At 64.3% G+C, this 57,671-nt stretch carries 31 protein-coding genes and 9 pseudogenes; 13 read left to right on the top strand and 27 right to left on the bottom strand.

Going from position 1 to position 57,671, the window contains the following annotated elements:
* Window positions 1-568 (top strand): annotated as a pseudogene (locus CCR94_RS25750) (hypothetical protein); the annotation flags it as partial.
* Window positions 569-844: 276 nt separating this feature from the next.
* Here the strand turns inward: CCR94_RS25750 and CCR94_RS21620 are convergent.
* Window positions 845-1,111 (bottom strand): annotated as a pseudogene (locus CCR94_RS21620) (efflux RND transporter permease subunit); the annotation flags it as partial.
* A gap of 579 nt (window positions 1,112-1,690) precedes the next feature.
* Here CCR94_RS21620 and CCR94_RS21625 point away from each other — a divergent pair.
* From CCR94_RS21625 to tnpC, 6 genes and pseudogenes are all read left to right on the top strand, one after another.
* Window positions 1,691-2,422, top strand: coding sequence for a secretin and TonB N-terminal domain-containing protein (locus CCR94_RS21625; protein WP_104510234.1), 732 nt, complete (start codon window positions 1,691-1,693; stop codon window positions 2,420-2,422).
* Entirely contained in the window at window positions 2,419-2,931 is a 513-nt protein-coding gene (locus CCR94_RS21630; protein ID WP_104510237.1) for an RNA polymerase sigma factor, read from the top strand. The genes CCR94_RS21625 and CCR94_RS21630 overlap by 4 nt, the downstream gene beginning before the upstream one ends.
* Window positions 2,932-3,025: 94 nt before the next feature.
* On the top strand, window positions 3,026-4,024 hold the full coding sequence (locus CCR94_RS21635; RefSeq protein ID WP_104510239.1) for a FecR family protein: 999 nt from the start codon (window positions 3,026-3,028) through the stop codon (window positions 4,022-4,024).
* Window positions 4,025-4,184: 160 nt separating this feature from the next.
* Entirely contained in the window at window positions 4,185-11,387 is a 7,203-nt protein-coding gene (locus tag CCR94_RS21640) for a filamentous hemagglutinin N-terminal domain-containing protein (protein ID WP_104510241.1), read from the top strand.
* Between the two features lie 36 nt (window positions 11,388-11,423).
* Window positions 11,424-17,216 carry a filamentous haemagglutinin family protein gene (locus tag CCR94_RS21645; protein ID WP_104510244.1) on the top strand — a complete coding sequence of 1,931 codons (5,793 nt, stop codon included), beginning with the start codon at window positions 11,424-11,426 and terminating at the stop codon, window positions 17,214-17,216.
* Between the two features lie 400 nt (window positions 17,217-17,616).
* Window positions 17,617-18,844: pseudogene (tnpC, locus tag CCR94_RS21655) on the top strand (IS66 family transposase); the annotation flags it as partial.
* 60 nt (window positions 18,845-18,904) lie between these two features.
* Here the strand turns inward: tnpC and CCR94_RS21660 are convergent.
* From CCR94_RS21660 to CCR94_RS21680, 5 genes and pseudogenes are all read right to left on the bottom strand, one after another.
* Window positions 18,905-31,432: a filamentous haemagglutinin family protein gene (locus tag CCR94_RS21660; protein WP_104510246.1), complete on the bottom strand. Its 12,528-nt coding sequence runs from the start codon at window positions 31,430-31,432 to the stop codon at window positions 18,905-18,907.
* A 158-nt stretch (window positions 31,433-31,590) separates the two neighbouring features.
* Window positions 31,591-32,553 (bottom strand): FecR family protein, encoded by a 963-nt coding sequence (locus tag CCR94_RS21665; protein WP_158254868.1) that lies wholly within the window; start codon window positions 32,551-32,553, stop codon window positions 31,591-31,593.
* A 13-nt stretch (window positions 32,554-32,566) separates the two neighbouring features.
* Window positions 32,567-33,148, bottom strand: a complete 582-nt coding sequence (locus CCR94_RS21670) for an RNA polymerase sigma factor (RefSeq protein WP_104510252.1) — start codon at window positions 33,146-33,148, stop codon at window positions 32,567-32,569.
* A 171-nt stretch (window positions 33,149-33,319) separates the two neighbouring features.
* Window positions 33,320-33,892 carry an STN domain-containing protein gene (locus CCR94_RS21675; RefSeq protein WP_146090139.1) on the bottom strand — a complete coding sequence of 191 codons (573 nt, stop codon included), beginning with the start codon at window positions 33,890-33,892 and terminating at the stop codon, window positions 33,320-33,322.
* Window positions 33,893-34,397: 505 nt separating this feature from the next.
* Window positions 34,398-35,255, bottom strand: a pseudogene (locus tag CCR94_RS21680) (integrase core domain-containing protein).
* A gap of 182 nt (window positions 35,256-35,437) precedes the next feature.
* On the opposite strand from CCR94_RS21680, the gene CCR94_RS21685 reads away from it, so the two are divergent.
* The 3 genes from CCR94_RS21685 to CCR94_RS25315 all read left to right on the top strand — a co-directional run bounded on the left by CCR94_RS21685 (window position 35,438) and on the right by CCR94_RS25315 (window position 36,581).
* Entirely contained in the window at window positions 35,438-35,638 is a 201-nt protein-coding gene (locus CCR94_RS21685; protein ID WP_104510257.1) for a hypothetical protein, read from the top strand.
* Window positions 35,639-36,001: 363 nt separating this feature from the next.
* Entirely contained in the window at window positions 36,002-36,211 is a 210-nt protein-coding gene (locus CCR94_RS21690; protein WP_104510259.1) for a cold-shock protein, read from the top strand.
* 220 nt (window positions 36,212-36,431) lie between these two features.
* Complete coding sequence (locus CCR94_RS25315) at window positions 36,432-36,581, top strand: hypothetical protein (protein ID WP_158254869.1); 150 nt, start codon at window positions 36,432-36,434, stop codon at window positions 36,579-36,581.
* A gap of 40 nt (window positions 36,582-36,621) precedes the next feature.
* Here the strand turns inward: CCR94_RS25315 and CCR94_RS21695 are convergent.
* Both CCR94_RS21695 and CCR94_RS21700 read right to left on the bottom strand, forming a co-directional pair.
* Window positions 36,622-37,525: pseudogene (locus CCR94_RS21695) on the bottom strand (IS630 family transposase).
* A 54-nt stretch (window positions 37,526-37,579) separates the two neighbouring features.
* Window positions 37,580-37,711 (bottom strand): annotated as a pseudogene (locus tag CCR94_RS21700) (DNA-binding response regulator); the annotation flags it as partial.
* Between the two features lie 312 nt (window positions 37,712-38,023).
* Here CCR94_RS21700 and CCR94_RS21705 point away from each other — a divergent pair.
* Window positions 38,024-40,222, top strand: a complete 2,199-nt coding sequence (locus CCR94_RS21705; RefSeq protein WP_104510261.1) for a TonB-dependent siderophore receptor — start codon at window positions 38,024-38,026, stop codon at window positions 40,220-40,222.
* Window positions 40,223-40,501: 279 nt separating this feature from the next.
* Here CCR94_RS21705 and CCR94_RS25550 read toward each other — a convergent pair whose 3' ends face one another.
* From CCR94_RS25550 to CCR94_RS21755, 10 genes are all read right to left on the bottom strand, one after another.
* Window positions 40,502-40,681, bottom strand: coding sequence for a hypothetical protein (locus CCR94_RS25550; protein WP_184421721.1), 180 nt, complete (start codon window positions 40,679-40,681; stop codon window positions 40,502-40,504).
* Window positions 40,682-40,952: 271 nt separating this feature from the next.
* Window positions 40,953-41,786 carry an ABC transporter ATP-binding protein gene (locus CCR94_RS21715; RefSeq protein ID WP_104510329.1) on the bottom strand — a complete coding sequence of 278 codons (834 nt, stop codon included), beginning with the start codon at window positions 41,784-41,786 and terminating at the stop codon, window positions 40,953-40,955.
* On the bottom strand, window positions 41,783-42,787 hold the full coding sequence (locus tag CCR94_RS21720; RefSeq protein WP_244594175.1) for a FecCD family ABC transporter permease: 1,005 nt from the start codon (window positions 42,785-42,787) through the stop codon (window positions 41,783-41,785). Before CCR94_RS21720 ends, CCR94_RS21715 begins: the two co-directional genes overlap by 4 nt.
* 62 nt (window positions 42,788-42,849) lie before the next feature.
* Window positions 42,850-43,917 carry an ABC transporter substrate-binding protein gene (locus tag CCR94_RS21725; RefSeq protein ID WP_158254870.1) on the bottom strand — a complete coding sequence of 356 codons (1,068 nt, stop codon included), beginning with the start codon at window positions 43,915-43,917 and terminating at the stop codon, window positions 42,850-42,852.
* Window positions 43,914-44,558, bottom strand: coding sequence for a class I SAM-dependent methyltransferase (locus tag CCR94_RS21730; RefSeq protein WP_104510267.1), 645 nt, complete (start codon window positions 44,556-44,558; stop codon window positions 43,914-43,916). The genes CCR94_RS21725 and CCR94_RS21730 overlap by 4 nt, the downstream gene beginning before the upstream one ends.
* Window positions 44,559-44,561: 3 nt before the next feature.
* Window positions 44,562-44,816: a hypothetical protein gene (locus tag CCR94_RS21735; RefSeq protein ID WP_104510270.1), complete on the bottom strand. Its 255-nt coding sequence runs from the start codon at window positions 44,814-44,816 to the stop codon at window positions 44,562-44,564.
* Between the two features lie 191 nt (window positions 44,817-45,007).
* Complete coding sequence (locus CCR94_RS21740; protein ID WP_158254871.1) at window positions 45,008-47,014, bottom strand: TonB-dependent receptor; 2,007 nt, start codon at window positions 47,012-47,014, stop codon at window positions 45,008-45,010.
* A gap of 466 nt (window positions 47,015-47,480) precedes the next feature.
* Window positions 47,481-48,257 carry an energy transducer TonB gene (locus tag CCR94_RS21745; RefSeq protein WP_104510276.1) on the bottom strand — a complete coding sequence of 259 codons (777 nt, stop codon included), beginning with the start codon at window positions 48,255-48,257 and terminating at the stop codon, window positions 47,481-47,483.
* Window positions 48,254-48,745 (bottom strand): ExbD/TolR family protein, encoded by a 492-nt coding sequence (locus tag CCR94_RS21750; protein WP_104510278.1) that lies wholly within the window; start codon window positions 48,743-48,745, stop codon window positions 48,254-48,256. The genes CCR94_RS21745 and CCR94_RS21750 overlap by 4 nt, the downstream gene beginning before the upstream one ends.
* 9 nt (window positions 48,746-48,754) lie before the next feature.
* Window positions 48,755-49,351, bottom strand: coding sequence for a MotA/TolQ/ExbB proton channel family protein (locus tag CCR94_RS21755; protein WP_104510281.1), 597 nt, complete (start codon window positions 49,349-49,351; stop codon window positions 48,755-48,757).
* Between the two features lie 872 nt (window positions 49,352-50,223).
* On the opposite strand from CCR94_RS21755, the gene CCR94_RS21765 reads away from it, so the two are divergent.
* Entirely contained in the window at window positions 50,224-51,111 is an 888-nt protein-coding gene (locus CCR94_RS21765) for a helix-turn-helix transcriptional regulator (protein WP_104510287.1), read from the top strand.
* Window positions 51,112-51,187: 76 nt separating this feature from the next.
* Here the strand turns inward: CCR94_RS21765 and CCR94_RS21770 are convergent, their stop codons facing one another.
* The 8 genes and pseudogenes from CCR94_RS21770 to CCR94_RS24765 form a co-directional block, all read right to left on the bottom strand.
* Window positions 51,188-52,009, bottom strand: a complete 822-nt coding sequence (locus tag CCR94_RS21770; RefSeq protein WP_104510290.1) for an amino acid kinase family protein — start codon at window positions 52,007-52,009, stop codon at window positions 51,188-51,190.
* An 11-nt stretch (window positions 52,010-52,020) separates the two neighbouring features.
* On the bottom strand, window positions 52,021-52,833 hold the full coding sequence (locus CCR94_RS21775; RefSeq protein WP_104510332.1) for an amino acid kinase family protein: 813 nt from the start codon (window positions 52,831-52,833) through the stop codon (window positions 52,021-52,023).
* A gap of 198 nt (window positions 52,834-53,031) precedes the next feature.
* A complete protein-coding gene (locus tag CCR94_RS21780) occupies window positions 53,032-53,340 on the bottom strand; it encodes a hypothetical protein (RefSeq protein ID WP_146090140.1) in 309 nt (102 codons plus the stop codon).
* A 254-nt stretch (window positions 53,341-53,594) separates the two neighbouring features.
* Window positions 53,595-54,623 carry a cupin domain-containing protein gene (locus CCR94_RS26210; RefSeq protein ID WP_244594177.1) on the bottom strand — a complete coding sequence of 343 codons (1,029 nt, stop codon included), beginning with the start codon at window positions 54,621-54,623 and terminating at the stop codon, window positions 53,595-53,597.
* 54 nt (window positions 54,624-54,677) lie between these two features.
* The gene (locus tag CCR94_RS21790) at window positions 54,678-55,589 is read right to left on the bottom strand and encodes a hypothetical protein (protein ID WP_338053013.1); all 912 of its coding nucleotides are present in this window, start codon (window positions 55,587-55,589) and stop codon (window positions 54,678-54,680) included.
* 171 nt (window positions 55,590-55,760) lie between these two features.
* Window positions 55,761-55,847: pseudogene (locus CCR94_RS21795) on the bottom strand (DUF3309 family protein); the annotation flags it as partial.
* A gap of 121 nt (window positions 55,848-55,968) precedes the next feature.
* Entirely contained in the window at window positions 55,969-56,157 is a 189-nt protein-coding gene (locus CCR94_RS21800) for a CsbD family protein (protein WP_104510297.1), read from the bottom strand.
* A 158-nt stretch (window positions 56,158-56,315) separates the two neighbouring features.
* Entirely contained in the window at window positions 56,316-56,504 is a 189-nt protein-coding gene (locus CCR94_RS24765) for a hypothetical protein (RefSeq protein WP_146090141.1), read from the bottom strand.
* Here CCR94_RS24765 and CCR94_RS21805 point away from each other — a divergent pair.
* Window positions 56,449-56,731: pseudogene (locus tag CCR94_RS21805) on the top strand (integrase core domain-containing protein); the annotation flags it as partial. The gene CCR94_RS24765 and the pseudogene CCR94_RS21805 overlap by 56 nt on opposite strands.
* Window positions 56,732-56,901: 170 nt before the next feature.
* On the opposite strand, the pseudogene CCR94_RS21810 reads toward CCR94_RS21805, so the two are convergent.
* A pseudogene (locus CCR94_RS21810) lies at window positions 56,902-57,344 on the bottom strand (transposase); the annotation flags it as partial.
* Window positions 57,345-57,671: the final 327 nt, after the last annotated feature.

Genomic DNA, 57,671 nt, shown 5'->3' on the forward strand with positions numbered 1-57,671 from the left:
CGCAAAATCTCAAGCAGCGACACCGCCATCCGACAACCTCCGATTCGGGTTGTCGTTGATAGATTCACACATTTTCGCCCGCGGGAATCCTAAAGCTCCCTCAAAGTCTAGAGAACTGAACAGCCCTGCGCAGCCGGAGCGGCGCGGTGGCGTGAGTGATGTGTCTTTGGGTCAGGCTTGGTTTTTCAGCCGCCAGCTTTCGTTGCCGGTCTCAACGATGTCGCAATGGTGCGTGATGCTGCGCGCCAGACGACGCGCGCTGGAGCGCGATCTCGATCTTGTCCTCGCTACACCGACCGACTGTCAGCTGACCCGAGACTTGCTGGCGAGGGGCGGTCGCGCTCGCGATCAACTGCTGACGTTCTGCGACTTTCCCGGCGAGGTCAAACCCACCAACAACGTCAGCGAAAGCAGCTTGCGCCCAAGCGTCCCTCAGCGCAAGGTCGCCAACGGCGACCGCGCCAGATGGGCCGCCGACTTCGAAGCCGGCGTGCGCACCGCTGTGGATACCGCGCGCCTGGCGGGCGAAGGTCCGTTCAAAACCATCCTCAATATCGTCACGCACTGACGCCGATGCCGCCCGTCCAGGCATGCCGCGCCGGAGAAGTCAGAATCGCTGGATTGGGGCGTGGGCAATTGCGCATTGGCAGGCGCTGAACAAAGCCTTCAATATCAACCTGAGCATCGACAGGGCCGCCCCTCGGCGCGCCCTGATCTGGTTCAGGCTTTGGCGCCTGGGGACCTACCGCGCGCTGGAGGGCCAGGAGCGACGAGGGCGAGAAAGCGACGAGGGCGAGGAGACGCAGGGGCGTTTCCTGTTCCACGTCGCGCCCTGGTCGTCCCGTTACGGCGACTCAGCCGGGTCCGCTTGCGCCGCCGCCGGCGCGGCCTTCCGACGCTCCTGGCGGCCGATAAAAAACGCCATCACCGCGACGAAGAACACCGGTACGAACACCACGGTCAGCAGCGTCGCCGAGACCATGCCGCCGAACACGCCCGCGCCCAGCGCCTGTTGACTTTTGGCGCTGGCTCTCGTGGCGATCATCAGCGGCGCCACGCCGAGGATGAAGGCCAGCGAGGTCATGACGATCAGGCGGAAGCGCAGCCACGCTTCGCCTTGACCTGGGGGACTCCGTAAGAAGCGCGTCCAGCGCAGTTTCGATCTGGCTGTCAATTGCCGCAAAAACCCGCAGGCGGGAAGTATGGGGTTGCAAGGTTGCTAACCCAAAGCCACTCGCGCATGACGAACTTTTGTTACTCGCACCCGCGAGCGGCCTCTTTTTGAAACGGATACTCTAGGACGCGACCGCCATCTGTCCAAAGACTTCGAAAGCGGCATCGCCGCCGCCGAGGGCTGGCTCATCTTCGCCAACATCCGGCTGTTCTCAAGCCGCCTCGTGCGAGCTTGAAACATGACGATCATTATGAGTCAGACTCTCGGGATTTTGCGCAGGCGACATGCCGCGGCATTTGTCCCCGGAGATGTCGTCAAACCGTAATATAGGTTGACTAGTTTTCGCCGGGAGCCGGAGCTTTGAAAGAAACGATGCGTCACCGTTGCGCTTTCCGGGCCAACAGGCGGAGCGTCAGGCGTTTCGGATGCTCGCCGCCGCGGCTGAAACGCAGCGTGGACGCAGGTGGCCCTTCAAGGAACTGTGGGTGAGCTTAATTCGAGCCGGGATCTGAAATCGTGTTCCGCTTTCGTTTCGAACAAGCGGGGATTTCCGTAATTGCGTTGGCATTCGCGGCAATGATCGCCTTCTCCACCTCCGGGTCCATCCAAGCGGCAACGATTGGCGCTGCGGCTTCGCCCCGCGGGACGCTCATCAGTTTCGATATTCCATCCCAGCCGCTGGCTTCGGCGCTGGACCGCTATGGCGATGCGACGGGGCGTGAGGTCTTCTATGATGCGGTGCTCGCCGCGGGCCGCAAATCCGCCAGCGTCTCCGGCATGTTGACGCCAGAGCTGGCGCTTCGCGCGCTGCTTGCGGAAACAGGGTTGTCGGCGCGCTTCCTGGCCGACGATACCTTCGTCCTATTGCCGACTGCGGAGGTTGAACGCCAGCCGGTCGTTGACGCCGCGCCGCAAGCGGTTCGACAACGATACTACGCGCGGATTCAATTCGCCCTGAGAGACGCCTTCTGTCGGAGCGGTGCGCAGCCGGGACGCTACCGGGTCGTGGCCGTGTTGTGGATCGGTGCGAGCGGTGATCTCCAGCGCTCTCAGCGACTTGGCTCGACGGGCGTGTCCGATATCGACCGCAGAATAGACGCGACGCTGCGAGACGTGAGGCCCGGCGAGCCGCCGCCGTCCGGCTTCACGCAACCCGTCCTGATCATGATTGTGCCGCAGCAGCAGGGTGTGACCATGGGATGCGGGCTGGATGCCGCCAGTCAGCCGGCGGCGAGAGCCCGACCATGACTGATGCAAACCTCGTCAAACTTCGGCGGCTCTTTCTCGATCGCTATGACAATCTCAAGGCTAAGCTGACGCAGCGCCTAGGATCGGCCGATCTTGCCGGTGATGCGCTTCAGGACACCTGGATTAAGTTGGCGCGCACGGAAACGGTCGGGATCGTACAGAGTCCGTCCAGCTATCTCTTTCGTGTCATCCTCAATGTCGCGCGCGACAATCGGCGGGCCGAAAAGCGTCATCTGACAGCCATGGAGATTGAGAGCCTGCTCGATCTCGCTGACGACACGCCTCACCCGGCGCAGGTCGCGGAAGCACGCTCCGAGCTGCATGCATTCGAGGCCGTGCTGGCGGAGCTTCCGCCGTTGCGGCGCGCCATCCTGCTGGCGGCTCGTGTCGATAACCTGCCGCGCCAGGAAATAGCCGATCGCCTCGGTATTTCCTTGCGACTCGTCTCCAAGGAGTTGCGGCTCGCCCACGAATACTGCGTCGCGCGCCGCAAAGAAATGAAAGACTGACCATGCGCGTCAGACCCGCGAGAAACGTCATAGAAGCGAGGCCCCCAGCGACCAATCGCTGTGCGGCGACGGCTCCGGCCGGCGCGAGGCGAGTATGAGCGACATCAACAAGACGGTTCCCGAACTCGACGCCTTGCACCGCGAAGCCGTCGCTTGGTTTCAGCGACTGACCTCGGGGCAGGCGACGATAGACGATGCGGAGGCGTTGAAGCGTTGGCGGGATCAGAGCGCGGCCCACAGCGCGGCGTTGGCCGACGCCAGCCGGGCCTGGAGCGATGTGGGCCCGGCGGGACTGAGCTTGCGACGGCGCGACAGCGAGCGGGCCAACGGGCTCGCTTATTGGCGCAGGAGGACGATGAGCCGTCGTGCGGTTCTGGGCGGCGGGCTTGCCACGGCCGCGGCCGCGTCCTATGCGGTGATCGATCCGCCGCTCGGCCTCTGGCCATCGCTGTCCGAATTTAAGGCCGACTACCGGACCGCCACCGGCAGGCAACTGAGCGTGACGGTCGCCGACGACGTCTCAGTCCAGCTTAACACGCAGACCAGCATCGCCGTCCAACCGCCGGACGGCGAACGCGCCCGACTCGAACTCATTGCGGGGGAGGCATCGTTCGCCACCGCGCCGGAAGCGCGGCGCTCCCTTGTCGTGCGCGCGGGAGACGGCAGAACAGTGACCAGCGATGGCCGCTTCAGCATCCGCAATATCCGGGCCTCGGAGAGTTGGGTGTGCGTGACGTGCTTTGGCGGCGATGTAAGGATCGAACACAAGGCAGGGGCGACGGCGCTTGGTCCGGGCCAGCAGATCCGATATGACGCGACCGGATTAGGACGTATCGCCACGGTTGACCAGGAGAGCGCCTCGGCCTGGCAACGCGGCATTGTCGTGTTTCGCGCGACGCCGCTCGCCGAAGTCGTCGTGGAGATCAACCGCTATCGGCCGGGCAGGATCGTCCTCCTCAACGCCGCGCTGGGGCGGAAGTTGGTCAACGGTCGCTTCCGGATCGATCAGATGGACGAAATTTTGGCGCGGCTGGAGCTGGCTTTCGGCGCAAAAAGCCACGTTCTGGCAGGCGGAATCGTCCTGCTGAGCTGAGAGTTAGCCGCGCAAATGTTGGCGCGCCGCCAAAATCTTGCGGGGAGCCGTGCGCGATCGGATCCGGGATTCCGTCTTAACGGTAAGACCCCTCTGGTCCCGACGGTAGGCCATTGCCGGCCACGCCGGCGATGCTTGTCTGCCCGAAGGAGTTGCTCCCGTGCCCGTCAACAATGCCGCGTCGCATCTGCCTCGCTCGCTTCGGCTTTTCAATCATGCGACTTGGCTCACCGGCGCCAGCATGCTGACGCTGGCGGTGGCGCTGAGCCCAGCTCACGCCCGCTCGCTCGGCTACTCGGCTGTGTATTCGGCGACCACGGCGGCGACCGATGCCGCGGCCGCGTCGGCACAGCAGGCGGCGACTGCTGCGAAGCAAAGCCAAGCCTCGATGCTGCGGGCGACGCAGGCGCTCCAGGCGGTGCAGGCGGCAAAGAGCGCGGCGCGCGCGGCGGCGAGCGCGGCGCCGACCACCGTCACCGACGGGCTGTCGCCGGGCGGCCTGATCGTCGATCCACGTGTCGCAGCCGGCGTCGCCAATCTTTGGGTCAACGCCAACCTGCCGACGCAATCGTCGAGCAACGGCCGCATCACCGTCACGGCGCAGCAGACCGCGCAGCGCGCCATCATGACCTGGCGGCAGTTCAATGTCGGAAAGAATACCACGCTGCATTTCGACCAGACCGGCGGAAACTCGGCCAATGGAAATTCCTGGGTGGCGCTGAACCGGATCGACGCCACCGGCTCGCCGAGTGAGATCCTCGGCCAGATCAAGGCCGAGGGGACGGTGCTGCTGATCAATCCCAACGGCATCATCTTCACAGGCAGTTCGCAGATCAACGTCCACACGCTGATCGCCTCGTCGCTGGACCTCAACAGTTACAGCGGTTATGGCGTGACCAACGTCGGCGTATTCGACGCCAATGGCGGCTATCGCTCGTTCACGGTGAACGGTGCGACCTTTTTCGCGCCGGTGAACGAGAATAACGGCAACACCCAATTTCTGGCGAGCGGCCTCTACGCCAATGCCTCAGGCGCCGTAGGCGGGCCCACCAGCCTGATCGTTTCGGCCGGCAATCTTCCCTCCGGGCAGGCCAACCAGGGCATCGTGGTTCAGCCGGGCGCCGTGATCGCGACCGACGTCAGCGGTTTCGACAATGGCGGCTATGTCGCCCTGCTTGGACCGAAGGTGAGTAACGCCGGCAGCATCACCACCTCGGCCGGCCAGATCATCCTGGCGGCGAGTTCCACGATCGGACTGACCCAGCCATCGAGCAGCAACACCGCCATCACGGTCACGATCGTGCCGGCGAGCGGCTACTTCCCCAGCGTCAACAATAATGGTCTTGGATACACTCCCGCCGCTATTTCCGGCGGCGGCTTGGTCTCCAATGAGGTCAACGGCCTGCTGTCATCGCCGCGCGGCAACATCACGCTGGCCGGCGATTGGGTCAACCAGTTCGGCGTCGCCCGGGCGAGCACCAGCATCACCCGCGCCGGATCGATTGTGATCAACGCCAACCAACGGCTGACGCTCGGCAGCGACAGCGTCAGCCTGATCGACGCCGATGAAAACGGCGAGACCATCCCGTCGGACGCCGCGTCGCTCGCCAATTTCGTTGCGCCGAAAATCACCATCACCGCCGCCAACATGGACATGCAGGGCGCCACTCAGGACGGACCGGGGGCGCTGGTGCTGGCGCCCGGCGCCGCGATGACGGTGATGACAGGCGGCGAACTGGCGCAGGGCGGCCCGACATCGCCGGTCGGCCGAGTTGTCCTCGAAGCCGGCAGCGCCATCGATCTGGCCGGCATGAACGCCACCGCCTCGGTCACCGACACGCTCTACACCTTCAAGGTCACCGCCAACGATGTCGCCGATACGCCGCTGGCGCGGAGCCTGATCGGCAAGACCGTGACCATCGATCTCAGCCGCAGCGGCACGCGCGCCGATGGCGAGACCTGGGTCGGCTCGCCGCTGTTCGCCTCGAGTGGCGCCGGCTATTTGGCCAACGTTCCGAAGACCATCGATCAATTGCTTACCAAGGGCGGGGCATTGACCTTCGCCGGCGCCAGCGGCGGCTTCGCGCCGTTCAAGGACGTGCTTCAGGCGTCCGGTTCGGTGGTGAATGTCTCCGGAGGCATACTCGCGGTCGCCGGCGGCGAGATTCATACCACGCAGGTGATCGGCGCCGATGGCCGCCGTTACGACATCAGCAGCGCCGATCCGTTTATCACCAATCAGATTGCCGGCGGCTTCGTCGTCAATCATCCGCATTGGGGCGTCACCGAAACCTACGACAACGGTCTTTTGGCCACGGGTTACTACAAACCCGGCTATCTCGACGGCATCAGCGCCGGCAGCCTGTCGGTGACGGCAGGGACCCCGATACTGGAAGGCGCGACGCTGGCGTCGGCGTGGACCTCGCCCTACCAGGCGCAACTCGCCCTCAGTGATACCGGCGCCGGCGGCGCTCAGCTCACCCCGGATCAGCTGCCGGTGGGCGGCGCGCTGTCGATCACCTCGGTCGGCGCCAACGGCGGCGGCGGCGCCTCGATCATTCTGCGCAAGATCACCGAGGATGTGCTCGGCGCGGATTTTGCCTTCGGATCGACGCTGACGCTGCCGACGGTCGATCTCGTCACCAGCTACATGACGACCTTCGATACCTCGACCTGGACGAGGTCGCCGCCGATCCCCGTTGTGACGACGACGCCGGTCATCGCCTATTCGACCGACATGCTGTCGGCCGGCGGCTTCGGCTCGATCACGATCGGCAGCAGCAGCGCGCTGTCGATGGAGAAGGGCGCGGTGCTGAAGGTCGCCGATGGCGGCAACATCAAGCTTTCCAACGCCACCACCATCGACGGCAGCTTGATTGCCCATGGCGGCAAGATCACCATCACCGGCTACACCAGCAACTACGTTCCTCCCGTCAACGCCGTGACGATCGGCGCCGATGCGCTGATCGACGTCTCCGGCCTGTGGGTCAACGACACCGGCGCCCGCGGCGACGCGATCCTGGGCGCGGCGCATATCGACGGTGGATCGGTGACGATCCAGACCTATGCCGAAGGCGCCAATGAAAGCGGGGTTTTTTATTATGATGGGACCCCCAACATCACCGTCGATGCGACGCAGAGCATCGTGCTGGCGGCCGGCAGCGTCATCGACCTGACGAGCGGCGGCTATGTCGGCGTCACCGGCAAGCTCAAGACCGCCGCCAGCGGCCTGCCGGCAGGAGCGGGCGGAAATCTCGCTTTGCTGACCTATGCCCAGAATCCAAGCTACGCCAACAAAGGGTGGGACAATCCCTACGCTGACATGGGCAATTCGGCGCCCTATTCGCAGGATGGGGCGAACCGTCCGAACCAGGCCAATGTGTTCATGGACGGCGCCATCTACAGCGGCGGCCTCGCTACCGGCGGCGCATTCGCCCTGCAGGCGCCGACCATCCAGATCGGCGGCGTTTCCACAGTCACCTCCTATGCCTCATCGAGCGCCCGGGCCGGGGAGATCGACCTTCCGGCCTCGTTCTTCGCCGCCAACGGCTTTTCCAGCTATGCGCTGACCTCGACCTGGGGCGGCGTCACCGTCACGGCCGGCGCGAGTGTGCTGCTGCAGCAGAAGAATTATCTGCTGTCGGGTTCCGTGCGGCCGGCCACCGGCGCGCGGCTGCGCGATGTCGCGGCTTTCGGCGTGGCGACGGACGGCCTGCGCCAACCGGTCAATCTAAGCCTGACCCAGCAGCCTTTCGCCTATGCCGACATCAATCATTTTGTCTCCGGCGCCGCCGCCAATCCCACCGACCTCGCCGTCAATGCCGGCATTCTGGTGGATTCCGGTGCGGCGATCGTCGGCGAAGCGAAGGCTGCGATCACGCTCACCGCCGGCGGCCCTCTCACCATGCTCGGCAGCATCACCGCCCATGGCGGCAGCATTACGCTGACCAACAACGGCGCCGGAATCTATCCGAGCTTCATTAAGCTTGGCAGCCATCTGAGCCCCGGCCAGACCGAGGCGCCGCTCGACATCTGGATCGGCTCGCAGGCGGTGCTCGATGTCAGCGGCAGCTTCGTCGCCAATCCGCTGGTCACCACCTACCTCACCGGCGCCGCGCTCGACGGCGGCTCGATCGCGATCAGCGGCGGGCCGATCGTGGCGATGCCGGGATCGCTGTTCGACATCTCCGGCATCAGCGCCAGCGTCGAGGAGCCGGGCGTCACGAAAGGGATGTTCCGATCCGGTTTTGTGGCCCGTCAGGTGTGGAGCAATGGCGGCTCGCTGTCGCTGACCAGAAATCAGACCACCGACTATTATCTCGGTTCGGGGGCCTCGTCCCAGAACCTCTATTTTGACGGCACGGTCCGCGCATCCGGCGGAGCGCCGCTCGCCTCCGGCGGCGCGCTGACGATCGGCGGGTATTTCGACGGCGGGGCGTCCTATGCCTCGCTGATCATTTCGCAGAGCGACGCCTCGACGACGGCGCTTTCCACCGCCGCGTTGGCCTCCAACGGAAACTATCCGGTCACCCTGAGTGAAATCACCGCGCTGCTGACAAATTCGGCCATCACGGCGAACAGCGCGCATATCAACGCCGACCTGCTGAACCACAGCGGCTTTGCCTCCGCCACGCTGATGGCGACGACCATCGCCTTCAGCGGCAATGTCGATATCGCTCTGCCCGGCGCGCTGACGCTGGCCGGCAATCTCGCTCTGCTGCCGACCGGCGGCGCCAATCCGAACTATTCCGCGGCCTCGATCGGCGCGACCACGGTGAACATCGACGCCGGCTCGCTGCTGTTGGTCAGCAATACGTCGAAGACGCCGACATTGTCCGACGGCACGCTGAACCTGCACGCTGCGGCGCAGATCGATCTCGCCGGCTACATAACTATTTCCAACGCCGCCGACGTCCATCTCACGAGCGGCGGCGACATCCGCCTTCTGGCCGAAACCGATCCGCAATTCTCGCTCGGCAATTTCTACTGGACCAATATCAACACCAACACCCCTTCGCCCTACTTCAAAAACGTCCTCGACAATCTCAGCCTTCTCACCTCGCAGAGCACGATCCAGACGCCTGGTCTGCTGCAGGTTCCGAATAATCTGACGTTGACCGGACGTGAGGTCTATCCGGCGACGGATTCGGCTTTCGTGCTGATGTCGCGCGGCCTCGGCGCCGGCAGCGGCGCGGTGAACACCATCACCATCGCCTCCAACGGCCAGACGCCGGGGACGCCGCTGTCGGTCAATGGCGCGATCCTCGTCGATGCGCCGTCCATCGTTCAGGCCGGTGCGCTGATGGCGCCGCTCGGCGCCATCCAGCTCGGCTTCACGGCCGGAGTCCTGCCGACACTGTGGACCGACGCTCCGGTCAGCGCACCGCATCTGGTGGCGACCAATGCGGTGACGCTGGCGGCGGGAAGCCTGACCTCGGTTTCAGCAGCGGGACTCGAAATCCCGTTCGGCGCCACCGTCAACGGCATCGACTGGTCGGCGATCGACAGGGGCGTTGCCGATTACGTCACCAGCAACAACGGTACCGTGAATTTCCCGACTGTGACCGCGCCGCCGTCGAAATCGATCGTTCTCAAAGCCGCGGTGGTCGACAGCCGATCCGGCGCGGTGGTCGATGTCAGCGGCGGCGGCGACATCTACGCCACCGAATTCGTCGCCGGCACCGGCGGCAGCCGCAACGTGCTGCTGCAGAGCAGCGCAGACAAGGGCCAGACGGTCTATGCGCTGGCGCCGTCCTATGCGGCCGCCGTGGCGGCGAGCGATCCCTATTACGATCAGAGCCTTACGGTGGGCGCCTCGGTGACCCTGCCCGGTGGCAACGGCATTGCGGCGGGCGCCTATACGCTGCTGCCGGCGAGCTACGCCACCTTGCCCGGGGCCTATCGGGTGGTGGTGACCAAGACCGACACCGGCAACAGCCGGTCGTTCAGCACAATGATGGCGGACGGCTCGATCCTGATGACCGGCACGCTCGGCAACGCCGTCACCGGCGCGCGGTCGTCGCAGACCGCGCTGTTGCAGATCCAGTCGAACGCGGTGTGGAACAAATATTCCGAAATCGACATCGCCCACGCCAACAGCTACTTCGCCGTGCTCGCGGCCAAGACCGGCGCCGTCACGCCGTATCTGCCGATCGATGGCGGCGTGCTGCAGGTCAACGCCACTACGGCGCTGACGCTGGCCGGCAGCTTCAATTTCGCGCCGGCCTCGGGCGGGCGCGGCGGCGAGGCCGATATCGGCGGCAGCAATTTGCTGGTGCTGGCGTCTGACCTCGCCCCGCCGACCGCCGATGCCGCCGCCGGCTATATCGTTCTCGACGCCGACCAGCTCAGCCATCTCGGCGCCACCACGCTGCTGCTCGGCGGCGCCAGCACGCTCGGCGCCAAGGGCCGGACGATCGTGGCTTCGGCGGGCAATCTGGAGATCGAGACCGATGCCGACCATCCGCTGTCGGCGCCCGACTTGCTGTTGGTCAGCAAGCCGAATAGCGGCGGCAATGGATTGACCATCGATTCCGGCAGCGTCGTCCGCGCATCGGGTACAGTCCCGACCGGGACCGAGCTTGCGCTCAGGTTCGGCTCGGGATCGCTGATGCGGGTGTCGAACGGCATCCCGGTCGTCATCACCCAGACCGGCAATACAGCGGACGGGGTTGCGGTCGCGATCGGCGCCGCGCCGGGGACCGCCGTCGTCGATGCCGCGTCCGGCGCGGCGGTCGTCATCGACGCCACCTCTTTCGCGCTTGCGACCAGCGGTTCGAGCGCGATGGCGGCGAATACCTTGCTGCAGGCGCGGAATTTCGATCTGTCCGGCAACATCATCAATCTCGGTTCGGCTCCTGCCGGCGCCGCCGGCCTGACGATTTCGCCTGCGCTGATCGCCGCCTTCGCCGGGGCCGACACCGTCAGCCTGCACAGCGCCGCCGGCATCGATTTCTTCGGGCCGGCGCAACTCGGCAATGCGGCGGCGCCGATCGGGCTGTTGTCGCTGGACGCCGGCGGCCTCTACGGCGACGGCGCTGCGGTCGGCATCTCGGCCACGGCGATCATGCTGAGCAATAGCCGAGGCAGTGCGGCGGGCGCGTCGCTCGGCGCCGGCGGCGGCCTGGCCGTCAATGCCAGCAGCACGATCACGCTGGGGGCGGGGACTAAGCTGCTCGACGGCTTTGCCGGCGTGGTCTTGACGGCCGGTGAAAAGATCATCTTCGCCGGCAGCGGCAGCCTCGATGCGGGGACGGCGGCGGTCACGCTGGCGACGCCCAATGTAGTCGCGGCGGCCGGCGGCAGCCAGTCGCTCGCCACCACAGGGTTGCTCAGCATCCTGCCAGGCGCGAGAGGAGCGTAGGCGGTCTCCGCGAAGGAGATCGGCGGCGGCCTCGCTTTGACCGGCGGTCGCATCATCGACAGCGGCACGGTCACCGCGCTGGCCGGCAAGTTGACGCTCACCGCCACCTCGGGCGAGATCGAACTGACCTCGGGCGCCAGGATCAATGCCGGCGGCTCGCACATCGTGCTGTTCGACGCGACCGAAGACGCCCCGGGCGGCATCGTCAAACTGATCGCGAGCAACGGCAACGTGACGATTGACGCCGGCGCCGCCGTCGATGTTGCGGCGACCGGCAGCGGATATGCCGGCACGCTCGCGATCCAGACCGCGAAGACGGGCGCCGCGACGCTGAACGGCGTGCTCTCCGGCGGCGCGGCTTACGACGATCTCGGCGGCAATTTCGTCCTGAGCGCCGGGCGTCTCGTCGGCGCGCTGCCGTTTGGCGGCGGCTTCACCGGCGGTTTCGAGGTCGCGTTACAAAGCGGCGACATTGTCATCGGCGCCGGTCAAACCCTGACCTCCGGCGCCGTGGTGCTGGCCGCCAATGGCGGCAGCGTGATCGTCGATGGCGCCATCGACGCCAGCGGTCCGTCCGGCGGCAGCATCGCGCTGTATGGCGCAGGCAATGGCGGCAGTGGCGGCGTCGCCATCAATGCGGGCGCGCGGTTGCTGGCGCGCTATCGCGCCGACAATCCCAACGATCCAGCATACGGCAATGCCGCATCCACTTTGGCGCAGACCGGCGGCGTCATTACGCTGGGCGCGTCCGGCGCGCCGACCGGCGGCCTTGATCCGACCTATGGCTACCAACAGGTCGCGCAGTCCGGCGCGATCACAGTGGCGGCCGGCGCCGTGCTCGACGTCAGCGGCGGGCCGGGCGGCACTGACATCAACAATGCCGGCGGCGCCATCCTGATCCGCGCCCCGATCCTGACCAGCGGCAATGTCAATGTCTCGTTCAGGGGCACGGTGGTCACCGCGGGGCAGGGCGGGCCGAGCGGCAATGGCGTCATCCTCGACGCCTATGCGGTGTGGAGCGCCACCGACGGCAGCGCCGCCGGAAAGCACTTCGACGGCATCATCGATCCCGCCGGCTGGTTCGCCAATGACGGCGCCGCCTTGCCCGGTGTTGATCAGAACGGCTATGCCGTCACCGCGCCGACGCCGAGCAATCCGCTGGCGACCGGTTCGCTGTTCACGCCGACGACGCCGAACGGCGATCACATCGCGTTCTATCAGACCACGCTCGTCAACTTCGTCCAATCGGCGCTGGACGCCACGGCGCTCGCCGGCGATTTCGCCGGCACCAGCGGCGTCAGCTTAGGCAGCACTCTGCATCTGCGGCCGGGCGTCGATCTCGTCAACCCGTCGCGCAGCATCAACAGCGGCAATATCACCGTCGCCAGCAACTGGAACCTCGGCGCCGGCGTGGCCGACAGCAACGGCGCGGTCACGCTGTTCTATCGCACCACCAACGCGATCGATCCGGGCGAACCGGGCCAGCTCAATCTCGCCGCCGTCAACAACGTCCAGGTCAACGCCACCATCAGCGACGGCTTCTTCGCGCCCTACAAGGCGACTGCGCTGCCGACGGTCATTCCGGGAAGCCTGACGACGCCGGGATCAATCAGCTACGGAACCCCAAATGTCGCCATCGCGGCCTATCAAACCGAGTTGGCTGACAGCCAGTTCAGTTACTACTCCAGCCAACTGGATGGCGATGGAAATTATAGCTACGACGGTGGGATGTATACGATCTCTGACGTCTTCGGCGGCTATATCGATACCAGCCTGATCGGGCCGGCCACGCTTCAGGCGCCGGCGATTTTCTCGGCCGGAAACGCCAATGTCATCGATCAGTATAACCAGGCTTACGTCGGCTACGTCGGGCTGTTTAAGGTCTATGCCCACGAGACGAACTGGGATTCCTACGAATATGTTCCTCCCGCGACGCTGGGTGTTTCCGCGCCAAATCATCTTCCTCCAGCCGCCCCCACCAGCACAACGGCCTGGAACTACGCGACCAAAGGAAGTGGCTACATCTGGCAGTATGCGGAGTACCTTGTCGATACCAACGTTATCAACCAGGGCAGCGCCGCCTCGCTCGGCGATCTCACGTCGATGTCGCAGTCGACGCTCCTGAGCAAATTGGACACGATCGTCAATGACAATTGCCTGTTGTGCGTCGCTTACGCCCCGCCTTTCGCCCCCTATTACACGCCCACGGGTTCCACCGTTGTCGTTGGCGGCATAACTTACTCTGGAGGCGATGCTTCGACGCTGCCGGCGATTCAGTCGGGCTATGTCGCAACGACACCGGTCCCGATCGCCGTCCCTCCAGTCGGCTTCACGCCGCCTTCATTGTCCTCGCCGGCCACCGCGGCGCAGACCGCGGCGGCGCTGGCGATGATGCAGAACGCCATCGCCAACAATCCCGGCGTCGACGGCGTGCTGAATCCGCAATATGTCACGGCGACCTCGGCCGATTTGATGCCGGTCGGCTTCGCCGGCGGCAAGGGTTCGTTCTCCTATGATTTCGTCGCCGGCGCGAACCTCGGCAGCGCCGGCGAGATCGCCGCCAATCCCCACGCGGTCGTGGTGGCGCCGGCCGGGACCATCACCACCGGCGCCAACCCGAGCGACAGCGTCACGCTGGATGGCCACACCGCCTACTACAATCCGCAGGACACCGCCCGGACGGTTGATATCCCGCATGTGATCCGCACCGGAACCGGCTCGATCACCATCACGGCGGCGGGCAGTTTCGAGGTGCTCGACGCCACGTCGCCGGGCGCGGTCTATACCGCCGGCGCCGTCGCCGCCAATGCCGCCGACTTCACCGCGCCGTTGGTGGCCACGGCGTCGTCGCTTCCGGCGAGTCAGAGCGGCGCCGCCGGTCTGTTCACCACCCCGGTCTGGGCGACAAGCGGCGGATCGGTCACGATCACCGCCGGCGCCGACATCGTCGGCATCGAAACCCCGATCGACGCCGACGGGTCGCAGACCGGCGCCAAGAACGTCACCACCGGGGAGTTCTGGGCCGCCTGGTACTACCGCGCCGGCCTCAGCAGCGGAACCGCGACGCCGTTCGACCCGAGTTACAGTTCCTATGGCCAATCCGCTTACCAGAACAGCACCTGGGTCAATTACGGCACGTTTTTCCAGGGGCTGGGCGCGCTCGGCGGCGGCAACATCAGGTTGAAGGCCGGGGCTGACATCGTCGATATCTCGGCGTCGCTGCCGGAGACAATTCAGGTCAGCGGCGGCGTCTCGGCCAATGGTCCGGCCGCCACGGCGCATTATTACGGCGGCGGAAATCTGGTGGTGCAGGCCGGCGGCGATCTCACCAGCAGCGCCTTCTACGTCGGCCGCGGCGCCGGCGCGATCTCGGTCGGCGGTAGCGTCACGGCCACGCGCGCCAACCCGGTGACCGGCGCGGCGACGCAATTCCAGCCCTACAGTGTCGATGGCGGCGGCAAGGTGCAGCTGGCGGGGACGCCCATCGCGCTGCCATTGCTGCTCGCCGTGCAGGACGGGACGATCGCGGTCCGGGCGACAGGGTCGATCAACGTCGGCGGCGTCATCGATCCGGCGACGCTGCCGTTCGCCACCGCTGGCAATGTCCAGCGATTGAACAGCGCTTTTACAGACCTCTCCATCGCGACGAACAACGGCAACCCGGGACTTGTTCCGCTGGGATTCGGCGCCGTCTTCGCCAGCTATGGCGCAGATAGCGGCGTGTCCCTGCTGGCGGTGTCCGGCGACCTCGGCCTCGATACGCTCGGCCAGATCCCGGGCTTCAACCTGAAGACCAGCGGCGCCATCAGTAACAGCGCGGGCATCGCCTATGAGCCGGTGTTGCCCGCGACCGTTCGCGCCGAAGCCCTGCTCGGCGATCTGACGCTCGCCACCGGCGCTGACGGCGGAGCGATTTTCAGGAGCTCTGACGCGTTTTTTGCGCCCTCCAGCTTCTTCCTCGCACCCTCCGCCAACGGCTCGTTCGCGCTGCTGGCCGGCGGTTCGATTTCCACGTTCTATCCATCGCGGCAAATCTATCAGTCGTTGGTCATGCTCGACGCCACGACAAGGCCAGATGTCCTCGACAGCGCCTTTTCGCTGTTCCCGTCGCTGCTCGGCACACCCTATCCGACGACGCTGACGCAGCCGCTGCACGCCGGCGATGCCGATCCGGTCGTGATCTATGCCGGCGGCGACATCAGCGGCGCCTTCGTATTGTTGAAGGCGGCGAAGATCGAGGCCGGCCACGACATCGTCAACACCAGCCTGGTCGGCCAGAACAACAGTTCCGGCGACATCACCAGCGTGATCGCCGGCAACGACATTGTCGCCCGGCAGACCACGGCCGCGAACGTCACACTCTACGATCAATCGAGCATCTTCGCTGTCTACGGTCCCGGCGCGCTGCTGGTCGAGGCCGGCCGCGATCTCGGGCCGTTTTTCACCGGGAGCAGTTCGAATGGCATCCAACTCGGCTCTATCAAGCTGAGCAGCGGCATCCTGGCGCTCGGCGACGGCAGCACGCTCGGCAGCGCCGTGGTGAAGTCCAATCTGCCGGTCGCGGGCGCCGACATCACCGCCTTGTTCGGCGTCGGCTACGGCCTCGACGTCGCGGCCGCGATCGCGGCCTATGTCGATCCGGCGGGGGCCAAGACCGGCGGCATCGACTATCTCCCCGATATCGCCAAACTCCTCGGCGTCAGCGAGGCCGACGCTTGGGCGACGTTCAAAAACCTGCCGCCGCTGCGGCAAAAACTGCTGCTCGAACGCGCCTTCCTGGATTTCCTGACGGAGGTCAACCGGGACTACAGCAACGCCGCGAGCCCGTATTATCAGCAATATGCGCGGGCCTATCAGAGCATCGCCACGCTGTTCCCTGCCTCGCTCGGCTACACCGACAACGACAGCGGCGGCAACAACGGCGCCTCCGTCCTGGTCCACACCGGCGACCTGCGGATGGCGCGCTCGCTGATCGAGACGCAGACCGGCGGCGACATCAACATTTTTGGCCCGGGCGGCAACGCCTTTGTCGGGGCCAACGCCGCCGACAAGCTATCGCCGAGCCAGCAGGGCATCCTGACGCTGCAAGGCGGCTCGATCAGGTCCTACACCGACGGCAGCGTGCAGGTCTATCAGAGCCGGATCTTCACTGAGCAGGGCGGCAACGTCGAATTGTTCTCCGCCAATGCCGACCTCAACGCCGGCAAGGGGCCGAAGAGTTCGTCGGCCTATCCGCCGCTGCAATTGATCTGCGATGGCGATGGTTATTGCCGGGTGAGCCCGTCGGGTCTGGTGACGGGCGCCGGCGTCGGCGCGCTGCTCTCGATTCCCGGACAGGATCCGAAGCTGAGCAATGTGGTGCTGTCGGCGCCGCACGGCACTGTGGATGCGGGCGCCGCTGGCATTCGCGCCGCCGGCAATCTCAACATCGTGGCGTTGCAGGTGCTCAATGCCTTCAACATCCAGGTCGGCGGCGCGTCCACGGGTATTCCGGTGGTGCAGGGTCCGCCGGTCGCCGCGCTGACGGCGGCCAACAACGCCGCTGGCGCCGGGCAACAGACGTCGCTGCCGGCGCAAAACAACACCAGTGACAGGCCCTCGATCATCATCGTCGAAGTGATGGGCTACGGCGGCGGCGATGGCAATCCCGGCGACAACAATAACAACGACGATCGTCGCCCAAAGCCGCCGGGCCGGCAAAGCTACGATCCTAACGGCATGTTCCGTGTGCTCGGGAATGGCAATTTTACCGAGGAGCAGACGAAGGATCTGACCAACGACGAAAAACAGCGGCTGTATAATCAGATCAGCCGGAACGGCGCCTTTTAGAGACTGGAGTGGCCTCGGGGTGGATGGAATCAGGCCACTCTTATGACCGTGGTCAAGCACCCGGTTCAAACAGCCAGCGCAGGCGCCTTCGCGCAGGTTCAATCGTTCGACAGCGAGGAGACGGGATGGACCTAAAGACGACGGTTGATCATGCTCTTATCCGCGGGTTGGGTACGGCATTTCCGCAATTCGTCTTGGGCTATCCCAGTCTAGAGGTCGGGCGTTGGATTGCGCCAGCCACATAGTGGCGCTCGGGAATTCCCCACCGTGGCCGCGTCCCGTCACCTCGCTGTCGTCCTGAACGTTTTCTTCATCCCATTGGAGGCCCGCGGGATGAATGTCGCCGTAAAAGACCTCCACCACCATCGACACCCATCGCCATGCCCCTTCACGCAATCGGCTGCGGATCGACCTGCTGGAGCGCCAGATTTACGGACAAAAGTCGGAGCGCTCGGCGCGCCTGGTCGACCTGCTGGCGCTGGCGTACGAAGAGGCGGAGGCTAGCGCCACGGAAGACGAACTGGCCGCGGAAAAGGCCGTCGCCAACACCACGACCGTGCGCGCATTTACGCGCAAGCGTCCCGAGCGCAACACGTTTCCCGACCATCTCACGCGCGAACGCGTGGTGATCGAAGCCCCGACGACCCTCGAATGCTGCGGCGGCAAAAGGCTGCGCAAGCTCGGCGAGGAGGTGACGCGGACGCGGGAGTCGCCACCGCGCCCGTGGAAGGTGGTCGAGACGGTGCGCGAGAAATTCACGTGCCGCGATTGCGAGAAGATCAGCCAAGCGCCCGCGCCCTTCCACGCCATTCCCAGTGGATGGGCGGCGCCGAGCCTGCTGGCGATGATCGTGTTCGAGAAATTCGGCCAGCGCCAGCCGTTGAACCGTCAGGCCGAACGCTGCGCGTTGGAAGGCGCGCCAATCGCTTTGTCGACCATGGCGGACGCCTTTGAAGGCTACGGCAAGCTTTATCAGGCCGACTGAAAGCCCGGTCCGATCAAGGAGGCGGCGTGCTGGGTGCATGCGCGGCGCCCGTTCTTCATCATGGCCGACATCGAGGAGAACACCCGGCGCAAGGCCGCCGGCAAGAAGGAAATCCCGCTGTCGCCGATCGCGATCGAGGTCGTGCGCCGCATTGATGCGCTGTTCGAGATCGAGCGGGCCGTCAACGGCAAGAGCGCTGCGGAGCGCCTGGCGGTTCGACAAAAGCTGAGCCAGCCGCTGGTCGAGCACCTTCAGGTCTATTTGCGCGAGCAACGCGCCAGGTTCTCGCGCGGGCATGATCTGGCCAAGGCGATCAACTACATTCTCAAGCGTTGGCCGGCCTTCACGCTGTTTCTTGAGGGCGGGCGCGTTTGCCTCTCGAACAACGCCGCCGAGCGCGGCCTGAGAGGGATCGCTCTGGGAAGAAAATCGTGGCCGTTCTGCGGTTCAGATCGCGGGGGGCGAGCGCGCGGCGGCCATGTACCGCCTGATCGTCACCTGCAAGATGAATGGCGTCGGTCCGCAAGCTTGGTTGGCCGACGTCCTCGCCCGCATCGCCGGCCACCCTGCGCGCCGACTGGATGAACTGACGCCGTGGAACTGGAAGCCGCAGACCCCAGCCGAGACCGCCAAGGCCGCCTGAAACGATCGCAAGGAAACTAAGCAGACATTCGTTGGGAAGCCAACGAATGTCTGTTTAGCGTCATCGGACCGCCAAGCGGCTCTGCTCCTCCGCCGTCAGCTTCTGCGCCTGGTCGTCCGACAGCCGACCCATGCCGACGAACTGGACGGAGCTGTTGGGATCGTAGCTCTGCCGGCTGCGGTTCAGGCGGCGCCGTTCCTCCTCATCGCGATTCGGCGTAGATCCATCACCCCCGCCGTAGCCCAGCACTTCAACGATGATCACCGACGGCTGCGCATTGCCGCTGCCCTGGGTCGGCGCTGCGGCCTGCTGCGTCGCCGCGGTGGCGTTGGTGGCTGACAGGGCCGCGCTGATGCTCGGCGCCTGCACCGTCGGGATGCCGGTGGTCCTGCCCTGCGCCTGGATATTGGCGGCGTTGAGGATCTGCAGAGCGGCGATGTTGATGTCGCCGGAGACGCGAATGCCCGCTTCGCCCGCGTCCACCTTGCCGAGCGGCGCGATCAGGTCGATGTCGCCGGCCTTTACTTCCGGGATCGGGTTCAGCGTTGCGATACCGGCGCCGGTCGAGGGCGCCTGCGGCGCCAGCGTGACGTTGCCGTATTCGTCGTAGACCCGCTTCGGCGGGGTGTAGACCACCGTCGTCTTGGCGCCACGACCGGCATTGATGTCGCCCTCCGCCGACCATACCAGGATGTTGCCGCCGAACGTGGTCATGATGCGCGACAGGCCGAGCAGCACCGAGCCCTTGGCATACATCTGGATAGCGCCCGAACCCTGGGTGACGATGCCGGCGGTCGCTGGCGGGACCACGCCCTCGATGCCGACCACCTGCTGGCCGCCCGGCGTCAGCATCTGGATGCCGCCGCCGAACAGGGTCTGCACCCCCGCGCCGCCAAACATCGTGATGTCGCCGCGATAGCCGTCCGCCTCCGGGAACAGCGCTCTAATGGCCTCGCGGCCGCGCAGATAGGAGCCGTAGCGCGTGCTCGACGGATCGTTGTATTCGCGACCGCCCGCCTTCAACTCGGCGAAGTACACCGTGCGCAGGAAGATCTGTTGCTGCTCCGGCGCCAGCGCGGCGAAGGTGCTGCGTGCTTCCGCCGCGCCGCCGGTGAAGCCAAAGCGCTGCTTTAGCCAGTCGGCAAGTTCGTGCTCATAGGTCTTGGCCACCTTACCGGCCTGGTCGGCCAGCGGCGTCCCGGTGACGGCAAGGTTGGCCGGATCGAGATAGGCCAGCAGCGCCGTGTAGTTCGGCCCGGCCGAACCGGCGCCGGCCTGCATCAGGATGTCGGCGCCCGGCCGCGTGTCGCCCGAGGCCAGCGGCCCGATCGAGACGATCGATCCCTTGTCGCCGAGATACAGGTTGCGGCCGGCGATCACTTGCAGCGAGCCGGGGCCGCCGATCTGAACGTCGGCATAAAGAATGTCGCGACCGGCCTCGATCGACGAGACGTCGGTGGCGTCGTTGTTGAGGAACAGGCTCGGCGCTTCCTGACCGCCGTAACGATAAGCGCCCTTGCCGAAATTGACGATGTCGCGCCCGGCATAGATGCGCGCCGGCATCGCAGCGGCATAGCCGGTCTGCAACACGCCATTGAAATTTTCTCGTGTGGAATCGCCGAGTGTGAAGTTCACGATGTCGCCGTTCATCGCATAGACGCGGATGGTCTTGTCGTCGCCGGCGTGGAGGTTGGTGGTCACAGTGTCGGGCTGGAAAGCGAAGTAAGCGTTGCTATTCCCGGGGCGGAATGGATTGGGGATCGAGTTCGGGTCGGTCTTTGCGCCGGACACGATCCAGGCGCCGCCATCGTTGAGCCCGCTGTAGCCGACGACAAAGGCTGCGGCGTAGATCGAATTGCCGGCCATCAGTTCGAGGTAGCCATCGGCCGAGGGCGCCAGCTCAAACCTGCGATAGTTGGCCGTCCAGTACAGGCTGCCGCGCGCCGCGACGGCTTCGAAGATCGGTGGTAGCATGGAACGCGCCATCTGGTTGCTGCCCGACAGCCAGTATTCGTTCAGGCCCTCGTTGGATCCCATACTGTAGGGGACCAGGTTGCCGCCTGCCGAATGCAACTTGATCGCACTGTCCGCACGCCACAGGGAATACGCTGAGGCCACGTTGGTAGTGCCTTCCGCATAGATCATGCCCGGATTGCCCGTGCCGCCGAGCACCAGATCGCCGCGTGCCGCCAGGCTGGCCGTGCCGTCGCCGATTACGACCACCGGCCCGCCGAGGCCGCCGTCTGTCTGCAGCACGGCCGCGGCGTAGGGATTTGGCGCGCGGGGATCGTTCGGCGCGCCCGAGCCGTAGCGCAACGGCGCCGAGCCGATGGCTGCAGCCTTCACAGAGATGTCGCCGCGCACATTCGTGAACGATCCGTACAGATCGTCCGGGGTGAAGCCGTTGCTGACCCCGAGCGGATTGAGCCGACCGCCGATCGCGATCGCCATGTCGCCGCCGCCGCTCTGGCTCAACGTGCCGCCGGTGACGATACCGTCCGACGTCTTTGCAACAGACGTCACCCTGCCGCTGGATCCGACGGCGAAGACGAGGCCCGAACTGGCATAGGTCTGGAAGCTGTTCGAACTGATTTGCCGGATCGAATCGAGCGCGCCGGCATCTGCGCCGACATCGACCGTCAGGTTGCCGCCGCCCAGCGTTCCAAAGCCGCCAAAGCCACGCAGCACATTGTTTTCATAAGCACCGAAACGGATGCCCCAGGCCGCTGCTGTCGTGGCGTCGCCCTGGCGAACCAGCCAGTTGCCGACCGAATAATTGTTCTGGCCCAATTGCGAGATATTATCCTGATAGATGTAGCCAGTCAGCTTGCGCCCGGCTGCGATCCCGAGATCGCCGCCGCCCTCGGTGAAGTAGCCGCCTTGCGAAGTCACGCCGGCGTACTCGCTACCAACCGAGATCTGGGCGCCGGCGGTGTAGACGCCGAACGGCGTATCCTGCGTCAGGTCGCGACCGGCGATGAGATCGAGATTGCCGGCGCCGGTGCGGATCACGCTCGACAGCGGCAGCCCCGTCAGGTCGGTGTGCAGATCCGAAAGCACCATGTTGCCGGCAGTGCCGAGCGTTGACAGCGATTGTACCGAGCGGCTGTCGGCGCTCTGCAGGTCGGCGCCGCTGACCATGCGGAGCGACCATGACTGGCTTCCAGCAGCCAGCATCGGCGTCGTCTTGCCGTAAATTGTTGTCAGCGCAAAATAATAGCTGGACTGGGGTAGCGTTGCTCCGGTCGGCAAAGTCTGGGCTGCTAAGGCAACTGAGTAGAAGTATGCGGCAAGATTTGTTCCTGCTGGAACGATAGTGCCACTGACAATGCCGACGGCGCCGTCGCCTGGAAGAACAATTCCAGCAGAGAACCGAGCGCCTTGGGGAATTGGGGCCGTCACTGTCTGACCAGCGCTGTAGAGCAGACCACCAACCGGACTATAGATGCTCGCGGTTGCCACCCAGCCTGTTTCTGCGATAGCAATCCGAGTGCTGAAGTCGAACGGAACGGCAACCCCACGAATCAGATAGTTGTCGCTGCTCAACACCGCGTCGAAATTCAGGATCGTCGGGCCAGAGAATTCGATCTGTCCCTGAGATATTGTCATCGGCACAGTCAGCGTTCGCGGCACATCCAGATATTCGAACGTCTGGTTCGTACCAATCGGAATCACGACAGGGACGCCAAAACCGTCGGACACGCTGCCGTTCACGGCAAGGTTGCCCGAAGCCCGGATCACCAGCGCTCCCACCTCGCCAGCGCCGTAACCGGCCGAGGCAGAATCGCGATCCGCGTTCGGTCCATAGCGATAGCCTGCCAGATTGAGATCGCCAGTGATGGTGAGATCACCCGCGCTGTTCACGATCTCCACGCCGGGGCGCAGATGGAACGCCGCGCCCTTGTTCTTCAGGCCGGCGAGCCGGTTCTGCAGACCGCCATTGGCGAGCGCAGCATTCATGTAGGCGACGTTGCGCCCGTCGATCTGGTTGAGGCCGACCGCCCCGGTATTGGCCCCGGTCGTCGCCACCGGCGCCGTGTCGCCATTGTCCTGCATCAACGTGCCATTCGGGCTGTTGAGGTCGTAGGTCCAGAACGCATTGACGGAGATGTTTTTGGCGCCCGCGATGTTGAGCGGCGCCGATGCGTCGATGTTGAGGTCGCCGCTGGTCTCGCCGGTGCGCATGCTGGAAATCTCGATGGCGCCGCGGGCGACGCCGTCCGGCGACGACAAGTCCATGGTGGCGCCGGATTGCAGCGTCACGCCGCCGCGGCCGAACAGGTCGATGCTGCCGCGGTTCTTGGCGTCGATGGCGACGCCGTCGCTGTCGATCTGCAGCATTGTGCCGTGGACGTCGAGGATGCCGCCGGACGCGACCGTGAGATTGCCGAGCGCGGACAGGCGGATGCTGCCGGGCCTGGCGCCGCTGGCGTCGATGGCGCCGGCGACGCTGAGATTGCCCGCCGCATCGTCGAGCGACACGATGACATGATGCGCCTTGACCTCGCTGCCGATGGTGAGGCTGCCGCGCTTGATCGCGAAGTCGCGCGTGCCGAAGAAGCCGCCGGCGTTGAGGCCGCGGTTGAGCCGCGCAAAGTTCAGGCTCTGGCCGCCCTCGACGGCGTCGAACGCGCCGATCGTGCGGGCCGAGAGCTTGAACGAGCCGCTGTTATATCCTGCTGTCGCCGCCCCCTTGAACAGGCCGTCGAGCGACGCCATCTCGCCGCCGCCGACATTGTAGAAGCCGATCGTCCCGGCCGAGGCGTCCGGCGCGATCAACGAGATCGAGCCGGCGGCATTGTTGACTGCGGAAACATCGAAGGTCGCGCCGTTGAAGATCGCGATGTCGCCATGCGCGCTTTCCAGCGAGATGTCGCCGCCCCAGGAATATTTCGCGACGTCGTGGAACGGGATCGTGCGGCCGGACAGGTCGAGCCGCGCACGGCTGCCAATCTCGATTCCGTCCTGCGCTGTCACGCTCAACTTGCCGGAAGGCAGCGCGATGGCGGACTCCAGCGTCACCGACGAGGCGGCCGAGCGCAGGTTCAGCGTCGCGCCGAGCGCGGCCACCGCCGCCGTGTCGGCCGGGGCGCCCGCCGGCGCGACCAGGCGCAGCGCGCCGCCGGCGATGAACGACATCGTCGATCCGTTGTCGCCGGTAAGCAGAGGCGTGATCAGGTTGAGCGTCGCGGCATCGCCCGCATAGGCGTTCGGGTCGAACGGCGTTGCCGGGTTTGGCCCGGTGCGCCACACCGACAACGAATTGGTGTTGTTGGACGTGACGCGCGCCGAGGCGTTCAGGTTGACTGTTTCGAAGCCGAGCATCAGCCGGTTGAACTGCAGCGTGCTCATCGGCTGCGAATTTGCGAGATAGCCGAACACGATTTCGCGCGCCGCGACGTTGAAGGTGGCATGGCCCGCGCCCGGGCCATTGGCGATGATCGCGCCCGGCGCCGCCGCGGCGTAGATCGGCTGCAGCGTGGGGCTCCAGCCGGTGAGGATCGCCTTGCTGCCCCAGACCAGACGATCGGTGGTGAGCGTGACGTTGTCCTGCGCGCCGCCGTAACCGTAGATCGCGGGCGTGCTCAGCACGAAGCTGTCGAGGATCGATTTGCCGCCGGCGTCGAGCGTGGAGAGATTGACCGAGCCGTAGAAATTGACCGAATTCGCCGCCGACAGGATCAGGTTCTTCATGCCGGGCGCGCCGGTGGTCGGGTCGCCGCGCATCAACCGGTCGAGTGTGGACTGGTCGAGTGTCAGGCCGCCCGGCAGGATTCCCGCGGTTGCCGCGTCGGCGAGCGATTGCGTGGCGCCGATGTTGATATAGGGCAGCGCCAGTTCGAGATCGCGGGCGCCGAAGCGCGTGGTGTCGCTGATCGTGACGCCCTGACCCGCGGTGAAGCCGATCGAGCCTTCGCTGTAGAGCGACGTGTTGTCCTCGAGAATGATCTGCGTCGTCGTCGAACGCGACGGATCGAGCGCGATCGAGCCGTTGGAGACCGCCAGCAGCGTCGGCGCGTTGAACAGATATCCGGTGGTGGAATCCGGCGCGAGCAGTCCGCCGCCGAGCGTGTTGATCGAGGCGCCCGACTTCATGATGATGCCGCCGTCGCCCGCCGCCAGAATGACCTGCGAGCCGCGCAGCACGACGCCGCTCTCGATCACCAGCGAACGTGTCAGACCATCGGTGACCGTGAACAGCGGCGTGTTGGCGGCCAATGTGGCCGACGGCGCCCCGCCAAGATAGAGGCTCGGCGCGCCGATGCGGGCGATCTCGGAGCCCGCGACCGTAATGAGGTTGTCGGTGCGCATCGTGCTGCTGCCCGGCCCGGTGACGACCAGGTCGTTCTGGAACGCATACTGCGCGCCGCCGGGCGTGACCGACAGCGTGCCGCCGTAGCCGCCGTTCTCCGGCGTAAAGTCCGCGCGGCCGTTGAACACAACAGCGGATTCCACGCGCGGCGCGCTGCCGGCCGCCAGCGGCGCCAGGTTGAGCGTCAGGAACTTGCCGTCCACCGTCATCGGCGCGCGCAGCGTGCCGAAGGTGGATGCCTGCGCCAGTTGGAAGGTCTCGAAACCCTGCTCGTTATATGGCGAGTAGCTGCGCGTCGCAGCGCCAGATGTCACGATCATCGACGTGGCGAGCGTGTCGATGATGGCGGCGCCGGCGACGCTGCGGATGCCACTGACCAGATACGAGCCGGACGCGACCGGCAGAGCGGAGCCGTAATTCGCCGTTCCCTTGGCGCCGAGTTCGACGCGGTAGGCGCCGGGCAGCAGCGCGTAGTTCGCCGGAAGCAGCGTGTAGGCGCCGGCCGGCAGGCCGGGCACGCCCTCGGGAATCGTGACCTGCTCGCCGACGCCCGGCACGGCGCCGGTCCAGGCAGAGGCGTAGGCGCCGGCGGTCGGCGCCACGTCGATGCCGGGCATGATTGCATAGACCTTGTTGCCGGCTGCGCTAAAGCTGTTGCCGGGATTGGCATTGGCCAGCGCCGTGACCAGCGCATCGACCGAACCGCCACGGCCGGAGACAAAGGCTGCGCCCGCCAGCGCACCGCCGCCGGACAAATCGAGCGTTGAGCCGGCATCGCCGACCATGCGGCTCGCCGTCACTGTGACGCCGAGACGTGGACGCGCGCTTCCGGAGACAATCGTGCCGGTCAGCAGATTGCAGGTGAGCGGCGCGACGCCGTTGACGGTGAAATTGACGCCGTCGACCGTGCCGCCATAGGGCATCACGAGCCCCTTGGCGCTCACCGACGTCAGGCTGCCAGGCAGGAGTTCGACCAGCCCTTGATCCGGGCTGGTCTGCAGTGCGGCGTTGGATGGCGTCTCGGCGGTGAGCCCGATCGTGCCGAGCGGCGCCAGCAGATTGCCGCCCTGCCGGATCGTACCGGCGCGCATGTTGAGCACCCCGAACACCGAATACGGCGCGGCGACGCTCTGGTCGTCGCGACGCCCGATATTGATCGCGCCGCTGTTGGCCACGTTGGGATCGAGCACCGGCGCGCCGCTCGCATTGATCGTGGCGCCCGCATAAAGCTGCGCCATCGCGCCGGAGGCCGGATAGATGCGGCGCGCGATCAGGTCGAGGTCGCCTTGCGAGGCAAGAACCGTGGTCGCATCGTTGGCGGCGCCTGTTGCCTGCGCCGTCGCGGCGAGGAAGCGGAGATCGCTGCGGCTATCGAGCGTCAGCCTCGCGAGTTGCGCATTCATGCTGTTGACGACGTCGATCAGGCCGCCTTCGACGCGGAGCGTGCCCGTGGTCGGCCATGTCGGCAGGATCGAGGCCAGCACCATGTCGGCGCCCGCCCGCAACGTGAACTGGCCGTCGAGCGTCACGTAGGGCGACGACACCGTCGCATGGCCGCCTTCGACGGAATTGTACAGGTTGGCCGTGCGCAGCGCGATGCTGCGTCCGGCTGACAGCGTGACGTCGCCGTCGAAGACGATCGCGGTGCGCGCGAACAGCGACAGATTGTCGAAGCCGCCGGCGGCGACCTGCTCGACGCTGAGGTTTGCGTAGCCGGGCTTGAGGGCATCGTCAGACGCGCCGGCCTGCAGACCCGGAGGCAGCAGGCTGGGCTGCCGCGTCTGCGAAACATGAAGCGCCCGTCCGGCCAGCATACGGGCCGGCGGCGGGTTCGGCAACATGCTGTAGATCGGCGCTTCCAGATTCAGCGTCAGCGTGCCGCCGGAGGCCCCGGCGCCGCCGGCGCGCGCCAGCAGCGTGCCGTCATTGTAGATGCCCGTGGAGGAATCCATCACGATGCTGCCGCCGCTGCTGGCGACATTGCGGTTGACGAGCGTGCCGTCGCCGGCCGTCGCGACGGCGAGCTCGGCGCTGGCGCCGGAGACGTCGATGACCGCGCCTTCGCGGACCACGACATAGGATTCGGTCGAGAGGTTGCCGTTTGTATATTGGGTGCTCTTGCCGCCGAGGCTGCCGAGCACGACCTTGCCGCCGTCCGGCGCCACGCCGAACGCATGGCCCCTGGCATCGAGCGCCGTGAAGGCCTGCGCCGACGCGTCGAGCCGGGCCTGCGCGCCGATCCAGACCGAGAGGCCGCCGATATCGGCGCCGAGAGGGATCGTGTTGCCGGTGTTGAGCACATTGATGGTCCCGACGCGCGCAGTGATGCTGCCGTCGATGGTGACCTGTCCGCCGCTGGCGATGCGAACGCTGCGACCGGGATCGACCGCGATCGAGGCGCCGGCGCCGACTGAAATGCCCCCGCCTGCGAGCTGGCCGAGCGCCGGGTCCGCGGTGCGGCCCGACAGCAATTCAAGGTCGGCGCCACCGCGCGCGGTCAGCGTCCCCTTGATCGGATCGGCGATGTAGAGCTCCGGCGACAGCCATGGGGTGAGCGCCATCGAGGGATCGCTGCCGGTCGGCGCGGCGAAGCTGGCTTCGGTCAAGCGATAGACCGGCATCACGGGGGCCAAGGTCGCCCCGCCCGGCACGATCAGGCCGCTTTCGCCATTGATCGAATAGCTTGAGAAACCGCTGCTCAGCAGGTCAGCCCCGACGTGCAAGGCTGCGACCGGCTTGATCGCGGCATCCGATGGCAGGATCGTCCCCGCGCGAATGAGTGTCCCCGCGGCAATCGTGACGTTGACCGCCGCGATGGATCCGGCGGCGTGCGGGAAGACAACCGGCGTGTCGAGCGCGAAGCCCGACGGGAAAGCGTCCGCCGGCAAGACGTAACCTGCGGGCAGCGTACGAATGGCGCTTGGAACTGACCCGTAAAGAAAAGCCGATTCGGGGACGACCATACCGGCGCTAACTTGGACGTCGCTTCCATTGAAGTTATACCAGATGTTCTGCGTGCCGGCAGGGACGACCCAGTCGGCCGCCAACGTCAGGCCCGCCGCGGGAATGGTGGCGTTGAACGGCAACGCCACGCCGCCGGCAACCGACGAGATACTTTCGTCATAGCTGACCGGCAGCGCAGCGCCAGCGGCAACGAACAGCGCCTGCGCCAATATTACGTCCGCCGGGGTGGCCGATCCGACCGGTAGCGTCGAGCCGATTTCGTAGCTGGCGTCGCCGATCACCACCACGCCCGACGTCGATAATGTGAGTTTGCCGCCGCCATCGACGCCAAAACCGCGAAAACCGCCCTTCAACGTCAGGACGCCCGAGCCGCCGCCTCCGTAATCGGCCATCAAGGTGACGTCGCCGCCCTTGTCGCCTTTGGTCTTTCCGGAAGCGAGAACGGCGCCCCCTGACGACACGTCGATCGCCGAGCGATCTTCGAGCGTCACATCGCCGGTCGAACGCAGCGCGACATTGCCGCCATTGACGAAGGCAAGACCCGACAGCGTCGATGGGTCGGTCATCGCATTGGACGACAGTCCGCGCACATTGAGGGTGACGCCGGCGCGCACGACGATGGATGCGTTGCCGTCGCTATCCGTGAGATATCCGCCGGCGTCGCCATTGCCGCCGATATTGCTCACCGAGACGCTGCCGCCCCGCGCGGTGACATCCGCGGCGATATCCGCATGGGGCGCAAAGATCTGGAGGTTGCCGCCTGAAGCCAGGGTCAGCGGCGCGGCCATGGCGACTTTCTCCTTGGCGTCCAGCCACAGGCCGCCAAGCCCGAAGCGCGACAACGACTTGGCATCGAGATGCACCGTGCCGTTCAGACTGGGATCGATGGCGTTGTTCAAGCCGAAATTACCCGCAAAGACAGCGTCCGATCCCACGGTGATCGTCGTCGCCACGGGCACGTCGTAGAGCTTGGTGTTGGCCGGGTTGGCGGAATACACATAATTGGCAACGGCCAGCGTTCCGGAAAGGGCCGCGCTGTTCTGCGCCTGCTTGTAGCCATCGCTGACTCCGGCCGCCCGCGCGCTGTTCTGACGCTCGCCGGTGATCACATCTGCGACAATCTCGGCCTGAAACAGCGAGGTCGGCGTCGAAAGGTTGAGGCGGCCGGCGTCGCGGCCGATCGTATAGCCGGATTCGTAGCGCGAACTGGAGTTGCGATCGAGGATCGACGTCCAGTACTCGGTCAGTTCCGGAACGACCTTTCCCTGAATCATGTGGCTGCGCGAGAAACCGCCCGCCATGCCCAGGAACTTCATATCGGCCGGAGCATTGTCGAAGCTGTAGATGCGGCCGTCGGCGCCGATCAGCTTGCTCGAATAGATGTTGCCGCCGGCATAGCTCACCGAGCCGCCGGAGATGTCGAACTTGGCGCCCTGCTGCGCGATCACTTCCGGCGCCGCCAGCGTGATGCTGCCGCCGAGCGCGGTCCATTCGCCGATTGTGTGTGCGGTGTTGGAGAGGTAGCCGCCAAGCTCAAGCAGCCCGCCCTTGGTGTAGTAACGGTCGCTGGCATAGCCGCCGGCGCCGGCCGGAACCAGAACGAGATCGCGGATGTCGATCCAGACGTTCTTGTTGATCAGCACGCCACTGTCGCGGTTGACCGGAGAGTCGCGCAGTTCATTGCCCTGCACGCTGATCCTGATCTGGTTGGCCGACATTGGCCGCACCACGCCCTGCACGCCGGAGACGTCCACCGTTGAGCCGGTCTCGGTAAAGATGCGCTGGCTGGCGCTGACGGCGACGGTGCCGCCTTGCGCCATGGTCAGCGAATTGTTCTTCAACTCGACGATGCCGCCGCTGACGATCTCGACGCGCGACTGGTCGAGCCGGTCCGCCAGTTGCGACAGATTGTCGAATTGCCCGGTCGCCTGCAGGTTCTGGCCGGACTTCGCGATCAGCGCGTCGCGCTGGGAATCCAGCGCGGTGTCGGTGGAGTCCAGTTCCGGAAGGATGACGCTGACGCTGTTGCCGGTGAGCGTAATCTTGCCGTTGGTGTCGCTCGCCGAATTGAGCAAATGGATGGCGCCGCGCTGGTGCACCGAGGTGGTCGAGATCAGCACACCGTCCTGCGTGAGCGTGCGTCCGGCCAGCGTGATATCGCCCTGCTGCGACAGCACGGCGCCGCTGTTGCTGACCGCGCCGCTGAGGCTGCCGGCGTAAATGACAGGCGCCACTTCGCTGCCGCGAGTCGTCGAGAACGCATTGCCGTCGGTGCCAAAGCCCTTGCGCAGGATGAAATCATCGCCGGCGGCGAGCAGCGCCTGCCCCTTTGGCGTGGTGATCGAGCCGGCATTGACGACCTCGCTGCCGAGCAGCATGACGAAGCCGCCGCCAGAGGTCACCGAGGTTGGCGCCGCCGTCGAGATCAGCGCGCCGGCTTCCACCACCACCTTGCCGCCCGCAGCCGTGAAGCTCGGCGTGTAACTTCCTGCGTTCTGCGCCGAATAGATGCCGTTGGCCCGGAACTGGGCGTCGGTGATGTCAGCCGTGGAAGCGATCAGCGCGCCAACGTTGATCTGGCTGGCGCCGCCGAAAATGACGCCGCTCTGGTTGATGACATAGACTTGGCCGTCGGCCTTGATGTTGCCGAGGATCTGGCTCGGCGCGACGCCGGCCTCGACGCGGTTCAGCGCGACCCAACTGGCATGGCCCTGCTGGTCGAAGTTCAACGTGGTGCGGGCGCCGACATTGAAGGATCGCCAGTTCAGGATTGCGTTGGCTGTGGTCTGGCGGATGCCGACCAAAGTCTGGCCACCGGCGCCGACCGTTTGCGTTGGCGTATTGGCGCCGCTCCAGGTCGTGACCGCATTGGCAACGCCATTGCCGGCGAGACCCGAGTCCGGCGCGAGGCCGCCCGGCGCGAGGCCGTTGGCAACGCCGAGCGGCGCCGTAGTGGACAATTCGCGCGCCTGCGCAGCCGCCCGCGCGGCGGCCTGCGCCGCCTGCATGGCCTGGATCGAACGATTGAGCGCGTTCTGGCTCTGTTTGGCGACCGCACCGGCCTGCTGCGCCGCGACTGTAGCAGCATCCGAGGCGAAATTCGGCGCGGATACGCCGGCGGCCGAACCGTTCAGCGATCGGGCCATGGCGTCCGGCGACCCCGCCAGCATCAGTCCGAGAACAAGTCCGCTGGCGCCGGCAAGCAACGCACTGCGCGACACGGCGCCGGACGACCGCGCGGCGATCCGTGACCCCTGATCGTTGGCGCGACTGGACAGACGACGGTTGGATGCAGCGGCGCGGAACGACATGAAAACTCTTTCTCAAGACAGATCGGGCGGCTAAAGCATGCCGCTCGCTCCCGAAGATCATCGGCTGTCCTAAGGACGTTCCGGCGATCAACGAGAGGAAGTCGCAACGAGAAGAATTATTTCCGCTGGAAAACGCTGATTGTCTTGCTGCTGTCGCATTAGCTCAACATGACGAGGCCGCCGCCGAGCGACCGCACCTTGGCGCCGAAGACCTCATGGAACTGGGTGATGACCATGTCCAGCCGGCTGAGCTTGAAGCGGGCGCTGACCCTCCGTCTACCGATTTCGGCATTCAGCAGCACGATGTGGCCCGGGCGATAGCGGTTGACCTCATCGATGACATGCGAGAGCAGTTCGTTCTCGAACACCAGAACGCCGTCGCGCCAGCCGGCGGACACATCGGGATTGGCCGCGGTGGCGGCGCCGATATCGTCCGCATAGGCCAGTTGCTTGCCTGCATTGAGACCGACGCTCCGTCCGCGAACGCCGACGTCGACCGTGCCATTGAGACACGTCACACGCACCTCGGAACGGTCGAACCGGAGCGTGAACTGGGCATTGGCCGCCGAGACAGCGCCGGCGGCAGCCCGGACGGTCACGACGCCCGATTGCGCCGACACCGCCGCCTCGCCGGCCACCAGTTCGATGTCCCGCTTGTCGCCGTCGACTTCGCGGATATTCAGGCTGGTGCGCGTGTTCATCTCGATCAGGACGTCGCCCCCCAGCGCCAGCTTGCGCTGCTCGCCGACCCCGGTGCGATAATCCGAGCCCAGTTCGGTCAGCGACGGCCACAGGTCCAGCGGGGGCCGAATGAGCAACCCGCCTGCGACGACCGCCGCCGAGGCCGCAACCGCGCCGCCGATGAAGGCGCGCCGGCCCATTGGCCGGGCGCGACCGGAGAAGCCAAGGCCATGGCGCTGCGCCTCAAGCAGCGGCGTCTCCAGCATCCCCCATAGACGGCAAACCTGGGCATAGGCTGCGGCATGACGAGGGCTCCGCGCGCACCAACGCCGAACTTCGTCCAGATCGGCCTGCGTGGCGTCGCCGGTCGCCAGATGCACGACCCAATCCTTGGCGCGGTTGCGCAACAGCTCGTCACTGTCGTGTTCGTCACCTTTCATCATCGAAGCCAGCTCATTCGCGGCCGGCCTTGGCCGCAATGGCCTGCACAGCACGTTCATTTTCTATTGTATCGATCGACCTGTCCGGTCCGCCGGCATCGCCGTCCAGAAACGCCTCGCAATGATCGAGGGCGCGCCGCAACTCCATCCTTACCATCCGCGGAGTGATGCCGAACCGGTCCGCAATTTCATTTTGCGACAAGCCCTTGACCCGCCCTGCGATCAAGATCTCCCGCGACCGGTGGGGCAGCGCGGCAATCGCCCGGTGCAGCGCCTTGACCTCCGACCGCGCCGCGACCTCGCGTTCCGGGCTGGGTGCGGGATCGGGCAACACCTCGAGGGCGTCGCGCACGTCGGAACGGCGCGCCCGACGGTTTTCCGCCCGTCGATGATCTGTCGCGATATTCGTCGCCATCCGCAGGAGATATCCCGCCGGGCTGCGGACAACGCCCGCCTCGTCGCCGCGGTGCAGGCGCAGCCAGGTCTCGTTCAGGCTTTCGTCGGCCAGTTCGGCGGACCCTAGACGGCGTGTCAGGCGTTTTCTGAAGTCGTCGTACTGATCGACCAGCAATTCGCGGAGCGTATTCCAGGTCATCGTATCAGGTCGGACAGACGATCAGGCGCCAGAATTGCCGGACCGGCGCTGGGCGCAACTGACGTCCATTCGCAATCCAGGCGCCAACACATGCCGCATCACTCCGGTATTCAGCGACGCTGTAGCGATCAAATATGACAGATCGACAACGGTCAGCTCCATAATATCGCCTTACTCAGGCGGACCGCATTCCCGAGGCTGATCACGTCCGCGAGGCGCGATCACCATCGTTACGGGCTGGGCGACCTTCGCAGGCGCCATGCCCGCCAATGTCACACGCCGCAAGGCAAGGACGAGCGCGTCGTCGCGGCGAAAGTCCCCGGTAGACCCTAGCAGAACAGCATGCCGCACCGTTCCAACGGGGTTAATCCAAAGCTGCAGCGCGATCCGGAAATTTCCGGGTCGCGTCAGTTCGGATTTGCAAAGCGCATCGAGAATGCCGACTTGCAGAGCAGCCATCAACGTTTGCTCGTCCCCAGACGGCAACCGCAGCGCCGCCTCCCGGTCCGCGGGAACCACGGTTACGGCGTCAACGTCAGTCTGTCGCGCGACCAACCCCGTGCCGGCAAGAAGCCTCTGCAACGCCACTGACGGAGCGAGGTCGCCACTGACGGACGCGGACTTCCGGCCCGCGACCAAAGAAGTCTCGTACAACACCTGCACGCTGCTTGCAGCGGCGTAGGCATTCAGCGCGCCTGCCAAGGTTTGCGCGGGGATTCCGTAGCGAACTTCGTGCTCAGGCATAGACGGCGAGGCCGCCTGCCCAGCTTTCGTGGCCGTGAGGCCAAACGCCCACATCCCAAAGCCCAGTATCATTGCCCGGAGCAAGCGAGCCGATCGGGTCACGATACCTTCCTCCCTGGCGGTGGCGCCCACATTCATCGCGATGCAATCTCGCACAATAAATGCGTAAGCGGGAAACGTTTAGCGGGGCAGTCACCCGCTCCGGGTGGTGTCGTTCTAAATTGACATAAGCAGGATTTCCGAAAAGTGGCCACCGGTTTTCGGATAAAAATCCTGCAAAAACAAAGGAAGCTAAGCAGACATTCGTTGGGAAGCCAACGAATGTCTGCTTAGGGCATCCGTGTGTTGCGCGCCATCTTTGTGTAAGTTGCGTGACAGTTTGGAGGCGGAGATGCCAGCCCATCACCAACGAATCGAAACGTCACAAACCGCTGTGTCCGTCGTCAGAAGAAATGGGACAAACTGAGCTTTTCAGGAACGGAGGGTCTGGCTCATCTGGGTCATGTTATGCGGCTTGCGCGTGATGCTGCAAGCGGCGAGTTTCGATGGTCTGGCGTTTGATCCTTTCTCGTTCGCTTAAAATGGCGTCGCCCCGGCTGAGATAGACGTCAGCCGGCGTGAGATTGTCGAGGCTTTCGGGAGAGCGGTCGTTGTTGTAGCGCTCGACGAAGGCCGCGATCTCGCGCTCCAGTTCTCCCGGCAGATAATAGTCTTCAAGCAGGATGCGGTTCTTCAGCGTCTGATGCCAGCGCTCGATTTTGCCTTGCGTCTGCGGATGATAGGGCGCGCCGCGCACGTGAGCCATGCCCTGCGTTTCCAGATATTGCGCCAGTTCCTCGGCGATGTAGGACGCGCCGTTGTCCGACAGGAGGCGAGGCTTCTTCGCCGGCAGGTGCGAAGCCTCGACCAGGCGGATGATCTCCGCCTTTTCAGAGGGCGAATACCTCATGCCTCGTCCTCCCGGTCCAAGTCTTCCAGACTGATTTGCCCATCCGCGATCACGCTTTTTTTAAGCAGGCGATTTTCCAGCGTCAGGTCAGCGACCGCTTCCTTCAGCGCCTGCGCCTCGCGCTTGAGCGCCTTGACCTTTTCGGTGTTGGCCGAGCGGGCCGTATCGCCGGTCAGCCGGCGCTTGCCAGCCTCCAGGAAGTCCTTGGACCAGCCGTAATCATCGAGGTGGCGATGCCTTCGCGCCGGCAAAGCTCGGCGATGCTCTCCTCGCCGCGCAAGCCCTCAAGCACGACGCGGATCTTCTCCTCGGCCGAAAAATGCCGACAGGTCGCGCGGCGAATGTCCTTCAGAACTTTTCAGCCGGCGGCTTGGCGTCCGAAGCCACTCTCGCAGGTCCGGGTTTCTGTCTCATCTTCGCTCCTTGTCAGCTACGATGAGCCAGAAACCCTCCGTTCTCAATGAACCCGTTTTTGTCCCACTCACGCTGACGGCGAACAGTCGTTTGGATTTGTAATATATTTGAAGGATTTACCCAGATAATTGACGCTTCGGAAATTGAAAAGCGACTTACGGCGCTTGAGCAGGGGCAGGCCAATGAAAACGAGCGTCAAAGCCAGGCTGGCGGCCATAGCGGCGAAGAGCTCGAAACCCTATCGCATCGTTCTTTGCACCGAGGGCGACGCCACGGCGGTTGAAGAGGAAATGCGGCTGGCGGGCGAATTGGAGGGCCACGGCGTCAAGATCATCGTCTTAACGGTGCCGAGAAGGTCCCTGGAAAGGATGACGATCCAATGAGCCGCACAAGCCCGCGCTCGCGCAGGACACTCACACGCCCAGGGTTAAGTGACATGGCGACGCGAGAAGGTGAAGCACGCTGCGCCGCGTTTTTTGGCGCATGTCAGCGATATGTCGTGCGGCGCCGGCGCATGGTTGGATAATGCAGCATAACCAAACCGCAAAAATTCGGTTGTTGATCATCGAATTCGATTGTCATGTAGAAACATTTCGAATAAAAGAGAACCACGATATTTGTTTGGACGGCCGTTTTTCTACCGCGCTTGTGCGCTTGCGACGAACCTCCCCCCACTTCGAAATTCGGAAAAGCTGCCGTGCATTCGCGTGGCGGACGATCAATACTGCCATGAGGAGGGTTCTGTTATGACCACCGGCACAGTGAAATGGTTTAATTCCACCAAGGGTTTCGGCTTCATCCAGCCCGACGACGGCGGATCTGATGCGTTCGTCCACATCTCTGCTGTCGAGCGCGCCGGAATGCGCGATCTCGTCGAAGGCCAGAAGCTTGGCTACGAGCTGAAGCGCGACAACAAGACCGGCAAGATGTCGGCCGAACAGCTCGAAGCAGTCTAATCGAGTTCATCGTTGGCGGCGCGACCACGGATGTACTGGCGCCCGCCGACAGACGAACACCCAAAGGCCAGGCATTGTCTGGCCTTTTTCATTTAATCCCGGGCGTATTTCCGTTTCCGCCTTTCGGTTGGCCAAAGGACTGCAAGTCCTTGTGCAGAGCTTTAAGGATAGGGCTTGTCCATGCCCCGCGCCCGATAGGCGCGCCGATCAGGCGTCACGCTTGCCGACGACGATCCGCAGGACCACACAAGCCGGCGGATTGATCGACCTGATCGATGAAATCGAGGCGCTTCTGGTTGCGGGTCGGGCGCTGCCGCGCCAGCGTCACTCGTCGAAAGGCGCCGCCAGCGCTGCCTCGCCCTCCTCCTGATCGTCGTCGCGCATGAGTCCAAGGTTAGAGCGGATTCGGCTTAAACCGGCTTATAGCCAGCAGCGGCGAAGAAGTTTGCGCATTCCTTGGGCGAGAACTCGGCGAGCAAGTCTGCGACCTTTGCCCATAGTCCATCGACAGTTCGCTCCGCAGCTTTTCGCAGCAGCGCCTTCAGCTTCGAGAAGGCGTTCTCGATTGGGTTGAAATCGGGGCTGTAGGGCGGCAGGTAAGGCAACTGCGCGCCAGCGGCCTTGATCGCCCGGCCGCTTATGGCTGCCGAGATTGTCCATAATGACGATGTCGCCTGGCGAAAGCGTCGGGACCAAAATCTGATCGACATAGGCCTGGAACGAGACGCCGTTGATGGGACCATCAATGACCATGGGAGCGCCCAGACCGTTGCGGCGCAACCCGCCGATGAATGTCGTCGTTTTCCAGCGCCTATGCGGCGCGCCCGCGTAGTCGCGCCATATTGGTCGTCATCCAGGTTTCATCAATGAAGACAAGGCGGTTAGGGGGGAGGCTGCTTTGCCCGTCAGGCCAATCTTCGCGCTTCTTGCGGACGTCCGGGCGATCCTGCTCACTCGCGTGAGCCATTTTTTTAGGGTGAGGCCGCAGCGATCGAGGAAGGTCCACAAGGTTGAGCGCGCCACCGTCACACCATGCGTTTTGAGCAGTCGCGCGAGCAATTCGTCGAGCGAAAGGTCGGGCGTCTCATCAATCAGAGCAAGGAGGAAATCGCGATGCGGTTCAAGCTTTCTGGGCTTGGCGGCGCCTTGCTTATGTGCTTTGCGGTCACCCGTTTGCCGCGCGCGTCGCACCCAGACAATGGCTGTCGCCACCCCTATGCCGAAATGGCCGGCTGATCCCCGGGCCGATGAAACGCCAGACAACGCGGCCTCGATAACGCGATCACGCAAATCCTGGCTGTAAGCACGGGCCATGGGAAGGCGCCACCGCCCACACAACGGCTGCGCCGAGCGCCTCGCCCCGAGGAATCAGGCTGAAATGCTCTTGCCGGCGTCATACGTCTCCCGCGCCACGCGGCCCCAGACGGTTTCGATGTAATTGCCGCCATTGCTGGCGTTGGAGAGTTTTTTTCGCAATTTGCAGCTGAAGACGTCGATGATCCAGCAGTCGCCGCCAAGGCCGCATGATGTTCACTTTTTGTCCGTTTATTTGTATTGCGTGAACGTTCCATTAGATGAGGCCATATTGCACTGATCTTGTCGTGACCCCGAAGACGTCAGAACCACGCACAATTTGCACTTTTGCGCCCGTTCTGCTAACGGATTACTTCTGGTAAGGCTACGCTTCAGTTCGTGGGCCGACCTTCATGTCGCGTTTGGCGCGACCGACCGCAGCATGAGCTGCTTCCCCTGTATCCTGGGCTTCTAGCGCCGAATTCGGCGGCGGCGCCCGTTTCATCAGCTGGAGGCCTCATGCCCGCGCCTGTTTTCTCATCCGTTTTCCGCCTCGGCCTGGCGCGGGGCGTTTCGCTTTGCATGCTGATCGTCGCCACACCCGCCCTGGCCGAACCGATCGCGCTCCCCGACATCAATGTTTCCGCCGACCGTCCGTCGTCAGACTCGCGCGGAGCGCCGGCATCTCAAGGCTCCGCTGTTGCCAGCCAGGCGACGCCGGTCGCCGCGCAGGGGCAAAACGACTATCTGATCGACCAGGGCAAGGCCGGCGCGAAGTTCGACATCCCCAACAAGGAAGTGCCGCAGTCCATCGTCGAAATCCCACAAAAACTGCTGGTCGAGCAGAACGACATTTATCTCAACGACGCCTTGCGCAATGTCGCCAGCGTGCAGCCAACTTACAGTGACGTCTCGGGGGCGCCCATCTTCCGCATTCGCGGTTTTGTTGCGCGCAACATCTATCGCGACGGCCTGCGCGACGAAACGTTCGACCGTAGCGCCTGGCTCGGCGACATCGACCGCATCGAAGTCCTGAAAGGCCCGGCCTCCGTGCTCTACGGCGACGGCAGCCTTGGCGGCTCGATCAACTATGTCACAAAAAAGGCGCTGGGACCGGACAGCATCAAGGCCTTCGGCTGGTACGGCAATTTTGACACGGCCGGCGGCGGCTTCGACGTGACCCGCCGCGTCACCGATTCTACCGTGGCGCGCGTCATCGTCGATAAGACCTACAGCGACACCTATGTGCAGAACAATCCGGTGCGCCAGAGCCACGCCGCCCTGCTGACGCAGACGCAAGTGTCGGACGCCGCCACGCTTTCCACCCGCTTCGAGGACCGCGAGCGCAATTCGGGAGTGGACACGGGACTGCCGGTCTATGGAACCCTGCTCGGGACCAAGCTGTCGCTGCCGATCTGGGCCAATTACAACACCAACTGGTCGCGGCGCACCGACATCGGCCGCTCCGGCGCGGTGGATCTCGACTACCGCATCAACAACGACTGGACCTTTCACAGCGGGGCGGCCGTCAATTATTACTGGTTCAACCAGGGTCTCTCCGTGATCAGCGGTTATACCGCCAACAACACCAAGTTGACGCGCACCTTCCAGATCGCCTCGTCGGAAACCTGGCAGGGCACGCAGGACAGCTATCTCCAGAACAAGGGAACGTTGTTCGGTCTGCCCAATCTTTTCCTGGTCGGGACGGAGTTGAGCTACAGCCATGTAACCCGTCCACAATCGACCAGCGGCTCCTTCAGCTTCCCGGTGAGGCTCTATGGCGACACCACGGCGGGCCCCGGCTACAATGCCTCGTCCAATCTGACGTTCAAGCAATATCGCGAAGGCCATTACGTTCAGGACCAGATCGAGTTGCTGCCCGGCCTCAAGGCGATCGGCGGCGTCCGCTACGATCTGGTCAGCCGCGACAGCGCCGATACGGTCACCGCCGTCTATCAGAGCCAACGCAATGATGCGCTCAGCGAGCGCGCCGGCCTCACCTATGAATTCATCCCCGGCTATGTCGCCTATGGCGGTTATTCCCATTCCTTCGCGCCGCCCGGCAGCACGGTTTCGCTCGGCGCGGTCAAGGGCCAGTTGCTGCCGCCGGAAATCGGCGACAATGTGGAAGCCGGCGTCAAGGCGGATTTGAACAATTGGCTGACCGCCACCGCCGCCGTGTTTCGCCTCGACCGCCGCAATGTCGTGAGCGCCGACCCGGTGTCGGGCTACGCCACGACGACCGGCGAACAGCTCAGCCAGGGCTTTGAACTCGACGCGAGCGTGAAACTGGCGCCTGGATGGAACCTGTCGCTGTCCTACGCCTATGACGACGCCCGGGTGAAGAAGGACACCACTTATCGCGTCGGCGCGCCGGTCGACAATGCGCCGAAGAACGCCGCGCATCTGTGGTCGTCTTACGAATTCCAGTCCGGCGATTTCAAGGGCCTGTCGTTTGGCGGCGGCGTCACCTATGTCGGCGACCGCGCCGGCGTGCTGGTCAAGGCGGCGACGCCCAATGTGAACTATGTGCTGCCGGAATACGCCACCTTCGACCTGATGGCGGCCTACAAATATGAAAACCTGAAATTCAGCATCAACGCGACCAATGTGTTCGACAAGCGCTATTATCTCGCCAGCGCGTCGAGCACCGCGATCACCACGGTCTATATGGGTCAGCCGGCCACCGTGCTGGCGCGGGTCGATGTCGAATATTGAACGGCCTTGGGGCGGCGCGAGGCTCCCGCTCGCCACCGCCCCGGCCGTCGGCGCGGAGACCGACCAGCGCGGCAAACCCTTGCCGCCCGGCCTGCCGGCGCGCAGCGCCGTGATGGGGCATCGCAGAATCTCCCATAAAACGCACTCTAAGCCGATAGTTTCGTAATATCACATCGTTGCATAAACGGTCGTGTGGGCGAAAGTTTACCCCGCGATTGAAAAATCAGGCGATTTTTGTTGCGCGATTTATTTGTCCAACCCGATTGGCTGGCAACAGGATCATCGCGGACGCTGATCGGAGGCCATTTCGATATCGAATATCATGGCATCGCTGCTGATCGCTGCGTCGTCCGTTCTCGGCTCCGGACGTGGCGCCTGCATCGGTGGTGGATTAGGCTTGAGGCGCAATCGTTCGACCGGTTTTCTTTGCAGAAGATGCTCGGCGACAATTTCGTCCAAGTCCGCCTCTGTCTGGTATTTGTACCAGATACCCTCGGGGTATATGACCAACACTGGGCCAATGTTGCAACATTCCGGAGACAGGCAACCGGCCGCGTTTACCCGCAATCCGGCGATCCCAATCTCCTTGGCCTTGGTCCGAAGATAGGTCAGGAGCCGTTCCGCATCTGAAGCGCCACAGCATCGGCGTGCGCTTTCTCCAGGCCGGACGAAGGTGCATACAAATATATGTACATCGTAGTATGAATCCGGGCGTGTCGCGGTCATGGACTTACCTGCGCGGCTGGCGAGTCAAAGAATGGGATGAGGTCGTCCGTCCCAAGGCCAGGCAAAGGCGCGCCTTGGCGCCATTCGCCAGACTCGCCTCGACGAAACCGGCGTCAACTTCGTAGGTTTCTTTCAGGTAATCAGCGTTCACCATGTCGCCGGGCAATCCGACCGAAAAACGGCCCCCACGGTCGACGGATGCGACATGCGTGGCGTAGCGGAGGGCATGGTTGGGGTCGTGGGTGGTCATCAGGACCGCCATCCCGGACTGATGAACCAATTGCGAGACATGATCGAGGATGCGGGCCTGATTGCCGAAATCCAGCGCCGAGGTTGGTTCGTCCAACACCAGAATGCGAGGCTGTTGAACAAGAGCGCGCGCCAGCAGCATCAACTGGCGCTCTCCCCCGCTGATTTCCGTACAGGCGCGATAGGCCAGATGCGCGATCCCCAGCGAGTCCATCACCTCTTCCGCGATGAGGACGTCATCGCGGCCAGGCGACGACAGGGGGCCGAGATGGGCGGTTCGCCCCATGGCCACGACGAGGCCGACCTCGAACGGAAACGGCGGCGTATGGGCCTGCGGGACATAGCCCACCGCCCTGGCGATCATTCGCCGCGACCAGCCCGCGATATCCTCGCCATCGACCAGGGTTCGGCCGCCAAGGGACGGCATGAGGCGCAGCACGGTCTTGAACAGCGTCGTCTTGCCGACGCCGTTGGGTCCGAGCAGGCACAAAAACTCCCCGCCCGACAGGGTGAAGTCGACATCGTGCACGACGACGCGCCCGCCATAGCCGCAACTCAGTCCCTGGACAGCCAGATGCGGGGGCGTCATGCCCATGCCTTTCGGGTGTGCGACAGCAGAGATATGAACACCGGCGCCCCGAGCAGCGAGGTCAGGATGCCCAGCGGAATTTCCTGCGACAGCAGCGAACGGGCGATGTCGTCCACCAGCAGCAGGTAGCAACCGCCCATGACCGCGCACACCGGGATCAGCGCCCGATTGTCCGATCCCACGACGAGCCGGCCGAGATAGGGCACCACCAGTCCGACGAGGCCGATGAGCCCGCCGATCGCCACGGCCACCGCCGTCATCAGTGTCGCGCAGGCGATCACCATCAGGCGCAATCGGCCAACGTCGATCCCCAGGGTCATCGCCTCTTCGTCTCCGAAGGCGAGTACATTCAGGCGCCAGGACATCGCGACAAGGCCGAGCAGACCCACGCCGATCGGCGCCAGGGCGAAATAGACGTCGGCGGCATGCACGGAAGCCAGGCTGCCCATCAACCAGAACACGATCGTGGGGAGGGTGTTGTCCGGGTCCGCGACCAGCTTCATCAGCGCGATTAAAGCGGCGAACACGGTCCCGACGATGACGCCGGCGAGGATCATCGTCAGCGGAGTGTCGCCGCCGGATCGCCAACCGATCAGACAGGTCGCGCCGACGGCGAGCAGACCGAAGCCGAACGCCATGGCCGGGACGCCGAGCGGCGGGAACGCCAGCAAGATGGCCAGGGCGGCGCCCGCTCCGGCGCCAGCGCTCACGCCCAGAATGTCGGGCGAGACCATGGGGTTGCGGAACATGCTTTGATAGGCTGCGCCCGAGGCCGCCAGCGCGGCGCCGACTTCCAGCGCGGCGACGATTCTCGGCAGGCGCACGTTCATGACGATGGTTTCGAGTTGCAGGCTCCAATCCGCATGAACCGGCGCGATTTTTGAGGCGAGGATCGCGAGCGCTGTCGCTGGCGCAACCGGATAGCGCCCGACCATGAAAGACGCCAGCGCGCAGAGCGCAAGCGCGAGGGTCAGCGCCGCGATCCGATACGGCGTTTTCAATGCGCGAGGGCGAGCGGCGCCACATCGCGCCCCGCCGTCTCTGGTCGGCGCCGCCGTCGTCATCATCGATCTCCTGCGGGCGAAGGGTCCGGCGGCTCCGCGTTCAGAATGTGGCGGATGTCGGCGTCGCCGAGCGCGACCTTGAAGAAGGCGGCGTGGAAGGCCCTGGTTTCCGCGACCATGTCGATGTCGCCGAACAGTTCGGGATGGATGATCGTCGCCGCCCAGAGAACCTGAATCGCCTCTTCCGCGCTTCGAACGCCCCAAGAGTATGCGCTCTTGGGATTGACGTGGACGCGGCCTTCGCGGACAGCCGCGATCGAACGCCAGCTGGCGTCGGAGAGAATCTCATCGCGCACCGTCGGCGTCAGGGTGACGATGACCTCGGGATCGGCGGCGATGACATCTTCCATCGACACTTTGCCCGACATGCCGTTGACGCCCGCCGCCTCTGCGACATTGCGACCGCCGGCGAGCTCGATCCATGAACTGACCAGCGTGTTCTTGCCTTCGGTCGCAAGCGCGGCGCCGCCAGCGTAATAGACGCGCGTGCGCCGTTCGGGCGAAATCGTCCCGACTCGCGCGGAAACCTTTGCGATATTGGCGCGATAATAGGCGCAAAAGCGCGCGGCGGCCTCGCGCTCGGCCGGGCCGAGCACGTCGGCGGCGATGCTGACGGCGCGCATCAGTTCTTCCGCATTGCGCCGCTCCAGAACGACCGTCGGAATGCCGGCGCGTTCGATCTTGTCGATGCTGGCCATGCCGGACAGCAGGATGGCGACCTGCGGCTGTCGCGCGGTCAAATCCTCGATATTGATGTCATTCGAGGATATTGGGGTCGGGAGTTGACGAATGCGGGGATAGAATTTGGCGAACCAGGGATTCTTGGTGATGGTGGTGGACGTCGCCACCAGCTTGTCCTGCGCGCCCAGCAACAAGAACCATGCGTCGACGGCGCCGCCGGTGCCGATCGCCCGGGTGACTTGCGCGGGAATGGCGACGGGACGGTCGCGCATGTCGGTGACAATGCGCTCGTCGGCGGACGCCGTCGCGACGCACGCCAGCAGCGGCAGGACGATGAACGCGGTCGTCAGTCGCCGCCACAAGCGGGAGTCATGAAGGCCCTTCATAGCGGCTTCTCGCCGAACAGAGCGAAGCGACAATGATCCTGGCGCGCGCCAAACGGCAGATCGACGAAAAACTCGCCGTCCGAACCAATGATCCGGACTTCGGCGGTCAAACCCAGCGCGGCCGGCATCTGGAGATCGGCTTGCGGACGCGGGCTGGCCTGCAAGGGCAAGCGATCCGCGATGCCTGCGGCGCGGTAGGCGTCCATGGACGGGCTGGCGCGCTCGTCCGCCGAGGAGGTCTTGGCGGCGCAATGAAAATCGCCGTCGATGATCACCATTTTGCCGCCAGGAGCCAGCACGCGCGTCCATTCAAAAAGGGCTCTCTCGGGATCGGGACGCGTCCAGAGCAGATGGCGATTGACCACGACGTCGAAACTGGCGTCGGGGAACGGATGCGCCTCGGCGTCTCCGATCAGAAACGTAGCGGTCAGGCTCCGCGCCGCCGCCTTGGCGCGCGCCTGCGCTAACATGTCCTCCGCGATATCCGCGCCGGTGACCTGATGGCCCATGGCCGCCAGCAGTAGGGAGGCCCATTCCGCCCGCTCGGTCTCCATCTCGATGGTGTGGTGGGCGGAGGCGTCATAAGCCGCCGCGCGCTGGTTCCAGTGGTCGCGTATGACCGTCTTGATCTCGTCGAGCATGTTTCACCCCCTCTCGCCGGCGGACTGGTCGATCGCCTGTTCCGCGATTTCGATCTTGCGCATCAGGCCATGCTGGAACGCCTCGCCGATGTTCTGCTGGCCGAAGCAGCAGGAGCGCACGGCGGGCGGCGCGGTGAAGCGCAGCCGCCCGCGCGTGAGCGGCGCGTCATCGGGCGCCTCCCGCCAGAGTTGTCCGACTTCCCAGCAGCCCTGGCTGGCGGCGCCGTCGGCGAACAGGATGCGGGCGCGGCCGTTCACTTGCCTGATCCGATATCCGCATGGCCCTGGGGAGGCGGTAATTGGTTGACGACGAAAACCCCCTGCGCAACCGGGCCCGGCAGGAAGCTGGTCCCGGTTGCGCACGAATCGGCCGTCGTAGCTTCATCTGACATCTGGCTTGGTCTCCGATCGTTCCGAGTCGCCGCGCCGGCGCCTTGCATTCGCGGGGCTCAGAACTTCATCGACGCCGAGAACGCGAAGGTCCGGGGCGCGCCCAACGCCAGGGACGAGCTTGAGACCGTCCAGTAGTTGGTGTTGGTGATGTTCTGTACGTTGAAGCGGAAGGTGGTGTCGTAGCCTTCGATCCTGGTCGCATAGCGCAGGCCCAAGTCGCCGGTCGTCACCGCAGGGACCGATAGCGTGTTAGCGGCGTTGGCGTAGACGGAGTCATTGTAGGAAACACCGCCGGTCAGCGTCAGCCCGGGCAATGGCAGCGCATATTCGCCATAGAGGCGGGCCATATGCTGTGGGACGCCGACGGGAACCTTGCCGTTGATCGAGGCGACGGTGACGTCGTCGACGCTCGCTTGCAGCACGGTGAAGCCGCCCGTCACAGTGAAATTCTCAGTCAGCTTTCCGGTGGCGACGAATTCGCCGCCGACATGGGTCTCGACGCCGCTTTGCACGTAGAGACTGGCGCTGTTGGTGAAGGCATAGGCTTGCTCGATGCGGAACAACGCCGCGTTGATGTCGACCATTCCGGCGGTCGCCTTCAATCCGCCCTCCACGCCGCGCGCGACATATGGCGCGAGCGTCACGTTCGGATTGGTCACGCCGGTCGAGGGCGAGGTTGGTCCCTTCTGGAGGGCTTCATTGTAGGAAACGTACAAGCTGACTTCCGGCAGCATCTTGTAGAGCAGAGCGACGCTCGGCGACACCCTGCTTTGCTGGTATTCGGGGATAGTCGTGTACGCGCCGGCCTTGGTCGCGCTGTACACATAGGCCTGATCGTTGATGCTGGCCCAGGTCAGTCCGCCGATCAGCGACCATTGATCGTTGAACGACACCTGATCGGCGATCGTGCCCGCGAACAGGTTGGCGCGGTCGGTGTCACGATTTGGATCTCCGACGGTGTCGGCGCTGGTGTCCGCCGGCCAGGCGAAGGGATGATAGAGGTTGTTGGTTCCCTTGTAGTTCACCGTGCCGTTGGCATAGGGATAGGCGTATCTGACGACGGAATATTCCTCATTGACGCCGACCGTCGCCTTGTGACGCCAATCCCAGGTGTCGAACTTGATGTCGAGATAGGCGTTGCCGTCGACGGCTTGTTTTCCGGCATGGTAATAGTTGCGCGACATCGTGAAGTCGCCGGCATTGTCGATGATCTTGTCGCTGGCGCGATGGCGGTACATGTCGATGTTCGAATAGGAGACGGCGCCACGCAATGTGACGGAATCGCTCAACTCCGAACTGATCCGCGTCGCCACGCGGTCATAGGCGTCGCGGGCGATGCTGTAGGTCGGCATGTAATTCTTCGATGCGCTCGGCGCCTTGGGAATGGCGGTGACATTCGAACCGATGGTGAAAATATTGTCGCCGCCGGCGACGTTGATGTAGAAATGCTCGAAGTCCAGAGACCAGATGGTCCCGGGGCTGATATGCCAGTCGAGCGCGCCGCTGGCGAGGTAGCGTTCGTGGCTGTCGTCGTTGACGCCGACATCGCCTTTTCCGACGTAAAGCAGATTCAGCCGATAGGCGAAGCGACCCTCCTGGTCGAGCGGTCCCCCGAAATCGCCATGTACGTAGCCTTGCGCGCCGCCGTAATCGCCGACGGTCATGTTGGCGAAAGGCTCTGCTGTCGGACGCTTCTGGACATAGTTGATCACGCCGGCCGGGTTGGTGAACCCGAACAGGAGGGCGGACGGACCGTTCAGAACCTCGATCCGTTCCTTGTCTTCGAGCGGCGTGCGCGAATAGATGCGCAAGCCATCGATGAAGGACTGGTTGGTGTCGGTCGTGAACCCGCGAATGGTGAAAGCGGCGCCGCCTCCAACCATGTTGTTGCCGGAACCCGCGTAGACCGTCGGGTTGTATTTCACGGCCTCGGACGCCGTCTGCGCTTGCAGGTTTGTGATCAACTCCCGTGACGCGACATTGATCGAATAAGGCGTGTCCTTCAGCGACTTCGCCCCCAGCGCGCCGACCGAGGCGCTGGACGCGCGATAGCCATTTTCCACGCTACCCTCTTTGGCGGGCGAAGCTGCGCCACTCGGGTTGGAGACCGGCGAGACGGGCGCGGGCGACGGGAGGCGGTCCGCGGCCACGTCAACGTCCGGCAAGACCGTAGATTGAGAAAAGGCCGGAGCGGCGATTGAGAGAACGGACGTGGCGACGCCGCAGGCAAGGAACGCCTTGAAGACGCAGCGTGAGTTTCGGACAGACGCAAGCATGAGTGGTCCCAGGGAGTCCATGAGTGAAAATTTTGGAGGGGAGACGGCTCATGCCGCGATCGGTCGTCTTGGCGACGACATGATCCACGCACTCAAGATTACGGAATGCTTATGATCATAATTTTGTTATCATGAGCCTGACCGCATGGCAACATTGTTACTTTGGTTTGACTTAAATATGTAATCTTATTTTATCCCGTTAGCGACGCGCCGGAATTTACGCACCCTTCGCGCCGTGTCATTCCTCGTCCTTTCAGCGCATGTGAAAATTGATATTGGTGCTGGTCGAGAAGCGCCCGCCGGGCGGAGGCGGCGTCTGGAGCGAACTCATGATGGCGTGCGCGGCGCTGTCGAGAGCGCTGGAACCGGAGGACCGGATGACCGACTGGCTGATGACACGCCCCGACGGACCGATCGTGAAAGCCACGCCGACCGAGCCGGTCGCGCCCGAGGCCTGCGCCGCCGCCGGGTAAAATTTATGGCGGTTGAGTTGGGCGATCACCAGGCCGGCAAAATTGGCGGACGACAGGCCGGATTCGGCGCGCGCGCCTCCGGCCGCGCCGCGATGCGCTTCCTGCCGTGCTTCCTGCGCCTTGCGCTCCTCGCGCCGCCGCTGTTCTGCGAGTCGCTTCTTCCGTTGGATTTCGCGCAGTTCCGCCGGGCGCGGCTCGTCATCGTCCTCGACTTCAGGCTTCGGCTTGGAAATGGGTTTCGGTTTGGCGAGCGGCAAGGGGGGCGCGTCGGCCGTCGCCTGCCGAGGCGGCGGCGCCGTGAGTTCGGCGCTTTGCGCTGGCGGCGAAACGGGACTCTCAGCGGTTTCCTCCTGAGGTTTTATTTCCTCGCGCGGGGCTTGATCGACCGTTGCATCCCCCTCCGGGACCAGCGCGACCTCCATCGCATCGAGAGAGGGAGGCGGGTTGATGTTTGCTTGAGCCACGAGCAAAAGCCCGAAATGGGCTGCGACGACCAGCGCCAGGGTCGCCGGTCGCAACCAGGTGGGACGCAAATCCCAGTTGGCGGCGAGCCTCATTGGCTATTCCTCGGCGCGGTGTTCTTTGGCGCCTCCGCGGAAGACGCCGACCCCGCGTCAAACCCCTTGCGCGAATTGTCCGTGACGATGGCCAGATGGGTCATGCCATTATGCGCGAGGTCGTCCATGACGGAAACGATCTGGCCGAAGGCCGCATCCTTGTCGCCGCGAATGTGCACGACATGGGCGAGGTCGTCGCCAACCTTGAGTTTGACGCGATCCACCAGATCGGCGCGATCGACCTGTTCCGCGCCGAGGGCGACATGGCCGTCGCGATCAACCGCCACCACCACGGGCTCCTTCGGGTCGAGCGGTTTTGCCGCCTTCGCCTGTGGCAGATCGACTTTGACGCCCGTCGCCAGCAGCGGCGCCGTGACCATGAAAATAATCAGCAGAACCAGCATGACATCGACCAACGGCGTCACATTGATGTCGGCCTGCGCGCGAAAGAGGCCCGGCCTGCCATTCTGTAGAGGTGAGGAAAGCATGGTCGCTCCTCAGGCGCGGCAGAATTGGGCGGCGCGGTCGGCGGCGCGATGGACGAGTTTTTGCCCGATCGTCGAAAAGGCCGCGCCGAGTCGGTTATAAGCGATGGAAGCGGGAATGGCGGCGGCGAGGCCGTAGGCCGTGGCGGCGAGCGCCTCGGCTATGCCCGGCGCCACCACCGCGAGCGAGGTGTCTCGTGCGGCGGCGATGCCGACAAAGCTCGCCATGATGCCCCAGACCGTGCCGAACAGACCGATGAAGGGAGAAACCGAGGAAATCACCGCCAGATTGGACAAGCCGCCCTCCGCTTTCATCAACACTTCGACATGGGCTCGGGTGAGTTTTTCCGCGGTTCGGGCGCGGCGCTCAGAGACGCTTTCTCCTTGGATGTGGATTTTAGCTTCCTCGGCGCCTTGCGCATCGGCGTCCGCCAGCAGAAGCGTGTGCGGGTCGCGCACAGCTCTGGACAGCCGCGACAGGCCGAACAGGGCCTCGACGATCAGCATCCAGCACCAGATCGAGGCGAGCCCGAGAACGATCATCACCAATTTGCCGACGAGTCCGGCCTGGAAGAACAATGCGAGGGGCGAGAGTGACAGGGAGTCCATGATTTCTCCTCAATGGGACAAGACATCGCCGGCGCCCTCGGCCGGGGTTCCCAGCCGTGGCCCTGGCGGACAAAGGGGCCGTGGATGAGATGCAGGGCGGCGGTGATCGGGTGCGACGCGCCACCGCGCAAGGCTTGGTCCTTGGGGACTGCATGTCCATTTTTTCGGCGAATGACTGTACGCAGGCGCAGACATGGCGTCTCCGAATGAAGAGGAGTCGGAAACGTCGAAGTGACGCCAATGACTCAGGGTTTTTCGGGAAACGGCTCATGCCGCAGTCGGTCGCCTTGGAAAGCGACGTGATTCGCGCTTGAGGATCCCATGGGACGCGCGATCGATCACACCGCAGCAGGATCGGCGCCAAACCGCGGATCACGTTCGATACTCTGTTTTCCCGGGGCAATCCGCGTCAGGTGATCCGAGAGTGTACGAATATGTCATTTTTCAAGAATGGCGCGTTCAGGAACGAACGGCGCAGCCACGCACGTGTGGCGCGGATCCCGACGTTGGAGGCTTGCGCCTCATGGAAGCTGTGTCAGCGACTGGTTCACTTGCAGGGTGATCTCGCGCGCCGAGGCGGTCAATTCCGATGCGGAAGCAACAGTCTGGATTGGCGGCGGCCTGTTCGGCTGCGCCGGAGACCGCCTCGGCGTCACGCGAGGTCTCTTCCGCCGCCGCTGAAAGGTTTTTGCGGAATCCGCCACCTCACGGGAGGATCTTCCCGGCCTGCTTGGCGGGCGCCGAGGGCGCGCGGTCGGCAAAGGGAGCAGACCATTGTCCACCGCCATCAGAATACGGCAGGCGATCGCGTGGTGCAATTTCCTGCATTTCGTGTCATTTTTTCCGTCTCCGCGCAGATTCGCGAGACTTGAATGCCCGACTTTTACACGACCCGCGAATTGGCCGCCCTCTTGCGCGTCAAGGAGCGGAAGGTTTACGACCTCGCCGCTTCGGGCGAGATTCCGGTGCGGCGGGTCACCGGAAAGCTGCTGTTCCCGCGCGACGCGATCGGGCGATGGCTCGACACGAACGCGCCTTCGGCTCCGCCCGCCGCCACGCCTTCCCCATCCGAATCCGAGCGACCGCTGATCGCCGTCGGCGGCCATGATCCCCTGCTTGAATGGGCGCTGCGCGAATCGGGGTCAGGGATCGCCGGTTTCCTCGACGGCGCGGTCGACGGGCTGAAGCGGGCCGAAGCGGATCAATGCATTGTCGCCGGATTGCACATCCCGGAAGACGGTGGCTGGAACGTCGCAACGGTTGAAGCGAAATTCGCCCGGAAACCATGGGTCCTGATCGAATGGGCGCGGCGGCGGCGCGGCCTGATCCTGCGTCCGGGTCTTTTGCGCCGGCCGAAAGATCTCAAGGACGTCCGCGGGCTGAGGTTCCAGGCGCGGCAGGCGGCGTCGGGCAGCGAATTGGTGCTGGACCGGCTGCTCGCCGCCGAAAAGATGACGCGAGCCGACCTGCACACCATCGCAGCCGTCGAGCGTTCCGAAATGGATCTGGCGATGAGCCTGGCGCAGGGAAGCGCCGATGTCGGCCTCGGCATTGAAGCGGCGGCGCGCCAGTTCCAGCTCGACTTCGTTCCGTTGATCGAGGAACGGTTCGACCTGCTGGTTTGGCGTAAGGCGTATTTTGACCCGCCATTCCAGAAACTGCTCGCTGTGAGCCGTTCGGATCGATTTCTCGCCAGGGCCAATGCGCTCGGCGGCTATGACGTCTCGGCTTCAGGCGCCGTTCATATGAATGGCGCGTGAGCTTCGCGAGCCATGAGCCCGTACGATGAACCGGAGGGTCGCGTACGGGCTCCGGGCGAGCCGGAGGGCCGGCCGCTCAGGCGGGCTTGGCGCCGGTGTGGACGAGGGTGCCGACGTGCTCGCCGCGCAGGGCGGCGGTCAGGCGGCCGGGAACCAGGCCATTCACCACCTGCACGCGCTCGATCTGGCGCGCGGTCGCCATCACTTCCAGCAGCGCGCGGTCTATGGGCAGCGTTCCCGTCTGCTTCGCCAGTTCGGCGTAGCCGACATCCTTGTGCAGCTTGGCCTTGGCGCCCTCGGCGCCGTTCGGGTCGGCGTCAAACACACCGTCGACGTCCTCGACAATGGTGAGGCCGGCGGCGCCGAGCGCGTCGGCGACCAGGAAGGCGCCGGTGTCCGCCCGATGCGCGGGAATGCGCGCGCCGGGGAATTCGTGGTGGTGGTAGGGCGGGAAGGCGCTGCCCACCACTGCGCGGGCGGCGGCGAGATGGATCGCCAACTGGCTGGCGATGGTCGGGTGCTCGATGTAGGACACGCCCTCGGGCGCCAGCAGCGACGCAAGGATGTGGCCGTTCTGGCCGGCTTCGCTGGCGGCCAGCGGCGCGAGCGAGCCCACGGGCAGGCCGAGGTCGAGGCCGACGCTGTAGAGGTGGCGCGCGCGAACCCCCGCGCCGGTCAGGATCAAGAGCCGATGCTCCGGCAGCAGTTTGCGGATTTCCTCGACCAGCGGCAGGATCGCCTGGGCGCCGCGATCCATGATGCGGCCGCCGATTTTCACCACTTGCAGCCAGGGCAGCAGGCGGATGGGGCGCACCCCGGCGACGGGGCGGGTGAGTGTATTGTCTTGAAGCGTCTGGCGCGCGAGCGCGGAAGAGACGTGCTTGATGGCGTCGGTCATAACTTTGTCTCTCAATTCGCGGTGATGATGGTGCCGACATGCTCGCCGGCGAGCGCGCGGGTGAGATTGCCGGGGACGAGTCCGTTGACGACCTGGACCTCGCGCACATGGGTCGCGTTCTTGATGAGATCGAGAACCGGGAATTCCAGGATCGAATCCTGAAGGCCCTTGGCCTTCATCTCGTCCACCGAGATTTTCGGAATGAAGGTGGCGTTTTTGTCGGTCTTGGGATTGGCGGTGTAGAGGCCTTTCTCGTCCTTCACGAAGATCATGGCGCGGCAGCCGAATTGCTCGGCCAGCAGGTAGCAGCCGGCGTCGGTGCGGTAGGGCGGGATCACGCCCTCGGCGGCCGGGCGCATCCACAACTTGTAGGGCGGCATGCCGCTGAACACGACGGCGTTGACCTCGGCCAGATAGAGCGGAACCGCCGACAGACCGGCGCCATCGACCATGGAAATGCCGTGCTTGGCGAGCAATTGCCCGAGCATGGCCGCGTTCTGGTCGGCGACCGAGGCGCCGAGCTGCGCGAGCACGCCGGTCGGCAGGTTCAGCCCCGCCGCGATGGAATAGAGATGGCGGGCGCGGGTGCCGGCGCCGGTGCCGATCAGCATCTTGTGCGCCTTGCGCGCGGCGACGATCTCGTCGACCAGCGGATAGAGCGCGGCGCGGCCCCGGTCAATCACGCTCTGGCCGCCGATCTTGATCACGGCGGCGTCGGGCAGGATGCGGAAGTTCTCGGCGGCGGCGGCGGCTTCGAGCAGTTCGGGGTCGGTCAACGACCTGTGCATCAGAAGGGATTCGAGGTCTGCTGTGGTGTTGCTCATTGTGGCGCCTTTCATTGTGTTCCGTTCAAGTCGCGCTGTACTGAGCGCCATCGGTACAGATCACGACAGCTTCTCTCAATTCGCGAAATTCATGCATTTTTTCCGGGTTGCGGAGAGAACGACAGCCCAGACCGCCAATGCCGCTGTCGGCGTGCATCAAATTGCGAGAAAAGGTCCGATTGGAGACGCGTTGGACATCTAATTTGAAAAATCGTAGTCTCCGCCGAGAGCGGCTGCGGCGAGCTCGTCGAGGCGCCTTAAGTAGAACGGCCGGCAGCGGGGCCGCAGGCGACGTATTGCGCCCACCGCGTCTTTTGTCGCAGTCGCCAGGCCAGCGAGAAGCGCGACGCGCAAATGAAGCGGCGCTAAGGCGGTTGCGCCTTTGCTGATCGCGGGAGTTACACGCAACGCTTCGGCGTCAAATCCGGGAACGATCTCGTTGAGAAGCCAGCTCTTGCCATAGAGCCCCGACGACGCCTCCAGTTGGAGGCGGCGCAGGATCAGCAAGAGCCGCATCATCGCGACCGGGGATGCGAGCGAAGTTGGCTCACCCTTCAATCGCCGACTGAGGATGCCTTCTCCGACTTGGGCGTCGGCCCAATTCTTGAAAAAGGGGCATGTGAAAAGGCCTGGGGGCCGGACGCCGATCGGCGTCGTAAGGCGTTGATCTATTCGGTACGGGAGGGGTCACGCTGCCGCGCCGATGAACGGCCCGTCGATTCTAGCCGCGCCGGCGCTCCCGTTCTTGCAGATCTACTGGGTCACCCGTGTTGGTCGGGCGCATGTTTTGGCTGAACCGACCACGCCGCCGGCTCGTCGTCCTTGTCGGCTTCCGCCCCCGCCGCCGTCGCCTGAACCTTGTCGGGCGCGTGATGGGCGGGCGCGTAGATCGTATAGACCTGCATTGGCGTCGCGCCGGTATTGGTGATGTTGTGCCAGGTCCCCGCCGGAACGAGAACGCACCAGCCGTCCGAAACGTCCTTTTCAAAAGTCAGTTGGTCCTTCCCGGCTCCCATCTGGACGCGGCCGCTGCCAGCGTCAAGGCGCAGGAACTGATCGGTCTCCGGATGCGCTTCAAGACCAATGTCGCCGCCAACGGGGATCGACATCAGCGTCACCTGCAGATAGCGGCCGCTCCAGGCGACGGAGCGGTAATTTGAATTTTCCTTCGTCGCGCGTTCAATGTCGAACGATTGCGGCTGAGGCCCAATGTCCTTGATCCTGTCAGCAGCGCTGCCCATGAATGATCTCCTGAAGATTGCGGGCGATGCGCGTTCGCGCATTGGCCCCGGCAATTCGTTGCTCATTGCGATGACAATATCGCGTCGTCCGCCGACGGCGGGAAGGATCGGAAAACACCCAGTCAAAGCTGCGTTCAGAGGCGTGATATGCTTCGGGAATCCTAAATCAGCGCCTTGCCTTGGAGTGCTGGAAGACGCTTCGCGGTAAACTCGATGCCAGGGCGAGCCGCGCGGCGCCACAAGGGCGCGCGACCCGATCAAGGCGCTGTTCTGGTCGGCGGTGATCAACGGCGTCGTGGCGGCGCCGCTGATGGTCATCATCATGCTGATGGCGATGCGACGCGACGTGATGGGTCGCTTTGTGCTGCCGCGCGCTTTGTGGGCCATTTGGTGGCTGTGCGCTGGCGCAATGACGGTCGCGGCGGGAGTGATGTTTGCGACTTGGCGGTCTTGATCCATGCTTGGTCGACGCAACACCGAGACTTGATCAATTCCCGACGATAGGAGGGCGACATCGAGCGTCGCCCCGTGACGTCCTCCGGCCTTCATCAAGCCCTGCGGGGCGCATCCCCTTTTGCGCCTTGATCGATGGTTGCGGGCGTCTCACACGTCATCCCGCCGATGTCCGCCAAGCGCGGCTGCGGCGCTGGCCACGAAGGCGCCGATGATCAGCGACAGGACCATCAGAAGTGAAGTGGTGATCCCGACCTTACGGGCTTTGTCGGCTGTTTCCTTGGCCTTTGCTTTTGTCTGATCGATCTGAGCAATGACATTGTCGACGCGCTGTTGCGCATCATCGGCGGCCAGCCCGGTCCGAGCGGAAACGAGTTGCGCGAGGTAACTTCTGTCGGCAGCCGACACCGATCCGGAGGCGAAACTCACAACGAGAATCCTCGAAGCTTCCGGCGGGGGCTCGGTCACATTCTGGATGGCTGCAATCGCGCTTGAGGCAAACGGCGGGGCCGTCGGCGTGCGAAACATCAGGTCGACAAAATATTCGGTCGGCAAACCCGCTGCATTGGTCGCCCTGTCTTTTGCGGACAGGAGCGCGCCTTGGGCCGCTCCCGTCGCCAACGATGTCGCCGCGCCGGCGCCTCCCGCTATGATTGCCGACACGGACGAACTCAAAACTCCAGCAAACAGGACTGTAGCGAGAGCCCACATCACCAAGCCATGCGCCGTGTCACGGAAGAATACTTCATCCTTGTGAACGCCAGGCCATCCCGTTCTCAACCGGCCGGTGAGATATCCGCCCAGCGCGGAGGAAAGCCATTGAACGACAATCAGCCAGATTGCCGTCGATACGGCAAAGGTCGTCGCGCCGACGCCAGCGTTCGACCATGGCGAAACCATCGTGAGGCCCAGGCCGGACCCCATCAGCAACAAGATCAGGGATAATGCCGCCGCCACGATCGCGCCAGCAATTACAGCGCTCCAAGAGATCGCCGAAGCTGGCGCTTCGTCACGATCAGCCATCTCGCCTTCAGCGAGGCCGGTTATTTCCAAGATCGTCATCGTTACTCTCCCTATCGGTACAGAAGAGCGATGAGGATGATAATCGGAATTGGAACTCCCAGAAGCAAAAGCAAAATGCTACGTCCCATAATAGCCTCCTCTATCGGATCGCACACCACAATCAATGCGTGGGCTGGAATTCTTGAACGCGCGCCTCGCGCGCAAAGCGCGGCCGTAAAACTGGCCGCCGCCAAATCCGGTGAAACCGCCCAATAACGCGATCACCAGGATGATAAGAACAATGGTTCCAATCGACATTGTCGAACTTCTTATTTTGGGTTGGTCGCAACCGCTTATTGGCGCGCGACATCAACCGCTCCGCCACGCCGCGCCGCCGTCGGCGTTGTCAGGGCGGCGGCGTTGGGCGGAAGCCCAATGGCTATTTGGTCTTCCCCGTCTCCTTGATCGTGTCTTTCAAGCCGCCGATGGCATTCTGGATCTTGCCTTCGGTCTTTTCGGCTTTGCCTTGGGACTCCAGCTTGCTATCGCCGACCGCCGCGCCCGCCGCCTGCTTGACCCGACCCGTGATTTCCTTCGCCGATCCGGCGATCCGATCCTTGTCAACCATTCGAGCCTCCTGTTATTTGCCGCGCCCCAGAATTGGCCCGGCAGCCCCTCAACACGTGGAGCATTATCCAGCGCGCCGACCGCTAAGGTAGGTTCGGAAACTACTCATCGTATGCGCGGCCGCTGAGCCTGATCCCGAACAAGGCGACGAAATTGCTGTCATTCTTCCAACCCTTTTCGGACTGTCAGTAATTCCTGCCCACCCGCCTCGCTAATTTCCGGATATTCCTTTTCGTGCTTGCCATCGCCGTCTCCCATGAGATCGTTGCGACGACCATTTGAATCCACCCATTTCGCCAGCGAGGAGTTCACGCGCGTTCTGATCGACAAGAAGATCGTGATCAGCATGGACGGCCAGGGCGCGTGGCGCGACGAATGTCTTCGTCGAGCGCATCTGGAAATCGATGGAATACGAGGAGGTTTATCTGCGCGCTTACGAGAGAGTCGGCGAGGCGCGCGCGTCGATCGCCCGGTATCTCAACTTCTATAACAGCCGGCGCCCGCATTCATCGCTTGACCGGCGCACGCCGGAGGAGGCCGACTTCGATCCGACGCCCCCTGTGGCGGAGGCCTGAACCGAAGGTCCGCGAAGCGAATTTTTCCGCCGCCGGGGTGTTGGATGCGACTACGGTCGGGCTAAGCCCTCCCTGCGTCACACCCAACACTACGGCGCCCACGGACGAAAGACCCGGCGGAAAACCACTTATCGTTTGCGGGAAACTGTTCAGACAACCGGAGCCAGCTCTATCGCCGCCGGCGAAAGATTTGGCGCGTCCTTGCGCGGCAAAGCCGAGAGGACGTCTTGGAAATCCCCGGCCGAAATCCCGCGCAGATAGAGAACCGGCAGCAGAGCGTCCAGGCTCCTGGTGCGCCGGGCCCATTTCGGCAGAATATTCGACTTGAACCGGATTCGGGCGCCTTCGGCCGCGCCGCGGTCGCGCGCTTTCGGCTTGTCCTCCTCGATCGGCCCGACGCCGGTCTGGAGGGTGCGAACCGGGTCGTGGCCGTGACGAACCACTCGTTGACGGCCATCCGGAAGCACAAGCTCGGCATTCCCGGCAAGAAACGTCTCGAATTCCGCCTCGACCGCTTGGGCGATCAGGCGGCGCGCGCCAGCTTGCAGGATTCGGTGAGCGGATCATCGATTCCGTCTTTCTGGCGATAGGAGACAACATTGTCGTGCGACAAGGCGTAACGCTCCTTGTTGGAGGTTCGGGCGGGTTTGGTCACCAACCCCGTTACGCCGCCTTGCTCACATCGTCGCCCAGTCTCCGCCATAGCCCCTTTCGCCGTCGTGTGGAATCCATGCATGGTCTTGAAGCCGCCACGGCGGGTTCTTCGCCGCCCGCGAGGTCCGATTTCCGTCAGATGCCCCAGCGACCGCATTCACCGGCGCGCGCTCGAATGCTGCCGCCGAATCTCCTGCGGCCGAGATGACGCAGGAACTGTCGAGCCAGATGGTGCGATGAACGCCCTCATATCAGCGCCTGCTTGATATCTGGGTTTTCGGTGTGT

The organism is Rhodoblastus sphagnicola, from assembly GCF_002937075.1.
GTDB classification, from domain to species: Bacteria; Pseudomonadota; Alphaproteobacteria; order Rhizobiales; family Beijerinckiaceae; genus Rhodoblastus; species Rhodoblastus sphagnicola.

Excerpts from the sequence above, each read along its gene's own strand:
- CCR94_RS21630 (WP_104510237.1), top strand. The coding sequence starts at position 2,419 with ATGACTGATGCAAACCTCGTCAAACTTCGGCGGCTCTTTCTCGATCGC.
- CCR94_RS21635 (WP_104510239.1), top strand. The coding sequence starts at position 3,026 with ATGAGCGACATCAACAAGACGGTTCCCGAACTCGACGCCTTGCACCGC.
- CCR94_RS21660 (WP_104510246.1), bottom strand. The coding sequence starts at position 31,432 with ATGTCGTTCCGCGCCGCTGCATCCAACCGTCGTCTGTCCAGTCGCGCC.
- CCR94_RS21665 (WP_158254868.1), bottom strand. The coding sequence starts at position 32,553 with ATGAAAGGTGACGAACACGACAGTGACGAGCTGTTGCGCAACCGCGCC.
- CCR94_RS21670 (WP_104510252.1), bottom strand. The coding sequence starts at position 33,148 with ATGACCTGGAATACGCTCCGCGAATTGCTGGTCGATCAGTACGACGAC.
- CCR94_RS21675 (WP_146090139.1), bottom strand. The coding sequence starts at position 33,892 with ATGCCTGAGCACGAAGTTCGCTACGGAATCCCCGCGCAAACCTTGGCA.
- CCR94_RS21685 (WP_104510257.1), top strand. The coding sequence starts at position 35,438 with ATGAAAACGAGCGTCAAAGCCAGGCTGGCGGCCATAGCGGCGAAGAGC.
- CCR94_RS21690 (WP_104510259.1), top strand. The coding sequence starts at position 36,002 with ATGACCACCGGCACAGTGAAATGGTTTAATTCCACCAAGGGTTTCGGC.
- CCR94_RS21705 (WP_104510261.1), top strand. The coding sequence starts at position 38,024 with ATGCCCGCGCCTGTTTTCTCATCCGTTTTCCGCCTCGGCCTGGCGCGG.
- CCR94_RS21715 (WP_104510329.1), bottom strand. The coding sequence starts at position 41,786 with ATGACGCCCCCGCATCTGGCTGTCCAGGGACTGAGTTGCGGCTATGGC.
- CCR94_RS21725 (WP_158254870.1), bottom strand. The coding sequence starts at position 43,917 with ATGAAGGGCCTTCATGACTCCCGCTTGTGGCGGCGACTGACGACCGCG.
- CCR94_RS21730 (WP_104510267.1), bottom strand. The coding sequence starts at position 44,558 with ATGCTCGACGAGATCAAGACGGTCATACGCGACCACTGGAACCAGCGC.
- CCR94_RS21745 (WP_104510276.1), bottom strand. The coding sequence starts at position 48,257 with ATGAGGCTCGCCGCCAACTGGGATTTGCGTCCCACCTGGTTGCGACCG.
- CCR94_RS21750 (WP_104510278.1), bottom strand. The coding sequence starts at position 48,745 with ATGCTTTCCTCACCTCTACAGAATGGCAGGCCGGGCCTCTTTCGCGCG.
- CCR94_RS21755 (WP_104510281.1), bottom strand. The coding sequence starts at position 49,351 with ATGGACTCCCTGTCACTCTCGCCCCTCGCATTGTTCTTCCAGGCCGGA.
- CCR94_RS21765 (WP_104510287.1), top strand. The coding sequence starts at position 50,224 with ATGCCCGACTTTTACACGACCCGCGAATTGGCCGCCCTCTTGCGCGTC.
- CCR94_RS21770 (WP_104510290.1), bottom strand. The coding sequence starts at position 52,009 with ATGACCGACGCCATCAAGCACGTCTCTTCCGCGCTCGCGCGCCAGACG.
- CCR94_RS21775 (WP_104510332.1), bottom strand. The coding sequence starts at position 52,833 with ATGAGCAACACCACAGCAGACCTCGAATCCCTTCTGATGCACAGGTCG.
- CCR94_RS26210 (WP_244594177.1), bottom strand. The coding sequence starts at position 54,623 with ATGAAGGCCGGAGGACGTCACGGGGCGACGCTCGATGTCGCCCTCCTA.
- CCR94_RS21790 (WP_338053013.1), bottom strand. The coding sequence starts at position 55,589 with ATGACGATCTTGGAAATAACCGGCCTCGCTGAAGGCGAGATGGCTGAT.
- CCR94_RS21800 (WP_104510297.1), bottom strand. The coding sequence starts at position 56,157 with ATGGTTGACAAGGATCGGATCGCCGGATCGGCGAAGGAAATCACGGGT.
- CCR94_RS24765 (WP_146090141.1), bottom strand. The coding sequence starts at position 56,504 with ATGCTGATCACGATCTTCTTGTCGATCAGAACGCGCGTGAACTCCTCG.